Consider the following 57,671-nt stretch of genomic DNA (forward strand, 5'->3'; position numbering starts at 1 on the left):
CACGAAAATGCTTGGGTTGGAGAACCGCTCACGAATCTTTCACAGAGGAACTGTCGCACTTGGTTTGACAATCTGTCATCTCGAAACCATTAAGAAGATTGGAGATACGAACATGATAAAATATAGGTATACCATTGAATATAAAGAAGATTTTAATGAAGTTATCGTGGAACTTAGGCATAGATTCATTGTTAAAGAATGGTTATCTGATTAGTAATTCTTTGGGATCAGATATATGTGGAGATTTCGCCACGATACAGGAAGGAATTGGAAACTTAATTGAATTACTGAAAGGGAAAATAACGTTATATGAAAGTGGAGGGAATGTGAACTTAATAAAATCTGATAAGTCTTTTACAACTTTTGAAAATATCTTTGCATCAGAAGATGAAGTGGGCAGTACATGTGAAATTGAGACGTTAGAATATGTAAACATACTATTATTATGGGGAAAAGAGAACTTTAGGTATAAAAGCCAGCGAGGTGTTATCTTGAAAGAACAAGCCGGAATTAGCATTAGAGTGGATAAACAAAAAAATATAGTGAGATCAGTGAGGTTGAGAATTAGTATGAAATAATTTTATGTTCTAAACTTGTAACAGCTTGTTCCCATCTGAAAAATGAGTAGGAATGAGCTTTTCTATATAAACGTGAAGTATTGAGAGAATATAGTGAAGGCATATGGTCTTATCATCTCATTCTAAAGATTTCTTAACATGAGTGTGCATGAATATTTGAAATTACTTAACAGTAGCGGCTCAGAAATGGAAATCTTTACGAAAAAGGATTATTTGAATTAAAATATATAAAGATAGCATTAAATATTCTGGATTTTCTTCATCCGAGTGGATGTGATTTCAATAAGATGAATAAACTGTAATTTAATCTCATTCATAACTGTACATAACGACAATATGAAATATATATAAGGAGGAGAATGATCATGGAAGTTTCGCGTCAATTTGACTTAAATATTGAAAAAGTGCTTGAACATTGGACCCCTGCCTATGCGTTACGAGAACTAATTGCTAATGCTTTTGATGAGCATCTATTATCTAAAACATCAGTGCCAGAGATTTATAAAGATGAACAAGGAGCATGGCACATTCGTGATTATGGTCGTGGTTTACGATATGAGCACTTTACACAAAATGAAAATAAGGAAAAGTTAGATAACCCGGAGATGGTGATTGGGAAATTTGGTGTAGGACTGAAGGATGCAATGGCCACGTTTGACCGTCAAAATATCCGTATCTTAATTCGTTCTCGTCATGCGGATATCACCATGGACAAAAGCCATAAGCATGGATTTGAGGATATCGTTACCCTACATGCGGTGATCCAGCCACCATCTGATCTTAATCTTGTAGGGACGGATGTAATTCTATATGGAGTTATAGATGAGGACATGGAACAAGCTCAAGATTTTTTTCTACATTTCTCAGGGGATGAAATATTAGAAAAGACTACATACGGATCTGTCTTAAAACCAAAAAAACAGAATAAATCACGAATTTATGTGAACGGACTGTGTGTAGCCGAAGAAGAAAATTTCTTATTTAGCTATAATATTACCTCTTTAAATGCAGCTTTACGTAAAGCTCTCAATCGAGAGCGGACGAACGTCGGGCGTAGCGCTTATACAGACAGGGTAAAATCAATACTGCTTGCTTGTACCGATTCAGCCGTTGCTAATGAAATGGCAGCGGATCTGAAAAATTACGAAACCGGTTATATCCATGACGAACTCCAGTGGACAGATGTCCAACTCCATGCGTGTAAAATTTTAAATGCTAACGAAAATGTAATTTTCCTCACGCCTGATCAAATGAGGAATGGTGGTTCTTTAGTCACTAATGCCCAAGGTGATGGTTACCGAGTTGTGGTTGTTCCAGAGTCCATTGCCTTTAGACTTACAAAACTCCAAGATATTGAAGGGAAACCAATTCGAGATTTAGATGGTTATCGAGAAGAATTTAATACAAGTTTTCAGTTTACTTACATAACGGTCTCTTCTTTATCGAAAGATGAACAAAAGGTTTTTGCTGTAAAAGAGTTAATCTTAAATTGGCTACCAAGTAGCCAGACAAAGAACATAAAAGAAATCTGCATTTCGGAGACGATGAGGGTAGATTATTCTGGTTTTGAAGCACTTGGATTATGGGAACCTTTAGAACAAAGGATTACCATCAAACGGAGCCAATTACGGAATGTAGTCGATTTTTCAGGTACTCTGTTACATGAAATTACTCATGCGTTTACTGGCGCAGATGATGAATCTTTAGAATTTGAAAACGGATTAACGCAAATGCTTGGTCAACTAACATCCTATGCTATTAAAAATGAATCACCAAAGAAATTTTTAGGGTTATTCAAGTTGTAAAACGGATATCATTTAGGGTAATAATTGAACTGAAGATATTTGAGTTTTTTTACGTAAAATATTACTTGTGTGCACGTACAATTACGACTGTATGGCCCAGCTTTATGCTGGGTCTAATTTTATGTAACTTGACGAGTTATAGTCTCAAATTTCAAAGCTGTTGTCAGTGTCTTACTTATGATTAAACTTTAGCGATAACGTATTAGCAGATATTTTACCCGTTTGACTGGCTTCGCCAGATGTGGTGTCTTCTATTTTTCCTCTTCAAGAGGGAATGTTTGATATCGTTATCTTTGACGAAGCTTCGCAATTAACCGTTGAAAGTAGTATGCCTTCTGTATACCGTGGTAAGGAAATCATTGTAGCTGGGGATGAAAAGCAACTTCAACCATCTAACTTGTTTAGATCCGGCTATGCAGATGACGAAGACGATGATGAAGCAAAGTATGATGTCGACGAGTCTGTAAGTTTACTAAATCTAGCGAAAAGACGCTTTCCAGAAAAGATTTTACAGTGGCATTATCGGTCAAAATATGAAGAGCTAATTAACTTCTCTAACCATGCTTTTTATAATGGGTATGTCCAAATTGCGCCAAATGTTACTCCGTTTAAGAACCCACCTACAATTGTCTGGAAGAAGGTAAACGGTAGATGGTTGAACCAATCGAACGAAATCGAAGCCTTGGAAGTTGTTATGCAGTTGAAAAAGATATTAATCGAACAAGATCAAAAAACGGTTGGTATTATTACTTTCAACGCGAAACAACAGTCTAAAATTCTTGACGTGATTGATAAAACAGTATTAGAAGACGAAGAGTTTAGGGTACTTTACACAGAACAAATGGCTCGTGACTTAGATGAAAGGCTCTTTGTCAAAAATATTGAGAATGTTCAAGGTGACGAGCGAGATATCATTATTTTCTCTATCGCATACGCTAAAAATGAAGAAGGAAAAGTGTATAACCGTTTTGGAACACTCAATCAAAAGAATGGTGAAAATCGACTTAATGTGGCGATTACACGTGCTAAGGAAAGTATAACAGTGGTTTCCAGCATTGAGCCAGAGGATTTGAATATAGCCAATGCCTCCGAACCAGGTCCTAGGCTATTCAAAAGTTACCTAAAATATGCTAAAGCCGTCTCTGGAAATAAAAATGAAGATATCAAATCGGTGATCCAAGAGATCAATGAAACAATAAGCACGCAGACAGTTCAACAATCCGTGCAATTCGATTCTCCATTTGAAGAACAAGTGTATCAGCAACTCCGTAACTTGGGATATGAACTGACTACTCAGGTAGGTATGTCAGGATATCGAATTGATATGGCAGTTGTCCATCCGAACGATTCTTCCAGGTATATTCTAGGTATAGAATGTGATGGAGCTATGTATCACAGTTCGCCAAGTGCTAGAGAACGTGATGTCTACAGACAAAGATATCTGGAATCAAGAGGGTGGATCATTGAGCGAATCTGGAGCAGAAACTGGTGGAAGAATCCTGCATAGATCACCGAATTAAAGAATTAGTTCGAAAGGGAGAGAGTAATTTCTAATAAGAGCTTAGTTATCTCTTCTGAATGAATTCAAGACTGATTTAGCGGATTTCGCGCTAAATCCCTACCTTACCTCATGACTTGAGTTACACTCTCTCTGAGGTGACCTTACCATGAAAGATAATGTGCCAAACCTAATCGAAGATTTATTTCACGGAAACCTGCGGTTGGACGAGTCCATTCATCCTGAGCAGGCCGAGTATCAGGAAATCAATCGCCAGATATCAAACCTGATGCATAATTACAAGACACAGCTCACCGAGAGTGAATATGATGCTTTGGAGCAATTAGTAGACCTGATCGGACAATCTACATCCATGTACGTGGAAGCGGCGTTTGAGCAAGGTTTTCGCACAGGCGGCAGACTCATCATTGAGGTTTTATGCAAATCGTGAGTATCTATCAATCCATAAGTCAGCAGGGTATGCACAGCAACTCAAAAATCCCCTTCTCAATACCAGAAATCTGGTTGGCATGGGAAGGGGATTTCATGTTTAATGCTTATCGTTTACTCCATGTGCACTCAACACACATGTTTTACTCTAACTCCAAACTACGCTACCAACTACCGCGCCCCAATATTCGTACCCGATGGCGTACCCGACCCAATCAGATCACTGCCTGTGGCAAGCTTCAGGAAATTGCCTAGCACAGGTGCCCCATCCGCGCTACGCGTTACCGAAGGCACGAGGGAGACAAAGTCGGCTGCGCTGGCGAGTAGGCCTTTGTCGTTGACGCTTTTTTTGTTTTTCCACCAGACGTTGGTGCTGCTGACGTCGGTTCCGCTGGTTTTGTCGCTGGCGCCGCCTTCGAAGGACAGGTTGTTCGTGAAAATATGTGTGCCTACATCAAAGGCAAAGTTACTTTGACCATTTTGCCAGGACGTATTGTTTTTCATCTGAATGGAACCGGGATTGCTGTTATAGGTGAAGCCGTGTTTTTTATTTTGAAAAGCAATACTGTTCTCCACGATGTGATTCACCGCGATTTTCTCACCGCCCAGCTTGAAGCCGTTACCGTCACTGTTGGAGGTGGATGTGCCATCCGAAGTCTGTCCGTTGTGATGGGCGATGCTGTTACGGATCGTGACGACGCCGATGGCGCCTGTGTCTGTTTTGCTGTACAGATCCCAGCCATCGTCCACATTATAGGCAGCGATACAACCGTCGAACAGGTTGCCCGGGCCTACCGTCAATTTCGCAGCAAAACCGTCTGCATCCTCTCCATCATCCGGATCATAGTTATCATGGGAATAGGAGCGAATAATTTCATTATAGGCAGGCCATTCGCTGTTTGCCGCAGTCGAAGCATAACGGCCGAGCTGGATGCCAGTATCCCGGTTATGGTGAGCTTCAATCTGTTCCAGACGGTTGTAGCTGCCCCCGACAAAGATACCGTTGTCGCCCGCACCCTTCACTTCAAGCCCTTTGACGAGCCAGTAGTCTCCGAACATTTGCAGCCCGCGATTGGTGGAGGCGAACGCTTGGGCGGAGAAATCAAAGACAGGCTTTTCCGATCCGTACGCCACCAGATTTTTGCGTTGTCCCGATGTACCGCTGTTGCCTCGCTCAATCGTAACCGTTTCCGAGAAGCTGTAGGTGCCACCGCGCAGATATATCGTTTTGCCCGGTGCGATTTGCGTCAGCGCGTTAGCCAGTGACGTAGGACTTGCGAGGGTTCCCGGATTGCTGGCCGAGCCGCCAGGAGCGACGTATAGATCACCCGCAGCGAGTGTGGTGTTGGAGGCAGCAATAGAATCAGAAGGATTTTGCAGCCCGCTCTCGATCAGTTCCGCAGCACCGGCCGATCCACCACCCAATAATAATAGAGGGAAAGCGGCACTCAGACAGATGTGAGTCATTTTTGATTTCAGTGAACGTTCAGTTCGTGCATGGACATGAGTAGATGTAGATGGGAATAATTTCATTACGCAAACCTCCTTGGTTAATTGGGAATAGAATGAAGAGCGCGTGACAGTTGTGTACCAGACAGTTAGTCACCGTAGTCGGCTAGAAGCAATCTCTAGGTCACAGGTTCATGGTAAATGCTGTAAACGTTATCATCAATAATCATTTGATCAGATGGGATCTACCCGCTGACAAGCCTCGTATAACTGGTCGGAAATGGAAATACATGTGAGTAGCGTATAATCCTGCGCTCAGTTCATGTTCCTCATTTAACAGGGGATCAACTGAAATGAACGTAGGAAGAGCCCCTTTTCCCAGCAAAAAGCATAATCCATACCTCCAATTAGCCAAAATCAACTTCACAATATTTAAAATGGAAGGGCCGTGCGTGGATCAACTTACAGGTTGCCTGGGTTGGAACACCAAATACCCCCGATAGCAGGCTGCATTAAGCAGTTTTTTGCTACCAGGGGCTATGAAACGAACCTATACGTTGCTATAGAACATGTCGGTTGTCTTTAAATAAGCATTAGCTAAATCAGCCAGTCCTTAATACGGATCTGCTTCATGGCTGTCTTTGGCAGCCTGTTCAATAGTAGGCTCATGTTTGGGTTGAACCGTGGCACTGTCATCGGTTGAAACGGCGGATAATCCTTCGGCTACCCGACGTCCATAGTCGGCATCCGCTTGTGTGAAGTAGGAGATCATCCGCTCCCGGATATCCGGTTTGCATGTCGCTAGAGCATCTACCAAATTGCTGATCAGCTCGTCTCGCTCCCAATCCTCGAACGCCCGGTACGTATCTCCGGCTTGTCCGAAGTCATTGGTACGCTCAATCTTCTCACGAACAAGACGACCCTCAATGGGAGGTTCATGTTCCTTGCCGCGTGGAGCTGCTTCCTTTAGTCCACCGAGCGAGGAGGGTTCGTAGTTGACATGCGGGTTCTGACCCGGTGCCCGATCCACCTGATACTGCATCTGCCCGCCGCTCTGATTGGTTGCCACCCGGTTTTTCGGCGCATTCACAGGCAGTTGAAGATAGTTGGCACCCACCCGGTGACGCTGGGTATCGGAGTAGGAGAAGGTACGTCCTTGCAGCAGTTTGTCATCCGAGAAATCGAGCCCATCCACCAGAACGCCCGTACCGAACGCAGCTTGCTCCACCTCATTGAAATAATCTTCAGGATTACGATTCAGCGTCATTTTACCAACCGGCAGAAAAGGAAACTGCTCCGGCGGCCACAGCTTGGTCGGGTCCAGCGGATCAAAATCCAGTTCGGGATGCTCGCCGTCCTCCATCACCTGAACGCACAACTCCCATTCAGGATAATCACCTTGTTCAATGGCGTGATACAGATCCAATGTCGCATGGTTGAAGTTCTGTCCCTGAATATCGCTGGCGCCCTTCTGAAGAAGGTTCCGTATCCCTTGATTGAGCGGTTCCCAGTGATATTTAATGAGCACGCCTGTGCCTTCCTGATTCACCCACTTGTATGTATTGACGCCCGATCCCTGCATTTGCCGATAGTTGGCCGGAATTCCCCACGGGGAGAAGAGAAACGTAATCATATGGGTCGCTTCAGGGCTGAGGGAGACAAAATCGAAAAATCGTTCCATATCTTGTGCATTGGTCAACGGGTCCGGCTTGAATGCATGTACCATGTCCGGGAACTTGAGCGGGTCACGAATGAAAAAGATTTTCAGATTGTTGCCCACCAGATCCCAGTTGCCGTCCTCGGTGTAAAATTTCACAGCAAATCCGCGCGGGTCCCGAAGCGTCTCCGGGGAATGTCCGCCGTGAATAACCGTGGAGAACCGAACGAAGACGGGTGTTTCTTTACCTTTTTCCTGAAACAGACGTGCACGTGTATACTTCGATACCGGTTCATCCCCGGCCGTCCCATAAGCCTGAAATACGCCATGAGCACCAGCGCCGCGGGCATGCACAACCCGTTCCGGAATACGTTCGCGGTCAAAATGGGTGATCTTTTCGAGAAAGTGATAGTTCTCCAGCGTAGTCGGTCCCCGGCTGCCGACGGTTCGAACATTCTGATTGTCCGTAATGGGGTGACCCTGACGGTCCGTTAATGTCTCAGCTGATTTGTCTGAGGAATGCTCAGGTTGTGAAGAATGGTTATCCATGGAATGGAATGCCACCTTTCCTTAAGTTGGATTCCTGTATATATTTTCCCTGTGGGCAAGTTCTATACATTAATCCCATTAAAAAAAGCTTGTCACCCACCTCATGGCGTGGGATAATTAACTTTTGCCCAGTGGCCTTTTTTGAACGGAAAAATGAAATCGGACCGCTTGTCTAAGAATGGAGGCTGACCTAGGATTGTCTACACAACGTTATCCTTTTGCATATGATCCGGCAGAGCCCTTTGTATCCCGTCTAGGGGAATGGGTAGCCGATGTTTTTTACGATATTTTGCCAGAGTTCGGCTTCGAGGTACGGGATGAACAGATTTTTATGGCGTACCAGCTCGAACGGGCCTATGGAGATAAAAAGACCATTATGGCTGAGGCCGGAGTAGGAACAGGCAAGACGTTAGTCTATCTGCTCTACGCGGTCTGTTATGCACGTTATACGGGCAAACCGGCGGTGATCGCCTGTGCCGATGAGTCCTTGATTGAACAGCTCGTGAAGCCTGGCGGAGATATTGCGAAGCTGGCTGCACATCTGGACTTGGAAGTGGACGCACGTCTGGGCAAGTCCCCGGACCAATACGTCTGTCTGAACAAATTAAGTGCAGTGCGATTCTCGGATGAAGATGAGCCTGTTATTGAAGAAGTGCATGAGAGCCTTCCGGATTTTGTGAATACGCCGGGTACGCTTCAAGCTTTCCATCCGTATGGTGACCGCAAACAGTATCCGCATCTGAACGATCGCCAGTGGAACAAAATTAACTGGGACCCGTTCCAAGATTGCTTCGTTTGTCCAAAACGTCAACGCTGCGGCCTGACACTGTCGCGTGACCACTACCGCCGTTCCAAGGACATCATCATCTGTTCCCATGATTACTACATGGAGCATGTGTGGACCTATGAAGCGCGCAAACGTGAGGGACAATTACCATTGCTTCCTGATCACAGCTCGGTTGTGTTTGATGAAGGACATTTGCTGGAAGAAGCTGCCCTGAACGCACTGAGCTACAAACTGAAACACCGCATCTTCGAGGAACTGGTGACTCGTCTGCTTGAAGGCGAGATTCGTGAATCCCTCGCGGAGCGTGTGGATGAAGCGATTGAGAGCAGTGAACGACTGTTTGCACTGCTGGATACGTATACGGTGGCAATTCCCGGATCGGAACGGAAGGAAGTGCGGGTAGAACCGCCGCTGCTGCGTGAGATTGAACGGCTGACCAACGTATTGGATGCGATCGGAGAAGAATTGGTATTTGAGAGTGGCTTGTTCTCGCTGGATGGCTACCAGATGCGTGTAGTGGAAGAACATCTGGACATGATTCAGTCTGCACTTGCCCTGTTCCGTAAGGAAGATGGGTTCATCTGCTGGGCCGAGGAGAGCGAAGACGAAACGACCTTATCGATCATGCCGCGTACTGTGAAGGAAATTCTGAACGAGCGTGTGTTCAATACCGGCATTCCGATTGTCTTCTCATCCGCAACATTATCCGTGGACAGTTCCTTCCGTTATGTGGCAGACAGCCTGGGAATTGAAGATTTTGTATCGTTCTCCGTTGCTTCTCCATATGACTACGCGGACAAAATGCAGATGAAGATTACGAATGAGGCTCTACCAGGCCACTCCGAGAACGAAAATCGGATGCGTGATGCCGTAACGCTGCTGCAGGAGAGTGGAGGCCGTGCGCTGATCCTTTTCCGTACCATGGAGGAATTGCGTGCGTTCAAGCAGGATATTGCTCATGTTCCGGAAGCACAAGGATTGCGCTTTATGTATGAGGGAGATCGTGAGATCAGTGACCTGATTGCCGCCTTCCAGCAGGATGAGGAGAGTGTGCTGTGTTCCGTCAATCTGTGGGAAGGGCTGGATGTTCCAGGACCGTCATTATCCAACGTCGTGATCTGGTCACTTCCATATCCGCCACCGGACCCCGTCTTTAATGCGAAACGCAGTGCATCGGCAGCGCCTTACGAGGAGATCGACCTTCCGTATATGCTGCTGCGTGTGAAGCAAGGTCTGGGACGTTTGATTCGGACGAGCAGTGACTCGGGTTCTGCGGCCATTCTCGATGAATCGCTGTATACCAAAAAGGAAGCCAAAGACCGCATTGCGGCCCTGCTTCCCGAAGGTGTAGAATGGACAACCCTGGCACACTAGTTCACATTCCGATTTAGATTTTTTAACTGGCTCCTTTCCAGAGGTAGTACTTGTACGCTGCGGATTCAACGTCCGGCTGTGAACAAGCGCTCATTTTGGAGGGGAGCCTTTGACTTGTGTAAGAGTCTATCTTTGTTAAAAAATACCCATGCTCAAATACCGTTCCCCGGTATCCGGCGCAATGCAGAGCACCCGGTGACCTGGCCCCAGTTCCCGCGCGATGCGCAGGGAGGCCCACACCGAAGCGCCAGAGGAAGGGCCGAGCAGCAGCCCTTCCCGGGCAGCAAGCTGCCGCATCGTATCCAGTGCGTCCTCATCGGACACTTGGATAATGGCATCCCACACGTCGGTATTCAGAATGTCCGGAATGAACCCCGGACTTGTACCGACGAGCTTGTGCGGTCCGGGCTCGCCACCGGACAGCACCGGAGAACCTTTCGGCTCTACCGCATAGATGCGAATGTCCGGAAGCTGCTTGCGCAGTTCCTCTCCCGTTCCGGTGATCGTACCGCCAGTTCCCGCCGTGGCAATGAAGGCGTCCAGCTTGCCTTCCATCTGCTGCATAATTTCGGGAGCCGTGGTAATCCGGTGAATATCCGGGTTCGCCTGATTCTCGAATTGCTGGGGAATGAAACTTCCCGGAATGTCGGCCTGAAGTTCTTTTGCCTTGCGAATCGCACCAGGCATCCGCTCTGCCGCAGGGGTGAGTACCACATCTGCGCCGTAGGCTTTCAGAATATTGATGCGTTCCTTGGACATATTGTCCGGCATGATCAGAATGGCCTTATATCCTTTGGCTGCGGCGTTCATCGCCAGACCGATGCCGGTATTGCCGCTGGTCGGTTCAATGATGGTTGCGCCGGGAAGCAGCAGCCCAGCCCGTTCAGCCTGAACGATCAGGTTATAGGCGGCACGGTCCTTGACGCTGCCGCTGGGATTGAAATATTCCAGCTTAACGTATACGTCAGCGGAATCGCTGCCTGTAAGTCTGTTTAGTCTGACGGCAGGTGTCTGGCCGATCAGTTCGGTCACATCTGCGGCAATGCCTATATGGGCGGGTGTTTGATTAGTCGAATTCGAATTCATGATGTACAACTCCTTGATTGATGAGACGTTGAGAGCTAATCCGATTAAACTCAAATCCTACTGAACAAGTCTGTCCCGCCGCGAATGGCTGGCAGGCTTGTTTTTGTTGTAGGAACTGAATTCAGTCCCTGCCTTATTGGAATGGTTGGATATCTCTATTCCATCTTAATGAACAGAGTATCCCCGGGTCAACTTGTTTCGTTTAAGGAGTAGAGATCCGAATTGGATCGGGCATATGAGAAAAAGGTAAGCAGATTAATCAGCCAGAATCAAGTCCAGAATCAAGTCAGGTTAGAATCTGGTCAGAGCTGCATCAAGTCTGCGTCAAATCCATATCCAGATGTCGACTGAGCTCCTTTTTGACTTCATTCCGTGCAAACGTCCACAGCATATAGAATCGCTGCAAATATCCTCTGCACAAATACTGGGTTTCGATTCCATCCACTTGCCGGTTTTCCTCCAGAACTTTGACACCACGGGTTCTCATCTGTTTGCGAAGTACCAGCATTTCCTTGAGTACTTGATTCTGAATACGGGTCAGGGACAGGATGTAGACTTCTGGCATTTTGAGCTGCAACGTATCCAGCGTGCGAATATCCCGTTCAAGCACATCCAGCAGCAAAGTGCGTACAACCATGCTTTTAATCAAACGGTGGTCTTCATCCGCAGGGGATGGGGCGGAAGGGGAGGATGACATACTTTCACTTCCTTAACCTTGAATATAAAATCGATTCAATTAAGAACAAATGTTCCTGTTCTGTATTATAGTCAGCATAAGCTTGGCTCATACAGGTTTCAACCTGAAAATTTTTACAATCCCTTTATTAAGCATAGGACTGATGCCTTGAACCCATTATCTAATACGGGTCCAAGGTCATATTCGGAACACCAATATGTAGCAGAGGACTCAGCACTTTAGCCTAATGTTCAGAATCGGTTCAGAATCAATCGTTATAATATCTGTACATTATGTAGTTACACAGGAAGGGGAGAGCAGAAGTCAGAGATACATACTGGAAGAGTATAAGTGACTAATTCGTCTACCAGCAAAGTAACTAGCTTTTTTAGTAGATTTTGTAGGATGTGCATGTAGATAGAGGTACGGATTGTGGAGTAACAAGCGGATGGTATAAAGCAAAGGAGAGGATGAGAATGATGAATAGGAAGGTGCTAGAGGTTAAAAAGACAATTGCGATGCTGTTGGTGTGTCTATTAGTTTTCGGAGGTGTTCCCGGATTCCAAACGTTGGGCATGGATCGCGCCTATGCTGCGAGTGGGGTTTGGACAGATGTAGGTGGCGCTGGATTCACGGCAGGGCAGGTAGAAAATATTTCGTTAGTTTTTGATCGAGAAGGTACACCATATACCGTTTTTAGGGATTTAGGCAATAACAATAAAGCGACAGTGATGAAGTTCAATTTAGGGCAATGGGAACCTGTTGGAGCGTTTGGTTTTACACCAGGTGAAGCCTGGACTTCATCTCTCGCGTTTGACGCTCAGAATGTACCGTATGTAGCTTACCAGGATATGGACAATAGCAACAAAGCCACCGTTATGAAATTCAACGGAAGTCAGTGGGAAGTTGTGGGCAGTGCTGGTTTTACGCCGGGAACTGCTGTGGATGTGTCGTTGGCTTTTAATCCAAGCAACGTTCCCTATATCTCTTACAGGGATGGCTCTCGGGGTAACAAAATGACGGTAATGCGTTTAAGTGGGAACCAATGGGAAGTGGTTGGCGGAGCTGGATTTTCGGCAGGTGCAGCATATAGCTCTTCCTTGAAATTCAATCCTGCCGGTATGCCTTATGTTGCTTATCAGGATGCAGCTAATAGCAATAAAGCAACCGTTATGAAATTAAATGGGAGCCAATGGCAGGTAGTTGAACGAGCTGGTTTCACGACCGGACAAGCATCAGATCCTTCGTTAGCTTTTGGCCCGGATGGTTCGCCCTATCTTGCTTTTCAAGATGGATCAACAAGTTACAAAGCAACCGTAATGAAGTTCAATGGCAGCCAGTGGGAAGTGGTTGGGAACGCAGGATTCTCATCTGGAAGTGTGTATAATCTGTCTTTGGCTTTTGATCCGCAAGGGGTGCCTTATACTTCTTTTAGAAATTCAGTTAATTTTAGTATGGAGCCTCAGGGTGTAATGATGAAACTTGATGGGAATCAGTGGACTATTGTTGGAGGAAAGCCATTTTCTGCAGGTCAAATAAACGAATCCTCGCTTGCTTTTGGTCCGAACGGAATGCCTTATGTTGCTTATGTAGACGGCAATCAAGAGAATAAAATGACAGTCATGACCCTTTCAACGGAGCATTCGGTGACTTACAATGCCAACGGTGCGACCACAGGCAATGTCCCGGTAGATAACCAGAAATATGAAACAGATGCAACAGTGACAGTGTTGGATAACACGGGAGAGCTGGAGAAAGAAGATTATCAGTTTACAGGGTGGAACACTGCCGCAAATGGGAGTGGTATCAGTTACAGTGCAGAAGATACATTTATCATGATTGATAGTGATGTTACGCTGTATGCACAGTGGCAACCACTGTATGTAAATATTAGTTTTGAATCGAACGGCGGAACCGAGATTGAAAATCAAAAGGTGAACTACAATAGCTTGGCAGTAAATCCTGAGGCTCCGGAAAAAGCGGGATACACGTTCTCCGGCTGGTATCGGGATAGCCAGTTGCTTCAGGTTTTTGATTTTAATACAAATCTGACGGAAAATATTACGCTTTATGCGAAGTGGAAGTCATCTACAGCAACACTCTCAAGTCTGACGGTAAGTTCAGGGCAGTTGACACCGGACTTCTCTGCGGAGGAGCTTGATTACCTCGTGGATATCGAATCCGATGTGACGAGTGTGAGCTTCTCCTTGAGCAAAGGAAATGAAGGACAAGGCGTAATCGTAACAGGCACTACAGGTGAGACGATGACAGATGGTATATACACATATACCGTTACAGATCTGGTATACGGTTCAAATCCTGTAATTATCGATGTTCAAGCAGAGGATGGTAGTAGTAACAGCTACACACTTAACTTTAATCGTATTGACATCACTAACGCCAAACTAAGTGCAATGAATCTAACTAATGTCACATTGTCTCCGGTGTTTAACTCGGAGGTAGAGTTGTATGAAGCAACGGTTAGCAATTCGGTCAGCACGACTGAGATTAGCGTTGAACCAGATCAAACAGGTGTTACTGTGAGAATTAATGGTGTTAGCGACAACAGTACAGTTGTGCCATTAGTCAGTGGAGTCAATACAATCACTATTGAAGTGACTGCACTGGATGGAGTAAGCAAGAAAACATATACGCTGAACATTAAGCGCAATAGTGATAATTCAGGAGGATCGGGTGGAAATGGAAACTCTGGTGGGGGATCAGGCAGCTCTGGTGGTTCCAGTTCTGGTGGAAGCAATACAAGTACACCAGGGACTAACCCTGTCGTAACTCCGCCAACCACTGGTGCTCAGGTGCTCGTGAACGGTAAAGCCGAGAACGCAGGAAGCTTAACCACTAGCGAAGTGAACGGGCAAAAAGTTGTAACTCTTTCAGTGGACGCACGTCTCATTGCACAAAAACTCCAAACTGAGGGGAACAACGCCATCGTCACGATTCCCGTGACAGGCAGTAGCCCAGGAGATCGGATTGTTGGTGAACTGACGGGTCAGACCGTCAAACTCATGGCTGACAAACAAGCAGTACTGGTGCTTCAAACGGATATTGCCTCCTACACGTTACCTGCACAGCAGGTGAATATTGAGCAACTAGCTCAGCAACTTGGTGTGAATTCTGACAATTCTTTGGAGAACATCAAATTGCGCATCGAAATTTCACAGCCATCAGAAGTTGCCATACAAACAGCACAGTCAGCAGCTGAGCAAAATGGATATGCTCTTCTGGGGTCACCGGTTGATTTCAAAGTAACAGCCGCCTTTGATAACAAATCCGTGAGCGTGGATAAGTTCAATAGCTATGTATCACGTACGATTGCATTACCAGGTAACGTTGATCCAAATCAGATCACCACAGGTGTTGTAATAGATGAAGATGGTACTGTACGTCATATACCAACGAAAATTACACAGGTCAATGGGATATACCATGCACAGATTAATAGCTTGACCAATAGTGTATATGCCGTCATCTGGCATCCGCATACATTCACCGATGTTGCCAGACACTGGGCCGAGATCGACGTGAATGATATGGGTTCACGTATGGTGGTCCAAGGCATCACGGACACAACCTTTGAACCGAACCGTGGAGTTACACGTGCAGAATTTGCTGCTATCCTGGTACGAGGATTGGGATTAAAGCCTTTAGAACAGGTTAATTCCTTCAAAGATGTGTATGGAAACGAATGGTACACGGATGCTGTGAACACGGCTTCCAGCTACGGTTTAATCGATGGGTATGAAGATGGAACATTCCGCCCACAGACACAGATTACACGTCAGGAAGCTATGGTACTCATTAAACGTGCTACGAAACTGACTGGAATGGATACGACTGTGCCTGCCGGTGACGTTAAGGAATGGTCTGATTACGCAGACGCCGAGCAGGTAGCAAGTTGGGCGGAGGAAGCAGTATCAACCAGCATCTACACTGGACTTGTGTCTGGACGTGGAAAAGATACGATTGTCCCGAAACAATCGATTACCCGTGCCGAAACAGCGGTAATCATACGCAGGTTACTTCAGCATTCAGGTCTGATCTAAATTCATAACAGAATAGTTTCCAAATTATTTATTTTGATATCATTAGTGAAGCAGGCAGCGCGAGATATGCGTTGTCTGTTTGTTTTGCATATGGTATTGGAGTACATACAGGCTCAAAACGTTTCCCATATAAACTTGAGCATGAAACATAATTTTCTATTTACAGAACATATGTTCTTGTTTTATAATTAAAATACGAAGGGTAGGGGTTCATAACGGTCATCCATCCTCTGCTTCTCCTTCTTTTTCAAAATTATCATTCAGGACAAGCCTTCTCCAAAATAAGGTATAATTTTTGGGTTTTGCAGGAAACCTAAGGGCATAAAGAAAACAACTTGATGTAAAAGAGGAATGGATGAAGAGCTCTTAGTCCGTGGGTACTAACGAGTGTTATGAAGGGATTGCCAAAGCATTGCAACAAAAAAGCCCCTGCCTTGGGCGGCGGGGGCAGATCATCTGCCGAACCAGACGGCAGAGTTGTATATGAGTCTAAAGCGGTTAAGCCAGATACTGAGGCTTCTCGTATAGAGCCTCTTTTTCCAGAATCACTTTGTAAGGTCTTTCCTTACCCTTCAGGGAAGGGCCAATCGTGGTCAAGGGTACGGCCGGTTTGTGGAAACGATCTTCTTCCTTGGGTTCCGGAACCGGTCGTGATGATTCGGGCGCAGAACTGAGGCGTACCTTTTTCTCGCTGCCCCAGCGCTTGCTTATTTTTTTCGTTTCCGGTTTCATTCCGGTTCGCCTCCTAACAAATCGTTGATGGCGTTGAACAGATGACGATTCTCCAAATCCATCTGCTGAAATATCGCCTCATCCGCATCAATATGCCCAATAATGTGGACTGTAATTACATACCTCTTGGCTACAGGATAGCATAGCAGATATTCTTTCTCAAGGTAGTCGTCGTAGAGATTGATCTTGATTTTGTTCTCCCGATAAGAATCAATAACCAAAATTCGCTTCGGATCATCAGGCTGCTTATCGTCGTTGGCGGACAAGTTATATTTTCTCCCCGGTTCCCCAACATTACCACATAATTGTTCAATATGACCACTGTCATCTGTACGGTATATGGCAGTCCCGCGCACGGCAAATGGGGGGTGAGAGACAAAGGCAGTACGAAGGGCATCACTCATTCGCTCGAGCATCTTGGCATCTGCTTTGCGGGTGCGCAGCAATTCCCTAAAGAACCGCAGCAACTTGAGCAGTTGCAACCGCGCTTCTCCTTCAGTTCGTTTATGCTTCTCAATGATCTGCTCTACTTCGGGATCGCTCCAGCGCCCCTGTTCTTCGATGCTGTCTGCGATTTTGGAACAAGCCACCGAGACGGCTGGCGCCCATTTCCCGTCTGAACGAATTTCATAAACCAGTGGATTTAAGCCTAACAGGTCTGTGGGCATACGCAAACCTTCGATCTTGGATGCGTCTTTAATGTCCGTAATATCCTCAGGTAGAATGAAAAAAATACGTTTTCTTCCTAACCGACCCATAAACAAACCCATTTCCAGCATTGTATTATCACGGACAGAGGCATAGTACTTCCCGCGAATTTTCGATATATCATCCGGATGAAAAATAAAAATGGCAAAGTCAGTCGTACGCACTTCTGATTCCAGATCGTCCATAGTATAACTGCTTGGATTAAAAACTCCGGAGTACCAAGGGGTAACTTCGGCCGAGAAACGCAAGTTTTCGTGTACTGCGGCTGCAATCGGCTTCGCTTCCAGCGAGCAGCCAATAAAGACTCTTGGCTTTAACGTTTTCATCAATCCGCCTCGCTTAAACCGTAGTGGGAATCAATTGTTATATTATACCATAAAAAGCAGAGTAAGTCTGGAAACGTTTAGCTGGACCCGAAAACCGATTACGTTTGCTATAGTGTATGTGCAAGAGGGAGATGTTTCCTTTAAAATTCGCGGAAAAATAAAAAATGGACCCAAATTGTCACAGTTGGGTGACTGGACAGTTATATTTGGAAGCCTTAATCATAGAATGAAGGAGCAGGTTGCACCATTAGGTAGAGAAGCTTGTCCTGGTGTGCCTGTTTGGCGGCTTATGCAGGACAATGTGTGCTTTTTGCGCATATTTGAAGGGTCTGCTGTTTCGACCCAATCCCGTCGGTGTTATATAATAGTAGTATAAGCAAGTTAGCTTTGGTGTTTAAGCAGAATGAACGATTACACGTTTTGAATCATGTTGAATTTACATTCACACAGGAACGAAGAGTGCAGAACCCGTCTGTAGAAGCGAAGTGTTCGCCTGAAAGCTTTCTGAAAGAAAGCTAGCATAAGCTATTCAACGAAATTTCCCATTTGAAATATGGGATCAGAAAAATTCGTGGATAACAGCGATCGAAAGAGGGTACTGCAATCGAATTGGGTTAAGTGTGATATCAGACGTTCGACTTTGTGCATAGTGTAATATTTCAATTCGTTTAACCAAGCACAGCTAACCACCAAAAGACAGAAAGGATCAGGATACCATGAGTTCCCGAAGGATAATCTCCCCAAGGACGATCTGGAAACGTTACGATCTCTCTTACACTTAGCGCCCCTTGTAGAGTACACCACCGTAAAGAAAAAAAACGGCTGACTCTGCGAAAGAGGGGATTGGAATGAATAATATTCGAAGGACAAATACGATGATTTCTTCCAGGCTTGCCTTTTGCAGGGTACGGTCGGTGCAAACCAACCTTTACAAACTGCGAGGGAACCTGAATGAAGAGAACATCGTTAACCTTACAACAAGTTAAGACAGAGGCGGGTAAATTCGCCATTATGCTGCTCGGAACATTTATTTTGGCATTTGCCTACTATCACATTAATTTTCAGAATCATTTATCGGAGGGCGGATTTGTCGGTCTGGCCCTGCTTGGAAAATACGCGACAGGTTTATCGCCTGCCATCGGTATGCTGCTGCTGGATATTCCAGTCATGATTCTGGCCTGGTTCATCAAGGGCTGGAAGTTCATGATTCAGGCGTTGCTGGGTGTGGCTGCATTCTCATTGTTCTATGACGGGTTTGAGCGGTACTCCACCCTTGTCATTCCGTTTCACGGTAATCTCTGGATTCCGGCAGTCCTGTCCGGTGTTATCACCGGCGTGGGAGCTGGCATGGTGCTTCGATTCGGAGGAGCGACAGGCGGAGATGACATTCTGGCGGTGCTCATTAGCCGTTGGAAGGGCTGGAAGCTGGGAACGGTTTTCTTTGTCAGCGATGCGTTTGTACTTGGATTGTCGCTTTTCTTTCTACCGGTAAAAGAAACTTTATATACTATTCTGGCGGTATGGATTGCCAGCAAAGTGATAACGTATATGGTCAGTTTCCCGGCTCGTCGGACAGTTACGACTTCTGCTGTGAAGCTGCCCGTGTCAACTGCAGCCAAAGTGGTCAGCGGTGCTTCACAACGAGCTCCGGTGGCTAGAGGGGTTTCGCATTAAACTAACCCCGGCCTTATTCGGAATGAGTCTTATTCGGGTGAGGTCGGCTTGCCTCATACCAAACACAAAGCCCTTTTGCGTGCTTGATGGAATCATTCCATTAGCGGCGAAAGGGCTTTGTTTTTGCTTCAGTAAACAAGTAGGCGTAGTACATTCACATATATCTTATTATAGAACAGACTCCACTAAGGATTGATGGAAGAAGCAATTTGACCATCTTCATTATGGATAATCGCCCGAATGTTCTGTTTTTCACTCTTTTCTTTGGCAGCATCCACAGCTTCGGCTTTGGTTCGGAACGTAGCCAGAGATTTGGATTGGCCTTCTTCCTTGATGGCCCAGCCCGAGTCGGTAGGGACGACATGAATGTTATCATGGCTTTTGGAAGAAGAGACAGGCTCGGAATGACGACGTGAAGATGAAGATTTTCCATGCTCCGATTTGCTGCCTGATGAAGACTGTTTCGTGTCATGCTTGGAGCCCTCTGACTTGGGATGATTTTCATCCCATTCTTCTGCCTTTGCAGTAGCGATCGCAATGGAGCGACCTTCCTCATAACCGTCATCCAGTAGTGCATTGGCAATTTCGATAGCCTTATGTCTTACACGAGGCTCCAGATTTTTCATGGAAACGGGATAATCCTGTTTGTTCCACGGCATATTGATTCCCTCCTGTACAATATAAGTTATTTGTATATTACCCTGTACCCGGATGAATAAACGATTGTTTTGGAGAACCTCCAAGCAGAGGTTGTAGCTTTCTTACATTCTCGCGACCAACTTCTGCTCTGCGCTTTTCTATACTTTTATGTGGATGAGGAGTATAATGCTTCCATACTTAAAAGTACAATAGAATCACAATAAGAAAAATGATAAGGAGATTTACATATGTTTAGTTTGAGCCTGGCCATCCCTATGTTGTTTACGATGCTTATTCATGCGGCTGACAGTCTGTCCTATGCGCTGCGCCTTGGCGGATTGCGTACTCGCATAATTGCGCTGGCCTTGTCCCTGTCCGGGATTTTGCTGCTGGTGTCGCGTACCTCCAATATGGCCCAAGGGCCAATGGTAGGCAATTTGGTGGACACAGCGACAAGCGGTGGAAACCCACACTTTGCAGCGCAACTGCACTGGCTAATGGGTGCGGCTACGGCAGGAACAGCCATAGCGATAGTATGTTTTCCAACCATGGTCAAACTCGCTTCCCGGATGGTCGTTCATTTTGAAGCGGCAGGGTCGATTCCTTCCATGGTTCGAGGCATGTTAAAGCGCAGCAAGATCAAAAATGCAACGTATTATATTACCCCGCCATCTTGGAAGATGGCGAAGCGATTAGTACAACATGGCATGCCCAGACGTCTAATGACGTTGAACATAGCGGTGACAGCAATTTATACGACCGGAGTCCTGTCCAGTCTTTACGCTGCGTATCTTTATCCGGGGCAGGCTGTAGCTGCTTCACAATCCACCGGACTCATTAATGGAGTAGCGACCATTCTGTTAACTATCCTGATTGATCCTCGTATCTCGTTGCTCAGCGACAAATCACTGCGGGGTGAGATTCGGCTGGATCGAATGAATCAGATCTATGGCTGTATGCTCGTATCCCGTTTATTTGGCACATTGCTCGCTCAGTTGTTATTAATTCCATTTGCCTACTGGATCGGCTGGATTGTAAGTATAATGTGATAGCCGCTGTGAAGAGGTAGGTAAGAAGTTGAAGATGTAACCCTGATTCGGGTCTATACAAAAAGGCACACCAAAAAGGGGATTTACCATATGTCATAAACATGACGGGAATCCCCTTTTTGGTGTATTCTCAGCGGTCGATTCGTTAGCGCTTCATGAAATTCCGTTACTTCATTGAACCGTTACTTATTTAAACAGTACGGCGTACTCGGCGTATCCTTCTTTTTCTAGATCCTCTTTGGGTACAAAACGAAGGGCTGCGGAATTGATGCAATAACGCATTCCACCCGCTTCAGCAGGGCCGTCGTTGAACAGGTGACCCAGATGGGAATCTCCTTCACGACTTCTCACTTCGGTACGAATCATGAAGTGGCTGAGATCCGTTTTTTCCTTCACATTGTAGTCCCGCAGTGGACGAGTGAAGCTTGGCCAGCCGCAGCCGGAATCGTATTTGTCAGAGGAACTGAACAGTGGCTCACCGGATACGATGTCCACGTAAATTCCGTCACCGTGGTGATCCCAGAATTCGTTATGAAACGCTGGTTCGGTTGCGTTGTTCTGGGTAACTTCATATTGCAGCGGCGTCAGGCGCTCTTTCAGGCCGTCTTTATCCACTTTGCCGGACCAATTGCGTTCGATAAAGTCTTCACGTCCAGAACCTTTACGGTACCGTTTATAGTGCGCAGGGTTTTTGTGATGATAACCTTGGTGATGCTCCTCTGCTTCATAGAACGTTTTCGCTGGCAAAATCGGGGTGAAGATGGGTTTGTCAAAACGTCCGCTTTGTGCCAAAGCTTCTTTGGATGCTTCTGCAATCTGGCGCTGCTCTTCACTGTGATAGAAGATGGCCGTCTGATAAGATGAGCCACGGTCATGGAATTGCCCACCGGTATCCGTTGGATCGATCTGTTGCCAGAACAATTCAACGAGCTTCTCATAGGGGAAGATAGCCGGGTCGAACGTAATTTGAACAGCCTCAACGTGACCTGTCGTTTCCGAGCAGACCTCCTCATATGTTGGGTTCTCCGTATGTCCTCCTGTATAACCCGATACAATCTTGTGAATGCCGGGCAGTTCCTCGAAGGGGGATACCATACACCAGAAGCACCCGCCTGCAAAAGTTGCTTTTTCACTTGAATATTGTTCCATGCTATAGTCACTCCATTTCTGATGAAGAATGATATTTTGGCTTACTCTTCTATTATATCCCGAATTGGCAAGCCAACCAAGCAGGATCGTAAAGAGGATGAATCAGAACTGTTTCTGACGGGTCCGATTTAGACTTTTTTACGAGAGCGCAGGCGAAACAAGAGCAACATGATCGTCATGAATACCAGATAACCACCAAGGATCAAAAGACTCAGCCAGATCGATGATTCTGCTTGCGCACCCACGTAGGCAAAAACAAAAATCGCAGGCAGTTTGCCAATCGCCGTCGCGACCATAAAGACCCAGAATGGGGTGTAGGTAATGCCCGCATAGATATTAACCGCCATTTGGGGCACGATGGGCAGCAGCCGCATAGACATGATACCCATGAATGGATGAGCCTCCATCCATGTTGTAAATCGATTCAAACCTCGAATGCGTTCGAGGTAGGATCTGGCTTGATTTCTGAATATCGTTCTCGCTCCAGTGTATACCAACAGTGCAGCAAGTGTGGTTCCAAGCCAGCATATCCAGGCTGCTGTTGCGGTACCGTAACTATAGCCAAAGGCAATAATGACGATTTTGTACGGAATTACGGGTACAAGAGCAAATAACGTCGCCATGGCGAGTAAAAGTGGAATGGACTGATGCAGATCGGTCCAGGCCAGCAGTTCATATCTGTAAATAAACGTGACTCCCGCAAGTAAAACATATAAGAGGAGCCATAACCATTTTCGCAAAATCCCAAACGCTCCTTTCAGATCAGGAAAGTCCATGTTCATCCCGATCCGTATCACTTTCTCTCTAAAGTTTACCACGTTCGACTAACGGATGGACAATTCGCGCAGGCTCTGGGCTCAATCACTGGCATGTTGCTGCCCGAAGGGTTACACTATAGGACGTAGAATTATAGAACTCATCTGAAGGTGGAATGATCATAATGGAAACAACCAAGCGAACCCGTGCTGCGATCATCGGACTCGGGGATATTGCACGTAAAGTATATTTACCGCTGTTGACTGCCCACTCGAACGTGGAAATCACGGGGATTATGAACCGTTCTCCCGAGCCGGTGAAGGAAATTCAGCATACCTATAGATTGAACAATGGCACAACGGATATGAAAGAATTGTTGTCCTGGGATCTGGATGCGGTGTTTGTACATACAGCGACAGAAGCTCATTTTGACATTGTCATGCAATGTCTGGAGCGGGGGCTGGCTGTATACGTGGACAAACCTCTGTCCTATACGTTGCGGGAGTCGGAAGAAATGACCGCTTTTGCCGAAGCGCAAGGCCTGTTGCTGGCCGTAGGATTTAACCGGAGATTTGCACCATTGTATCAAAACGCGAAAGATTGGATGCAGGCTGGACAAGGCTTCGAATCTCTGACAGTCACGAAGCATCGGACGGGTATTCAGGATCGTCCGGCTGCGGAAACTATTTATGATGATCTGATCCATATCCTTGACCTGATGTTATGGTATTCGGATCACAATGTGCAGCTGCTCCATCAGTGGATACGCAAAAATGAACTGGACCGATTACTGCATGCGGCAGGGTCAGCCAAGCTGGGCAGAACGGCATATGGCAGATTTGATATGGTACGCCAAGCTGGAGCTGATTTGGAGAAGCTTGAGTTGTATGGCGGGGGAAGATCGGTAGAAGTGATGAACATGGAAATAGCAAAGTATGAGGAACGCGGTGCACAGGAACGCAAGGAAACCTTTGGCAGTTGGGAAAGTATTTTGACCCGGAGAGGCTTCACGGGAGCAATTGATCAATTTTTGGCAAACCTGGAGACCCCGGATGACTGTGCAATCAGTGCGAGTCACGTCATGGACAGCCATGACTTGGCCGAACAGCTGATCCGCGGTTGATCTTGGAGCAGAGGATAGTGTGGGAGTGTGAATGTAGACTTCCGCACCAATGATTCATTAAACCATATTGGAGGAACAATAACACCATGGATGAATATGAAAAAGAACGCAACAAACAGATTGAGGAAGCCGTAATTGAGACGTATAAACAGGAAGAGGAAATGATGATTCTGGTATTTGCCCAGTGGTGTGTCAATCAAGGACTGGATCCGGAAGAGATGTACCGGCAAGCCTACCCGGAACAGCTGAGCAACGAGCGTTTGCAGCAGGTGCTGAAGCTGGTTGTATCCAAGGAGGAAGCCGGTGACATTCCGGACGATACCGTATTGGGCGTACTGTCCATGTTTGGCAACGAAGATTTGGCAATGGTAGTATCTGAGGCGATTGCCGCGCGCAAATAAGTTTCGGTTACGAATAATACGTATTAATGAAGTGAAGCGATTACATCTGTTCCCGGTGAATGACTCGGAATTCTTTGGGCGACATGCCAAAACGGGAGCGAAACACCCGATGGAAATACGTATAATTGTTAAAGCCGGAAGATTCGGCTACATGTTCAAGCGTCATGGGACTGAAAATAATCCGTTCTCTGGCCATATTCAGCCGTACATCAAGCGTATACTGCATAATGCTTTTACCAAACGCTTCTTTGAAAAGATGAACTCCCCGTGAAACACTGATTCCAATATGGGTAGCAATATCTTCAAGCTTGAATAGAGAAGAAGCGTTCTCTTCAATATAACTTTTAATCTCATACGCCACATAGTTGGTATTGGTATTCGTCGGATGCTCCGAGAGCAAACGATCCACTTCAAGACATAGAATGCGCATATAATAACTGGAGATTTCAGGGTAAGGATTGGAAATACGGCGCTGCTCCAGTACGAGCTGGCGAAACAGGGTGAGCAGGCTTTCAGTCAGCTGCACCTTGATCCGGTTCGGCCTCTTGTGATGTTGCCACCACTCATCCACCCAGTCCCCATTGAAGAAAATGTGGTAATCACCACTCTCCACAAGTCGTTCACCCATCGGATTTTTCTCTTTGTCTACTCTTAGTTCATACGGTTCATCAGGATTATAAAGAAGCAGATCACCCGCATCAACAAGCGACATGACGCCGTCTATACGGGCTCGGCAGCGTCCATCCGTCTGGAGTCTCATCAGGTAATTCTTTACTCCCTCAGGGTGCAAGCCTATATAAGGTTTGCGATGAAACGAGAAGCCTGCTGTAAGAACCTGGCAGGAATAATCAGTCGGCATTGGCATACTCCTTGCAATTTGAAAATTATGACCAGATAGTTCATGTTTCGATCATATTATTCATTTTAATTGAAGCCGAAACGGAATACCATAGAATTAAATTCAAGTGCAAAAATCTAGCGCAAAACCTTCAATTACAAATATGCAAATTACAGGTTCTCACCACTCATAAGGAGATGAACACCACTGTGGAGAAAATGAAAGCAGGCATTATTGGTTGCGGTAACATTAGCGCCATTTATCTAGAAAATTTAAAAGATAATCCTCTCATTGAAGTGGTGGCTGTTGCGGATTTGATCCGTGACCGGGCACAAGAACGCGCTGATGAATTCAATATCGCAAACGTTTACAATGTAGATGAGATGCTGCAAGATAACGAAATTGAGCTTGTGCTAAACCTAACGGTTCCTGGTAGTCATGCCATGACGGATCTGGCTGTGCTTGGAGCAGGCAAACATGTGTATGCCGAGAAACCACTGGCAATCTCTCTAGAGGATGGTCGCAAGGTAATTGAATTGGCTGAGGAAAAAGGCTTGTATGTCGGTTCAGCACCGGATACGTTCCTTGGCTCGGGCATTCAGACTGCCCGCAAGGCCATTGAAGAAGGGCTGATCGGCAAGCCGATTGCAGCAACTTCATTCTTTATGGGTGGAGGACCAGAGGCTTGGCATCCGGATCCAGAGTTCTTTTATGTCGCTGGTGGCGGACCCATGTTCGATATGGGGCCTTACTATTTGACCGCTCTGATTACTCTCCTTGGACCGATTCGCAGAATCAGTTCATCGGCAGGTGTACAGATCACGGATCGCATTATTGGTTCCGGACCGAAGGAAGGTACACCTCTTCAGGTTCAGACGCCAACGCATCTGGCAGGAACGATTGATTTTGAGGAAGGTGCCATTGCAACAATGATCACCAGCTTCGATATTCGGGGCGCTTCGGATTTGCCGCGGATTGAAATCTACGGTACTGAAGGCACTATGAGTATACCGGACCCTAACTTTTTTAATGGGGAAGTGAAGCTTCGCAGATTCGGTCAGGACACATGGGAGACTGTGACGCCTGCTTTTGAAAGCAGACAGAACGAGCGCGGGATCGGCGTTACTGAAATGGTTGAATCCATTCGAGCCGGACGCGAACACAAGGCCAGTGGCAAGCTTGCCTACCATGTGCTTGAAGCTATGCATGCGTTCCAGCGCTCCTCGCTTGAGGGCAAACACATCCAGCTGGAGAGCACTTATGAAGCAGCAGCGGGAAACAATACAGATGAAAATCAGTCAGAGGCTATACAGTCACACTAATTGGTTTCCGATGAACCAGCCGGCGTTATACGCGATGTATGATACCGTAACCGCTTCCCATCTGCAAGTGGAGCTGGATTCGTGTTGGGCTCACGTTGCAGGATCCCCCCCCCCAACAGAGGTCATTAGAACAGTATGAACTGAATTAGAAAATATGCCGCTAATGGAGGACTTGTTCATGTCTAAAGTACTTAATATCGCCATCGTTGGTTGTGGCGGAATCGCCAAAGGTAAACATATGCCCAGCTTGTCCAAACAATCTCAGGGCCGTATGGTCGCTTTCTGTGACATTGTGAAGGAACGTGCGGAGGAGGCAGCAGCAGAATTCGGTGCTGAGGGAGCCAAAGTATACACCGATTATAACGAGATGCTGAAGGATGAGAGCATTGATGTGGTACACGTGTGTACACCAAACGACTCCCATTCCGTCATCACGGTCGCTTCTCTTGAGGCAGGCAAACATGTTATGTGTGAAAAGCCAATGGCGAAAACTTCTGCACAAGCGCAGGCTATGCTCGAAGCCGCACAACGTACAGGCAAAAAGCTGTCCATTGCATATCAGAACCGTTTCCGCAATGACAGCCAGTATCTGAAACAAATGTGCGAAGAAGGCGAGCTGGGCGATATCTATTTCGGTAAGGCGATTGCACTTCGCCGCCGTGCTGTACCAACCTGGGGTGTATTTCTTGACGAAGAGAAACAGGGTGGCGGACCGTTGATCGATATCGGTACGCATGCACTGGATTTGACACTTTGGTTGATGGACAATTACAAGCCGAAGAGTGTCATGGGCTCTACTTTCCACAAGCTGGGTCAGCGTGAAAATGCGGCTAACGCTTTTGGACCGTGGGACCCGGAACAATTCAAGGTGGAAGATTCAGCATTCGGATTTGTGACGATGGAGAATGGTGCCACGATCATTATCGAATCCAGCTGGGCATTGAATGTAGCTGAGTTCGGTGAAGCCAAATCACTGCTCTGCGGTACAGAAGGTGGCGCGGATATGAAAGATGGTCTGCGGATCAATGGCGAGAAGCGCAGTCGTCTGTATGAAACCAAGGTGGATCTGGACGCAGGTGGAGTTGCTTTTTATTCCGGCAGTGCAGAAAATGAAGCCGATCGGGAAGCTAGAATGTGGCTTGAAGCGATTATCGAAGACAAGGATCCGGTTGTAAAACCAGAGCAAGCCATCGTGGTTACTCAAATTCTTGAAGCAATCTACGAGTCTGCTCAGACAGGCAAAGCGGTTTATTTCGACTAAACCGGCAGGGTGTCATTTCCAATGAAATAACCAGTATTCTTACGTTTAAATTCAGGATAGAATAGCTCTTGATTTTCCACAATAATGATACAATGATGTGTTCTGAACGGTATATTTATGCAGTTCATAGTTCATAAAAACAGCAATTAATATGATATCTAATCTAGGGAGGAATCGCACTTGAAACTCGGCGTATTTTTGGTATTATTCGGAGGACGTAAATTGGAGGATGCACTCGACTATGTAGCATCCAAAGGCTTGAAAGCAGTAGAAATCGGAACAGGTGGACATCCAGGAAATGCGCATTGCAAACCGGATGAGCTTCTGAGCAACCCGACAGCATTGAAAAACTTCAAAAATGCAGTAGAATCCCGTGGTCTGACCATCAGCGCATTGAGCTGTCACGGTAACCCGCTTCATCCACAAAAGGATATTGCAAAGGGATTTCACGATGATTTTGTCAAAACGGTAGAACTGGCTGAGAAGCTGGAAGTGCCTGTCGTAAATACATTCTCCGGTTGTCCGGGAGACCATGAGGATGCCAAATATCCGAACTGGCCTGTGGCACCATGGCCGAACGACTTCCAGGAAGTTCTCAAATGGCAATGGGACAACAAAGTTATCCCTTACTGGACAGAGTGGGGTAAGTTCGCTGCGGATCACAATGTAAAAGTGGGACTGGAACTGCACGGTGGATTCTCGGTGCATACACCAGCTACCTTGCTGAGACTGCGTGAAGCAGCAGGTGAAGTGATTGGCGCGAACCTGGACCCAAGCCACATGTGGTGGCAAGGGATTGATCCGGTACAAGCGATCCACATTCTGGGACGTGAAGGTGCGATTCATCACTTCCACGCGAAAGATACAACAATTGATCCAATTAACGTAAACAAATATGGTGTAACGGATATGCAGGATTACACCAACATGCTTGATCGTGCTTGGCAATTCCGCTCGGTCGGCTATGGTCACGACAACAAGACTTGGGCTGATATTATTAGTGCTCTGCGTCTGGTCGGATATGATTATGTTGTAAGTATTGAACACGAAGATGGTCTGATGTCGGTAGAAGAAGGATTCTCTAAAGCTGTGCAAAATCTCCAACAAGTATTGATTGAAGAACCGCTGGGAGATATGTGGTGGGTTTAGAGTTACACTAGGGGGAAATTGAATATGATTAACGTCACCATTTGGAATGAATTTGTCCATGAGAAAATTCACGATGAAGTAAGGGAAGTCTATCCAGAAGGTTTGCACATGGCGTTGGCAAACGGACTCGGAGGCGAAGGTTTTGCTATTCGCACGGCAACACTGGATCAGCCTGAGCATGGATTAAGTGATGAAGTGCTGAATTCTACAGATGTGCTTATATGGTGGGGACATATGGCACATGATCGCGTGAGCGACGAGATTACACAGAAGGTTGCACAGCGGGTTCTGGACGGTATGGGAATGATTGTGCTGCACTCCGGTCACTTCTCCAAGCCATTCAAGGCACTGATGGGCACAAGTTGTGATCTGAAATGGCGTGAAGCCAATGAGCAGGAGATTATCTGGTGTGTGAATCCGTCCCACCCGATTGCCGAGGGTATCAATAGCAAGATTATTTTGGAAAAAGAAGAAATGTATGGGGAATTCTTCGATATTCCAGTGCCGGATGAGCTGGTGTTTGTAAGCAACTTCCAAGGCGGAGAGGTATTCCGGAGTGGATGTACGTTCCTCCGCGGTTCCGGAAAAATCTTTTATTTCCGCCCAGGTCACGAAACGTACCCGACCTTCTACAATCCGGAAATTCTAAAAGTAATCAGCAATGGAGTGAAGTGGGCATATCCTGCGCGCAACGTTAAGCCGGAATTTGGCTTCAGCGAGCCTGTAAGAGCGCTTGGAAACGTACTGGTTTAAGCCCTAAATTGGCTTTGTGAATGCATAAATAAACGATATACCAGAGAACCCTTCTCCAAGTCGAGTATGACTGTGGCAGCTGGGTTCTTTTTGGGTAAGATAGGTACATGGGAGTTAGACGATATTTTCCCATGGTTCCTCTGTCCCATGTGATGTATACTGAGTTGTATCATCGAAGTTGAGTTATGCCCCTAAAATTTTAACTTTTTAGCGGCAGACGTTTTCTTTGAGACTTAAATATGTTATTATGAAATATACTAACTAAACGTAAGTTGAGTGATCTCTAAAGAGGTGATTAATGTGGAAGGCCAAGATCTGCGGATGTGTCCGCGCTTTGAGACAGCGTTTTCCTTTCTGGGTAAGCGCTGGAACGGTCTGATTATTCAAACGTTGATGAGTGGTTCGAAGCGATTCAAGGATATCTCCAACCTGATTCCATCGATGAGTGACAAGATGTTGTCAGAGCGGATGAAGGATCTGGAGAGCGAAGGCATTCTGATCCGCCATGTCTATCCGGAGACGCCGGTTCGTATCGAATATGAACTGACAGAGAAAGGCAAGGCGCTACAGCCCGTTATGAATCAAATTCAAGACTGGGCAGAGCAGTGGGTTGAGTAGTAACTGATCCCTTAGCTCAAACTAAATGAACTGATGGGATAAAGGCTCTTGATTTCCAGTGGAAATCAGGAGTTTTTGTCTTAAGGGTTCTGCACATGTTGTCGCGAGTTGTAGTATAATTGTAAAATAAAATGGCCGCAGGCGGCCGGAGCGAGGAGGCCACTTGTCATGAGAGAAGAAAGCTTATCCCGTGAAGTACGCTACGGCAAGCAAGATATTGCAGAACTTGAGAGCGCATCCATTCAGGTACATCTGATCTACAAAAAAGCTGCGGAACTATTTAATCGCACTGTATATTCCCCGTCGGTGAAGGATGATGTCGCAGGAGAGAAGACTCATTCCACGAATAGCAATGGTCAGGGAACGGCTCCGGCGGTACTGCAAAAATGGATTCAGACAGCAAGAGGCTGGAAATGTATCGGATGTGAGCTGAAACAACCCGATTCCATCGGGGTGCAGGCCGAAGCCACCTTTCATGAAGAACGTATGTATCTGGGGGTGGGCGAAGGTCGTTTTGTTCGAGCGGAGATGCTGATTCAGGCGATTGTATGGTCACAATATGAGAAGATTCGCATGTTCGCTCCCTGGCTGGGTGATGACACTTTTTACACAGTACAGGAGCTTGATGTGATTGCACGTTATATTGTACCTACCTATTTCTCTGAACGGCCGCTGCATGAGCAGGGCAAGGTCTCCAAGGTTCACCATCCATCTGGTCAAATTCCACTTTACCAGGAATATGTGGATGCACCTTTATTCTGCGTACAGGTGGATGGTGGGTTGCTCGAAGGGCGTTTGTTGACAGGGGTGTATGTGTCGGAGGAACAGTTCTTTGGACTTAATCCGTATCTGAAGGATGGAGACGGAGGCCGCACCTATATGCAGGCTTGTGTCCAGTAATAACGTACCTAATAGACTGTAGTGATGATTGGAGCCAGAGAGCCTGCTTGCAGGCTCTTTGTGTTGTACCACCCAATTATGGAGGCTACTGGAGGAAAAGTAACGGCATTGACACTTTTTTTGCATGAATTTTGTGCCATAATAGAGGTTATGGACAACAGGGTGAATGATTTTACGCAGGGTGGTGTTACCTACATGAAGAAGAGAATCCCCGGTTACATAGGTATATGTCTGCTTATTCTGGTTATATTGGCCGGGTGTAGCGAGACACAGCCTTCCGAACAGCCTATTGTCAAAGAGACCGAATCACAGAATACAATTACAGTGGCAGTGGATGGTAGTACTTTTTTGCCTGACGCAACGAAGTCTATTAAGCGAGATTTTAGTGAAGGTCTGACGCTCAAGAAAGCACTATTGAACAGTGGGCTTGTTGATTTTACGGCAGATGGAAAGCGAATCCAATCCGTTGGGGAAGTTTCGTTGGATTCCTCGCTCAGCTGGGCTGTCAAACTGAACGGCAAGGATATTGACCCCGAAAAGTGGGACATGGAGCTTCATGCCAAAGATGAAGTGATCATATATGTGAAAGCCGCTGACAATGGGGGAGACGATGTTGCTTACCAAACAACATTGCTCAAGGTGAGCGGCGGAAATATTATGCCGAATCTCAATCGTCAATATGCCGGAGTGTATGTTCAGGAATGTACGGTGCGTGATGTATTAAAATCCAGTGGGATTGTAAGAATGTCGGAGAATAACAAATTTGTTGTTTCCGTTGAAAATGTAATTCCCCGGATGAACCAACGCTGGATGATCATGGTAAATGACAAGGAACTGATGGAAAACGGTTTGGACATGAAGTTGAATCCACGTGATGCAGTAAAGCTCGAGTTGACTACTGTATCTTAAGCATAACAAAAGCCCATCTTCTGTAACGAAGATTGGGCTTTTTTCATTTGCATATCAGGGGGTGCCAGGGCGGGGAAAGCATCAGATCCTGCAAATCTCGTTAGGACACAGTTCGCAGTGGCAGATGCCCTGCAGCATGTGCAGATCCTTGATGACGATCATGCCGCTGTCATATTCGATGGCGTCTTTTTTGCGCAGATCGCTTAACATGCGGTTGACACTTTCACGGGTTGCTCCAATCATATTGGACAAATCCGTGTGAGTTATTTTTTTATGAATAATGACATGCTCTCCATGAGGCTCACCATAGGAATTGGACAACCGAATCAGTGTGGAGCAGAGCGCACCTGGTTTGCCATATAACATCAAATCCCGGAATTTCGTCTGGGTCAATCGGTGATGGATACCCATCCATTTCATAAAATCGATCGCGAAGTCACAATGTTGGCAGATTAGCATCTCCAGGTCTTTGTGCTCCAGTATTCCGATCTCACTATCCTCCAGTACTTCGGCCGAGAAGCTGTGTTTGGACCCGAAGAACGGGTCAGCTTGACCAATCATATCCCCGGACTGATACATGTACATAATCAATTCCTTGCCTTCATCCGTGGATTTGGTAATCTGTGCCCGGCCCCGTTTCATATAATAAAGTTTGTCAGAGACATCTCCTTCCCAATACAGATGGGTTCCTTCCGGATAGGTTCTGTCCTTCATCGTTACGAGCAGATGGTTGAAATTCGCTTCCGAGAAACAGTTGGTATTGCCGCGTTTTTCCAGTACACTCAGTTGTTCTCTCATAAGTCTATCTCCCCTTTGTGTCCATCGGACGGCCTTCTGCTGCTTGGACTGGCCCCCGTGGTTCGCCGCAAACCGTTGCCGTCCTGATCAGGGTCTAACTCGGCCGGGAAGGACGGTACAAATTGCGGTGGTTCAATTTTTAAGTTCAGTATATACCTAATCTTGCCGTTTGAGGGGCGTGGATAGGGGGCAAAAATGGCGAAATTCCAAACATTGTGATTAAATTCACTTTCCAAAGGGGAGGATGAATCTAACAGCTCTATAGTTTAAATAGGAAGTGTAAATGGGCGGTTGGGAGACACTAAAAAACTTAAATTAAATTTGTTATACTTTGTGAAAAAAATCACATAATTTACCCTTTCCCCATGGTACGATGTGAATGTAAAGAAGAGAGACAAACCAATACGAACCTTTAGGAGGATGAGGGAGATGGCTGTAAAGAACGAAGTCGCCCCAGTAAAAGAACCGACAGCAGGTCAGTATATTCAAACGTTAATTGACAAAGCGAATAAAGCACACGCAGCATTCATGTCCATGGATCAGAAACAGATTGACCGCATCGTGCAAGCGATGGCGCTGGCAGGTCTAGACAAACATATGATGCTCGCCAAAATGGCCGTGGAAGAAACAGGCCGGGGTGTGTATGAGGATAAAATCACCAAAAATATATTTGCAACAGAATATGTGTATCATAGCATCAAATATGACAAAACAGTAGGGGTTATTGAAGATAATGAGTACGAAAGCTTCCAGAAAATTGCGGAGCCTGTCGGCATCATCATGGGGATCACCCCGGTAACGAACCCGACATCCACTACGATGTTCAAAGCACTGATCTCCATCAAAACGCGTAACCCGATCATCTTCGGTTTCCATCCATCTGCACAGAACTGTAGCCGGGAAGCTGCCAAAATTTTGCTTGAAGCTGCAGTGAAAAATGGCGCTCCAGCAGACTGTATCCAATGGATTGACGATCCTTCCATGGATCGCACAAACGCGCTGATGAATCATAACGATGTGGCGCTCATTCTGGCAACAGGTGGATCAGGCATGGTGCGGGCCGCATACAGCTGTGGTAAACCGGCACTGGGTGTAGGGCCAGGGAATGTACCTTGCTTTATTGAAAAAAGTGCAGATATCAACCAAGCGGTAACGGATTTGATTTTATCCAAATCGTTTGATAACGGCATGATCTGTGCTTCCGAGCAAGCAGTCATCATCGAGGAACCGATCTTTGATCAGGTGAAAAAGAAAATGATCGCCAACGGCTGTTACTTTGTTAACAAGGATGAGGCAGCCAAACTGACCGCAGGTGCGATTAACGTGGAGAAATGTGCAGTGAACCCGGCGATTGTAGGTCAATCTGCAGTCAGCATTGCGAAAATGTGCGGTATCGAGGTTCCTGCGGGCACCAAAATTCTCGTAGCCGAGATTGAAGGTGTAGGCACGAAATTCCCATTGTCGGCTGAAAAACTAAGCCCTGTGCTGGCTTGTTACAAAGTGAAAACGGCAGCTGAAGGGATTGAGCGTGCAGCAGAAGTGGTTGCTTTTGGCGGCATGGGTCACTCCTCGGTTATTCATTCGACGAACGAAGAAGTGATTGGCAAATTCGCAGACCGCCTGCAAACTGGACGGATTATCGTGAATTCACCATCCACACACGGTGCCATCGGTGATATCTACAATACCAACATGCCTTCACTGACACTGGGCTGCGGATCGTACGGACGTAACTCGACTTCTTCCAACGTAACCGCTGTGAACTTAATCAACGTGAAAAGGGTGGCTCGCCGTACCGTGAATATGCAGTGGTTCAAAGTGCCGAACAAAGTCTATTTCGAAAAAGGTGCAACACAGTATCTTGCCAAAATGCCGGACATCACACGCGTAGCTATTATTACGGATGCCATGATGGTCAAACTCGGTTATGTGGAAAAAGTAGAGCACTATCTGCGTCAACGTCAAATGCCGGTAGCCATTGAAGTGTTCTCTGATGTAGAACCCGATCCATCGACAACAACGGTAGACCGCGGTACGGAAATGATGCGCCGCTTCCAGCCAGACTGCATTATCGCACTCGGCGGGGGATCACCGATGGATGCTGCCAAAGCGATGTGGTTGTTCTATGAATATCCGGACACGGACTTCAACGATTTGAAACAAAAATTCATGGATATCCGCAAACGGATCTACAAATATCCACGTCTCGGCGTGAAAGCGAAATTTGTAGCCATCCCGACAACTTCGGGCACAGGTTCGGAAGTAACATCGTTCGCGGTCATCACAGACAAAAACCAAGGGAACACCAAATATCCGCTGGCAGACTACGAGTTAACACCAGACGTAGCCATCGTAGACCCGGAATTCGTATACTCTCTGCCTAGAACCGCTGTTGCGGATACAGGTATGGACGTATTGACTCACGCCATTGAAGCCTATGTATCCGTCATGGCGAATGATTACACGGATGGTCTCGCGATCAAAGCGATTCAACTGGTATTCCAATATCTTGAGCAATCGGCGCTCCAAGGTGACAAATTGGCTCGTGAGAAAATGCATAATGCTTCGACGATTGCCGGTATGGCTTTTGCCAACGCATTCCTGGGCATCAACCACAGCTTGGCACATAAATGGGGCGGTCAGTACCATACCGCACATGGACGTACCAATGCGATCCTGATGCCGCACGTTATTCGCTACAATGCGAAAAAACCGACGAAGTTTGCATCGTTCCCGAAATATTCGCACTTTGTTGCAGATGAGCGCTATGCCGAGATTGCCCGCATTCTGGGATTGCCTGCACGTACGACAGAAGAAGGGGTTACCAGTCTCATCAATGCCATTCGCAAACTGAACAAAACATTGGGTATTGAAGAATCGTTCCAAGAAATCGGATTTGACGCAAAAGACTTTGAAGCACATGTCGACTATCTGGCAGACCGCGCATTCGAGGACCAATGTACAACCGCCAACCCAAAAATGCCGCTCGTAACTGAACTGGCAGATGTATACCGCAATGCTTTCTACGGCAAGTTTGAATAATTTGAATAACAACTTAAAGCAACAGCAAGGTTGAGGCAGAAATAGTCAGGGTTCCCCGTAAGGGGAGCCCCGATTGCCGTCTTTTTTTAAAGGTTATACGTAATCCGTGATGTGGCTGTTTGAACCAGACATTCACACGATAACGTAGAGGGCAGAAAAAACGGAAGAAGCGAAGGGCATGCTTTTCCAAGCATGATTTTAACCTATATTGCTATATAGAATGAACCATACATGTACACAAGAACGGAGGGGATAGAAATAACCTGAAGAAGCGATAGCGTTCGCCTTTATCCCCGGATTTTTCCCTTTTCAAAGGGAATCAAAAAAATCTGGGGGTAACAGCGATCGGAAGGTTGTTCTATCCTTGGAGTGGCCGGTGTACATATCCTTTCGTTCAATTTATATAGTTCCAATTGAAATCGGGCTTAACAGCGATCGGAGGTTGTTCTGCCCGCGCAGTGGCTAAGTGTGAATATTATAGGGTTCAAAGAGACACAGCGCAGGTGAAGTGAGGATGGTCACAAACTTTGTGATATAAATCACAGATGTTGAAAGAGCGAAGACGTATACTGAAAATGTAAGAAAAACATTCATCCGCGGTTCCGGTTCCCAAGTAGAGAGAACATGTTCCGGCTTACATGTGAAATTTATCACATTAATCGCGGCTCTGGGCACAGATGAGACGAGTGAAGCATCCTGTCATGTGTCCGGAAATCCAAATTTGTGGAGGGATTACTATGTCGGTGATCGAAAAAGATGTCAAACAACAAACAGGCTGGAGAAACTTTACCAAAGGAACATGGACGAAATCCGTAGATGTGAATGATTTTCTGGCACGCAACTTATCACCTTACTATGGCGACGAAGCGTTTCTTGTAGGTGCAACTCAGAATACGAAAGAGTTATGGGATATCGTATCCGATCTGACCAAGAAAGAACGCGATAACGGCGGTGTACTCGATGTTGACGTAAACACGCCAGCAACCATTGTTTCACACCAACCAGGGTATCTGGATCAATCCAAAGAGCAGATTGTTGGGGTTCAAACGGATGCTCCATTCAAACGTTCCATTCAGCCATTCGGCGGAATCCGCATGATGATTGATGCTTGTGAAGCATATGGCTTCGAAATGCCTCAAGGTGTCATTGATATATTTACGAACATCCGTAAAACACATAACCAGGGCGTATTCGATGCTTACACATCCGACATGCGTGCAGCACGTAAAGCAGGCATTATTACCGGTCTGCCAGATGCTTACGGCCGTGGCCGCATCATCGGTGACTATCGTCGGGTAGCTCTCTATGGCGTAGATTTCCTGATTCGGAATAAAAAAGGCGAACTGAATGCACTTGAAGTCGATGTGATTGATGAAGATGTCATTCGCCTGCGTGAAGAACTGTCTGAACAGATCCGTGCATTGCAGGAATTGAAACAACTGGGTGAAATGCACGGTTTCGATATTTCCTTGCCAGCAACAACCGCCAAAGAAGCGTTCCAATGGCTCTACTTCGGTTACCTGGCTGCGATCAAAGAGCAAAACGGTGCGGCGATGTCCCTTGGACGTGTTTCTTCGTTCCTTGATATTTACATCGAACGTGATTTGCAAGAAGGCTTGCTAACTGAGGAACAAGCTCAGGAACTGGTGGACCATTTTGTAATGAAACTGCGGATTGTTAAGTTCCTGCGTACGCCGGATTATAACGAATTGTTCAGTGGAGACCCAACATGGGTAACCGAATCCATCGGCGGTATGTCCGTAAATGGAGAAACCCGTGTTACGAAAAACAGCTTCCGTTTCCTGCACACCTTGAACAACCTCGGTCCTGCACCTGAGCCGAACTTGACTGTACTTTGGTCCACCAAGCTTCCGGAAGCGTTCAAACAATACTGTACGAAAGTATCCATCGAAACGAGCTCCATCCAGTACGAAAATGATGATCTGATGCGTCCGATCTACGGAGACGATTACGGTATTGCTTGCTGCGTATCTGCGATGAAGATCGGGAAACAAATGCAGTTCTTTGGCGCTCGTGCCAACCTGGCAAAAGCATTGCTGTATGCAATCAACGGCGGTCGTGACGAGAAATCGGGTGCACAAGTCGGCCCTGAATATCCAGCAATTACGAGCGAAGTACTGGATTACAATGAAGTGATGAAACGTTTCAAACCGATGATGGAATGGCTTGCCAAACTGTATATGAACTCACTCAACGTCATTCACTACATGCATGACAAATACAGCTACGAGCGTATCGAAATGGCCCTGCATGATCGTGACATCGTTCGTACGATGGCTTGTGGTATTGCTGGTCTCTCGGTTGCAGCAGATTCTCTGAGTGCAATCAAGTATGCTAAAGTCAAACCGATCCGCAACGAACAAGGCATCGCAATTGATTTTGAAATTGAAGGTGAATTCCCTTGTTACGGTAACAATGAAGACAGTGTGGACAGTATCGCGGTTGAGCTGGTGGAAAGCTTCATGGGTATGATTCGCAAACACAAAGCATATCGTAATGCGATTCCCACTCAATCCGTACTGACGATCACATCGAACGTGGTGTATGGCAAGAAAACAGGTACAACACCAGATGGCCGTAAAGCAGGCGAACCATTTGCACCAGGAGCGAACCCAATGCATGGTCGTGACAAAAAAGGTGCGCTGGCATCTCTGGGTTCTGTAGCCAAATTGCCATATGAACACAGTCTTGATGGTATTTCCAATACCTTCTCCATCGTGCCAAAAGCACTAGGTAAAGAGGAGAATACACGTAAATCCAATTTGACTGCGATGCTGGATGGTTACTTTGGTCAAGGAGCACACCATCTGAACGTGAACGTATTTGATCGTCAGCAGCTGATTGACGCGATGGATCACCCGGAAAACTATCCACAGCTGACTGTACGGGTTTCCGGTTACGCGGTTAACTTTATTAAACTGACACGTGAGCAACAACTTGATGTCATTAACCGGACCTTCCACGGTTCGATGTAATTTGGGCTTAACTTAACGGTTCAAAGCAGTAGAATCTCCATAATAACGCACAGCGGATGCGGATACAGAAAGGAAGAGGCAGCATGGTTAACGGACATATTCATTCACTCGAAACTTTCGGGACGGTTGACGGCCCAGGCATCCGCTTCGTGCTTTTTATGCAAGGATGTCTGCTCAAATGCCAGTATTGTCATAATCCGGACACTTGGGCACTGGATGGTGGCAGGGAAATGAGCGTGGAGGAGGTACTGGCTGAAATCGAGCCATACTTGTCCTACTATCGCAGCTCTGGCGGCGGACTTACGGTATCCGGCGGGGAGCCCACATTGCAGGCTCATTTTGTAGCTGAAGTGTTCAAAGAAGCGAAACGCCGCTGGGGATTGCACACTACGCTGGACAGCAACGGCTTCAATGAACCGGATCGGATTCATGATTTGTTAGATAATACAGATTTGGTTCTGCTGGATCTGAAGCACATCAATGATGAGAAACATATTAAGCTGACAGGCAAATCCAACGAGAGAACGTTGCGCACCGCACAGTGGTTATCGGACAATGGACGAAAAATGTGGATTCGCCACGTGTATGTGCCGGGGATTCACAACGAGGAAGAAGATTTGCTCAATTTGGGGCGGTTTATTGGAACGCTCAATGGAGTTGAGAAGTTCGAAATCCTGCCTTATCATCAGATGGGTATTTACAAATGGCAGGCGCTGGGGAAAGCCTATCCGCTCGATGGTGTTCCTTCTCCGAGTGATGAGGAAGTAGAGCGGGCGTATCGTTTGATTGAACAAGGTCGTACGGAAACAGCGGGCATGGCTTGCTCCAATAAATAATCAACATTTATATACAGATCTTCCAACCAAGCAGTCTTTGCGAACAGGTTTCGCAGGGGCTGTTTTTTTTGCTGTTACCCATTGTAAACACAAGATTAATTGTCCAGTGAAGGATTTTATCCCTCCATTGATGAATTGTCATCCTTACGATGTTAGCTACAACTTTTTATAATCAGAGTGTAAAGCCAAATGCTCAATATCTTGAGGAGGGTCATACGAATGAAAAAAGGAATGACGTTGCTGCTTTCATTATTGCTCATCACTTCATGGACGCTGGCGGGATGTTCAAGCTCAAGCAGCGAACCACAGCAGGGGGCAGGCAATACGCCTGCAGAGACAAGCAAGGAACCGGTTGAAATGCTTCTCCGTCACACTCAGGTGGGTGCCGACAAACAAAAAAGGCTGGCCATTCTGCAGGACGTCGTTACCAAAGTGGAGAGCGAAGTACCTAACCTGACCTTTACACTGGACGGCGTTGAATCCGATGTAAACCGCAAAGAGAAACTTCGTGGGGAGATGGCAGCGGGCAATCCGCCGGATATCTTCGAATTGTTCGGCAGTCCGGACTCCAAAGTATATGCCAAGGAAGGCATGTTGCTGGATCTCACACCGATTCTGCAAGAGCTGGGCATTCAAGACCAATTTTCATCACTTGAACCATTCACCTATGAAGGCAAAGTGTACGGACTGCCTATTGGGGGATCGGGTGAAGGTTTCTTCTACAATAAAGAGTATTTTACACAAAAAGGTTGGAAAGCGCCTTCAACAATGGCTGAGCTGGATAATATGCTCGCTGAGATCAAGGCTGATGGCAAGGTGCCACTTGCTTCTGCATCCAAAGCAGGCTGGGTTCCACTCATGTTAACGAACCATCTTTGGTCCCGTTATGCCGGACCTGATATTACTGCGAAGTTTGCTACAGGTGAAGCCAAGTGGACTGATCCAGGCGTCGTCGCAGGATTCGCGAAGCATAAGGAATGGGTGGATAAAGGTTACTTCAAAAAAGGCGAGCTTGGCTATGAATATGCTGAATATACAACTCAATTTACGAGCGGTGAAGCGATTCTGATGTATGACGGAACGTGGAAATCGTCTGTATTTAAGGAAGGACAGAGCGGGGAGTCACTCATTGGCAAAGTTGGTTTCTTTAATATGCCTCCGGTAGAGAACGGTGTAGGAGATCAGACAGCGCTTATGCGTGACGTCAATAATGGATACGGTTTCTCCGCAGCGGCTGCGGATGACCCGCAGAAGCTGGCGGCTGTTAAAGCCTTTATCAAAAACTTCTACAACGAAGATATGCAAGTACGTGGGCTCGTAGAAGATGGTGTGTTACCGGCGATGAAACTGGATGAAAAAGTGCTGACAGACAGCATCACCGACGATTTGATGAAAGAAATCGTAGCGGTTCTGAATGCATCCCAGACTTCGTTCCCGGCATTTGATGCACTCGTTCAAGCTGATGTTACGACAGAGATCGGCAACCTGCAAATTCAGAAGCTGGTTGGTGGACAGACGACGCCAGAGAAAATGGCTGAAGAATTGCAAAAGGTTCAGGAAGAGGCTAATGCTTCCGTAGAATAAATGATCTTTCAAGCAAAGAAGCGTACCTATTAACACCATGCTGGTTTACCCCGGTTGGAACACGGCCGGGGTATAACCCTTGGTCCGTTCTAAAGAATTACTGCTGAGGAATCTGCTCTATATATGAGCATAAGAAGTTGAAGTCACTGAAGGAGGTAGATCATGAATACTTCACTCCGCAGCCCGTTGATCTATACGTTGTTTGTGTTGCCGGCACTGATCTTGTTTATCATGTTTTTCCTGTATCCAATCGGCAGTTCACTCTATTACAGTCTGACCAGTTGGAACGGGGTATCCGCAGAGCCGCGTTTTGTGGGACTGTCCAATTATACTAAAGCACTGACAGACGAACGTTTTTGGATTTCTACTCGTAATAACGGTTTCTTTATCGCATTTTCCGTTTTGATTCAGGTGCCGATCATTGTGCTGTTTTCCCTGCTCATTGCGAACGTAAAGAAATTGAAAGGTTTGTACAAAACAGCCGTCTTTTTGCCGTCCATTATGTCAACGGCAGTCATCGGTATTCTGTGGGGCTTCATCTACGAGCCTAACATCGGCCTGTTGAATCAGTTACTTGGAACCGTAGGTATTTCGCCGGTCTATTGGCTGTCTGATAACCGATTCGCAATGATATCTATTCTCGTAACCAATGCTTGGCAATGGACGGGATTCTATATTGTCATGGTTTTGGCGGCCATTCTGGCTATTCCAAAAGATCTGGATGAAGCGGCAGCCATTGATGGTGCCACAGCTGTACAAAGAGCGTTTAAAATTACATTGCCACTAATCAGACCTATCATTTCCGTCGTCATTATGTTGTCCATTGCCGGAGCGATGAAGGCAGCTGACATTGTTCTGGTTATGACCAAAGGTGGACCCGCAGGCTCTACCGAAGTGCTTGCTACGTATATGATCAAATATGCGATTACCAACTTTAAATACGGCTATGGCAATACGATTGCGGTTCTGATCTTTGCTCTGACGCTTGTGCTCACCGCGGTATATCAGTTGCTGGTGGCGAGACACAACGAAAGGGTGGAATATTGATGACAAAGAGCATAAAAGGCAGTATACCTCATGTGTTGTTGATGTTGTATCTACTTGCAATTCTGTTTCCCTTTTTATTCGTAATCTTTTCTTCATTTAAGCAGGATAACAACGAGATTGCACTGAATCCGTTTGGTCTGCCTTCCACCTGGGAGTTTAATAACTACGTGGAAGCCTGGGTAAATGCCAAGATTGGAACGTATTTCTGGAACAGTATGTACATTTCGGTGTTGTCCTCAGTGGGAACCATTGTGCTTGGTGCCATGTTTGCTTTTGCTATAACACGTATGAGACACCGTAAATGGAGCATGTTTTTCTACAGTCTCATTCTGGCGGGCATGCTGATTCCAAACAATGCGCTCATGCTGCCAATATACTTACTTGTCCGCAAGCTCGGCATTTTGGATACTCATTTGGCGCTGATCATTCCTTATGTTGCCAATGCAATTCCGTTCACGATTATTATTTTGGCTGCCTTTATGCGGTCGCTCCCTGGAGAAATTGAGGAAGCGGCGGTTATGGATGGGTTGAGGGCTCCGGGTATCTTTGCTAGAATAGTGATACCCCTTACAGTTCCAGCCATTGTTACAGTCTTTATCGTGAATTTCCTCGGCAACTGGAACGAATTTTTACTCGCCAACTATTTTTTATCCACCGATAAACTGCGTACACTGCCTGTCGGCATGGTCCAGTTTCGTGATCAGTATCAGATGAATTATGCCCAGATGTCAGCAGGCATTGTATACAGTGTTGTACCGGTTGTTGTGATCTACGCTATATTGCAGGAAAAAATTATTGAAGGTGTAACAGCAGGTAGCGTAAAAGGCTAATTAATGAAGCGTTATATAGGGAGAACGGGAAATGAACTTGCGGATGAAGCTGGCCATGGCATTTCTATTGCTCATCATTGTACCGATGTGCACGCTTGGAATCGGCATGTTCTTGGTCACATCACATACGATTGAGAAAAAATACAATCAACAGTCTGAATATGCACTCCAGGCGATTAGCTATAATATCGAGAATGTTTTTCAGCAGATTAACAATGTCACGGACAACGGCATTGCCACATCGGTGTTCCAGATGGCTTTGAACGCCAAAGATCCGAGCAAACAGGATCTTGGAACCGGTAATCAGTTGTCGCTGAATGCCAGCCAGCGTAATTTCCGTTCCCTTTTATACAACTACCCGTTCATTAGTTATGCCTTCTTGTATGATTTGCGTCCGCGTTCGTCTCAGGATAACCAGATTGTCTCTATATTCACGAAGGAAAACTTTCAAGCACTTCCTTTTAACCAATTTAAAGTTCATCCAATATTCAAAGAAATTCAGGAACTCAACGGCGTACCCAAATGGCTGGCCCCTCTGGAATATCCTGAACTGACGGGCGTAGAGCCTGTCTTTACTCAGATTCGGTTGGTCAAGGAGCTCAGTTATTTCCAGAATATCGGGGTACTGGTCGTTCAGATTAAAAAAGGGGAGATAGACCGCATCTTCCGCCATTTGAAAATAAGTGATCCTGCACAGGATACTTCGTTCCTGCTGATCAATGAAGAGGGTCTGATCGTATACGATCCTTCCGGACGATACAGCGGCGAGAAGATGGAGAATCTGGGTGTGCGTTCTGGCATTTACGGACCGGGGTTCAGCAGCACCAGAGCCGTGTTCGATGGCAGTGAAAGCATCATTTCACAATATCATCTGAAAAACTATAACTGGAGTCTGGTCAGTGTCACTTCATGGGAAGCATTATCCGCAGAGACGAATGTGTTTGCAGGCTGGTCCATTATCATCATTCTGCTGTGTCTGCTTGCTGCGATGGTTTTCAACGTGTTCTTCATGAACCGGATTACAGGTAATATTGCGGTTCTCGTACGATTCATGAGGCGAGTAGATGACGGTGACTTTAATGCCCGGGTTGAAGGAAGTGGCTTTGACGAGATGCAGCTGCTCGCCCAAGGGTTCAATGAATTACTGGATCGCATCGGAGGCCTGTTCCGACGTGTGCGTGCCGAGCAGCAGCAGAAGGCTAAGGCAGAACTGCGTGTGCTTCAAGCCCAGATCAAACCTCATTTTCTATTTAATACACTGGAATCCATTAACGGACTAGCCATGAGGGGAGAAGGGCGTAAAGTAAGTGAAATGGTGACAAGACTTGGCAATATGCTGCGAATCAGCATTCAGGATCAGGAGGAAATTTCGCTCAGTGAGGAGCTAAGGCATCTGCAGAGCTATCTTGAGATCCAGCATTACAGATTCAGTGATTTGTTCCGGTATGAGATCGACATTCCATCTCATCTGTACACATCATCCATGCTCAAGCTCACTCTCCAACCTCTTGTGGAAAATAGTATTCAGCATGGGTTTGAGGGAATTGAATATCAGGGTGTACTTCGGATCAGCGCATTTGTGGAACGAAATAATCTGGTGCTGCGAGTTGAGGATAATGGGATCGGTATTCCCCAGGAAATGTTGGCTCGATTCGAATACATGGCAGATGACCCGCCTGAATACATCATGGCAGAGGGAACGAAGCCCCTGTCTTCAATGGCAGAGCGCCGAGGGCTGGGATTAAGAAGTGTGGCAGATCGGATACGGATTCAATATGGGGCCGGATACGGGGTGTTTATATGTTCATCTCCGGGGCATGGCACCATCATTCAATGTATTATTCCACAATATGAGCAGGGGGAAGATGAATGAATCTAACCGCGTTGCTGGTTGACGATGAGCTGCCGATTTTGGAGAATTTGAGTTTTATTTTGCCGTGGGAAGACATGGGCATTGAAATTGTGGGTACAGCCAGAAGCGGGATAGAGGCACTGGATAAAGTTGCAGAATATCACCCGGACATCATGTTGTGTGATATTCGCATGCCCTCCATGGATGGTCTGGAACTGATTCGAATGCTGCGGGAACAAGGTGAAACTTGCGAGATTATTTTGCTGACAGGATATCAGCAGTTCGAGTATGCCCGTACGGCCATTCGTTACAATGTCCATGAATACATATGCAAGCCAATTGATTATCTGGATCTGGAACATAAACTGCGTGAGCTTGCCGGGCAGATTCAGAAGAAACGGTTGGAATTGGAGGCCGAACGCCACCGCAAATCGGAGATGGAAGTATGGGTAAGACACAAACATATCATTGACCTGATGCGTAAAGAAGAGGATACGTTATTTTCTTTACCTCCTTCTTCCCCGGAACCTCAGGCATCTTCGTTACGGTATGTCCTTCTGCTTATCGATGTGTCGGGTTATTTCAAGCATTCGATCGGATGGTCCGGGGCCCGGCACCAAAGCTGGCATGGAATGATCCGTTCCAGACTTAGAGAGGTTACAGACGGGATCTGTGAAGGAACTTTGCTGATTTCGGCCCGTAAGGGAGAATGGTGCATGCTGGTGGAGGCGTCAGATGAATGGGAACTGCGGGCAGCTGCATTAGCTCAACAGGTCCTGTTGGAATTAGATGCGACATTTGAGCCAGGTTCAGGCATGAAAACAAGAGTCATTCAGGATATTATGCCTGTGAGGTTGGATGATCAGATGGCTGAGCGATATCGGCACTGTCAGCGATTGCTGATTATGAATGATTCTGATCAGCGCAGCGATGTGCTGGAATCAGAAACTGGTGAGCCCTCCATCATGTCATCCAAAGAACCTTCCAGAAGGACAACGCTGTGGATTACAAAAGAAGATTTGGACTTGATCACCCGCTGGATCAGACAGGGAAACAAACAGGGCTTGATTGACCTGCTCGTTACACTCAAACATCGGATGAGTGAGCATAAGAGTGCGCTGGACGGCGTAGCCGAAAACAGCCTGCGTTTTTTGCTTGTACATATGCTTCGTGAATTGCGCGAAGTACATGTCATGGCTGAACAAGACGAAATACACTTCTGGAGTGCATTGCATTCAGCAACCTCCATCAAGGAATTAATCGAACTGGCGGAGGCACTTGCTTTTGCTTGTCATGATAAGAAAAGTACGCCTCGCCCTTCTGTGTCGGAGCTGATTATGTCTGCGTGCGAGTATATGAACGCCAGGCTGGAATGTGATCTGGGGATTGATGAGGTAGCTGATTGGCTGGGCATCAGTCCGGGCTACTTTTGCCAGTTGTTCAAAAATCAGATGGGGGTCACCTTTGTAGAATATATGACCCATAAGCGGATGGAGAGCGCAGCCTTATTATTAAGTACAACAGAATGGAGTATTACAGCGATCGGAGAAGCGACAGGGTACAAGGAGCGGCGATACTTCTCCAAAGTGTTCCATAAACATTTTCACATGAAACCTTCGGAATTCAGATCAAACCTAAGAGCAGGTTCATAATGGGGAGGGAAGCATGCGTATGAAATCGATGGATCAGCTTTCGTTGGAACAGCGGGTAGGGCAGATGTTTATGTGTGGGTTCCATGGACAGCATGCGGATGAACAGATCAATCAACTGATCCGTAATTATCATGTTGGAGGCGTCATTTATTTCAGACGGAATGTGGAGAGCGTAGACCAGTTAAATCAATTGTCTGCCGACTTGCAGGCAATTGCGGCTGAAGCAGGGGAATTGCCTCTGATGATCTCCGTGGATCAAGAGGGTGGCATGGTGGCCCGGATTGATAAGGAGGGCGTGACCCAGGTGCCGGGAAATATGGCGCTTGGAGCAACCGGCAATCCGGCGTATACACTCGAATGTGCCCAAATTCTAGGTCATGAGTTGAAAAGCATCGGCATTGATATGAACCTTGCTCCCGTGTTAGACGTGAATAACAATATTCTGAACCCGGTCATCGGGGTGCGCTCCTATGGCGAGAATGCGGAGAGCGTAGCTGCTCATGGCGCAGCAGCTATCAAAGGATATCAGTCCCGAGGTGTTGCTGCGACAGCGAAACATTTTCCCGGACACGGAGATACAGCGGTGGATTCACATCTCGGTATGGTCACCGTACCTCATGAACGTAGCAGGCTGGATCAGGTGGAGCTTCTACCGTTCCGTCGGGCGATTGAGGCCGGAGTGGATGCCATTATGACTGCTCACGTCATCTTTCCGGCGATTGAACCGGAGCCGATTCCAGCCACACTGTCCCGTAAAGTATTGACGGGTCTGTTACGCGAAGAAATGGGCTTTGACGGCATTATTATTACAGACTGTCTGGAAATGCATGCGATATCCAAGCCATATGGTGTGGCCGAGGCAGCCATTCGTGCTGTGGAGGCAGGTGCTGATCTAATTCTGGTCAGTCATACACTGCAAGATCAAGTCTCCGCTGTTGAAGCCGTTGTTGAAGCCGTTCGTACTGGGCGAATTGAAGAAGCCACCATTAATCAGGCATTGGAACGTATTATTTCATGGAAGACAGCGCGTTGTGGTCAGTGGGAGCATACGTTTGTTTCCATGGAAGAGGATGATGCTGTAACTGATCGATCCGATGAAGATGGTGTCGATTTCTCAGCAAAAGAGAAGGATGAATTACCAAAGTCGCTGGCCTCTATCGAATCCACGTTGGATGAGATCGCCTCCAATAGCATTACTGTGGTTCATAATGATGGATTACTTCCTTTAGACCCTGAAAAAAATGTGTATGTCATCTGGCCTGAAGTTGTGCAACGGACAGAAGTGGATGAACCTTGGTCTCATACAGATTCACTTGGCGTGGCGTTATCGCAGCTGAGAGGCGGAGTTCGGGAGCATAAAATAACGACACAGCCGACATTTGATGAAGCGGACCTGATCCTTAATAATGTGTCGGAGGATGATCAAATTATCATATGTACTTATACTTCCGCAGGGCATCTTCCGAAAGGACAGCATCATTTGGTTCAAAAACTTAGTGAGAAGTATTCCCTGATTGTAGTCGCTTTGCGTAATCCATATGATCTATTGGAGATTCCGACACCGGGAAGTTATATATGTACGTACGAGAATACTCCTGCAGTGGTTCGCGCATTGTCTCTTGTCTTAACAGGTGAATTGCAGCCGACAGGACGCTTACCTGTCAGTTTGCGTTAGCAAGTTCGATATCCATCTCTCTTTGGCATGGTGCTTTTTCAGCCATGTCCTGGAGGGATTTTTTTTATTGGAATTTGCGGCAGGTTTTAAAACCGATTTCACTCCAAATCGAAAAGTATAATAGATAACTATTTTCATAGTATTTTCGCTCTATTAAAAGTTTACAATTCTTATCAATTAATTTTAGCAACTTTTCCCGGCTGCAAGCGTCTAATAGTATGACTTTTTGAGGGGGATATTTATAAAATGGGAGCAGAAGGAGCCAAAGACAAAGAATGAATTTGAAGAAGAAATTATCCGTACTTACCGCTTTAGCTGTATTCCAAGCGTTTGCAGCGATTCCAGCGAATGTACTAGCAGCCGATCAAAGTGATACAACAACAACAAATACAGCCAATGTTAAATCCGTGGAGGTTGTGAAGAAAGAACAAACCATCGCGGAATCGGATGTAAAGTCGGGGTCAGATTCAAAACAGTCTGATAACAATGAAGTTGAAGGAACAACCCCGGTGACCAATGAAACTACGGGAACAGATGTTACTCCGGTTGACCCTGTTACAGACCCTGCTGATGAAGAGGGTTCGGAAGAGGAAACAACAGTCCCTACGACTCCGGTTGAGGTTGAGCAACCATCTACAAGCGGTCAATCTGTAGCCGGAAGTAAAGGCGGAGATCTGACACTTTACATGAATAGCAATAAAATGATGCAAGACGGCAAAACATATCTTGCAGGACAGCCGATGGCTGTTAAAAATGGCGTATCTTATGTAGCGATCCGCGCACTGGTTGATCGGGTTGGTTATGATGTGAAATATGACAATACAACCAAAGAAACCATTATTATTAGTGGCGAAGATGAGCTTCGCTTCAAAACGAATAGCACTATTTACACAGTAAACGGTGAATCCAGAACGATGAAGGGCCCTGCCTATCAACAAAAAAATACGTTCATGGTGCCACTGACGTCGATTACGCAGGCTCTCAACATTACTTATAAAGTGAATCAGTCTGCGAAGACTGTTGTACTGAACCTGAGTACCAAACCGGTAGCCAGCTTCACGGTACCAAAAGAGATTTTTGCAGGAGACACGGTGACATACAACACTAAATCCAGCTCTCCCAAGGGACTGGACATTATAGACGAGCGCTGGACGGGCCGTCAGGATTCGTTTGATCAACCAGGTACATATACGGTAACGTATGCTGTCCAGGATTCGAGCGGACAATGGAGTGATCCGTACTCTGTTACGATTCAGGTTCAGAAACCCAATCTTCCTCCTGTAGCGATGTTTATGACAGACAAGGAAGAATACAAAATGGGTGAAAAGATCACGTACATTGATCAAAGCACCGATGATGAAAATGCCATTGTGAAAACAGAATGGGAAAACAATGCTTTGGCATTCTTTGTTCCGGGACCAAAGACGGTAACGATTACAGTTACGGACAAACATGGTGCTAGTAACAGCTATACCAAGAATGTCAATATTACCAATGAAACACTGTATACTATCTCTGATTTTAATCAGTTGTTCACGCCGGTAGGTGATAAGTTCAGTTTCAACGGCAGTGAAGTTCCTGCCATTGAGAAAGTACCCTACACTTATTACGATGAGCAAAGTGTGCTGATTCGCAGTAACAGCCCGGAAACCGTTAACTCTGAAGGGATTGTGTACAAAGAGTCTTCAATCGGTCAGACCCGTTTCATGATTCACCATGTGAACAATACAGGCAAAAACGTGAAAATGTACGTTGTTGCTACGAATAATAATATGTACGCAGCAACATTAGAGCAGCAAAACATGGGCTTTGCAGGTCCGTCACCAATAGCAACTGCGGCAGGTAAATTGTCCATTGATCGCTGGTTCCAGTCTATACAGAACGGTACGGGACAAAAGAAAGTGTACATCCAACCTGGAGAGAGCAAGCTAATTCTGACCGAATTGAGTGTTCTTCCTATGAAGCAAGGGCAAGTTATTTCACTGTATTCTGATGTTTTCAGCGACTACAGGCTGGATTACAACATTATCATGATCGAAGAAAATAAAGATCCGATGGCTGTATGGTCCACGCTGCCTGTTCTGGATCGTGATGGTGTGCATAACCGTGGTACGTATCCGAATGCAACACGTATCATTACGTACGACCAAGAAGTGGGATCGAAGCCTGCACGTCTGCCGCTCGGCGACAATGCAAGTGACCCGAATCTGGTCGGAACAGATCCAATGGCGTATACAGATGCTTCTAACGCGGGTAACTTCGGTGTTCTCTACAAAATTACACTGAACAATGTTGCTCCTCGGACTTTAATCTCGTTCAACCCACGTGGTGGTAAATACTCGGGTGTAGCGCTCGTTAATGGAGAAGTTGTACAGATTTCGAACGGCAAATCCGTAAGCGCTCCGAATGAACAAAGTGTACTCTATCGTACAGGTTCGTATGGTCAAAGTGTATCGATTCTCTTCTCCGCAGCACCAGGAAGCAATCTTCCTGTCAACTTGCTGTTCACACCGCTTCCGACAGAGAAATAATTGTTTCTCCTGTCACCAGAAACGGACGGTTTGGAGTGAAAGCTTATATGCAATATATCCTGTCACCCCAAAAGTCGCCCGAAGGATTAATCATCTGAACCGTCAGGAAAGGACTCCATGTTTATGGGGTTCTTTTTCATTGCGACTGTAGAATCAGCGGGCTCAGGTCCGTTCGTTGACTATGAACTTCATTTAAGGCATTATTAGTAGTATATAAATCAAGCATAAGTATCAGCATTTTGCATAATTTGATTTCACACGCTAACGGGTACAATACCTAGACGAATAGACCCATTTCGATATAGGTGTTGCTGAATTGAATTCGCTCTTTGGATTTATGCAGAATGCTCGTATGACAGGAGGTGCTTTAGGTCATGCTGTCGACAGAACAGATTATTAATACCATGTCCTCGCAGGGGCTCCGCATTACGGATCAGCGGAAGACACTGGCCCGGTTATTTGCCGAATCCCCCGGGTATTTGACACCCAAGGACGTCTATGAATATATGGGTAAGACTTACAGCGGACTGAGTTTTGACACGGTGTACCGGAATTTGCGTGTCATGCAGGAATTGGGTGTACTGGAGCAGGTCATCTTTGAAGATGGGGTGAAGTTCAGAGCACATTGCAGTGAGGATCATCACCACCACCATATGATTTGTCTGAAATGCCAAAAGACATATCCAATCGTTTTTTGCCCGATGCAGCTTGCAGATGCGCCTGAGCAATTCCAGGTCGTCGATCATAAATTTGAAGTTTTCGGGTACTGTAAGGACTGTGCCGAACATATGCCAGCCAAAGTGTCATCCGGACATCAGCACACTCACGGGAAGCACTGACGATGAAGTTATCCCGCAGATTGGTTCAAGCTCCCATTCGGGTGTATCGCAGCTATATCTCTCCATTGAAGCCGCCGACATGTCGTTTCTATCCTACCTGCTCGGCTTACGCTATGGAGGCAATTGAGGTGCACGGTGCGCTCAAAGGGTCACTGCTTGCGGCTAAGCGCATTGCGAAATGCCATCCGTTTCATCCAGGCGGAGTGGATTTGGTGCCACCGAAGGCAGAAAAGTCTGTGATGGTATCCGATTAATGATCCAATGGTTGTTTTTGCAGGATTGAGTTGATTTAAGAATTGCTGTCCACTTGACAAGGGAGGCAGTATTTCAGTATATTTTTGGTATAATGATTTCCAGTGAAGGGATAAGTACAGACACACCCCCAGTGCAGAGAGCCGGATGAGCTGAGAACCGGTCTGGGAGGAGGATGGAATATGGTCCCGGAGGAACCTCTTTCGAGCGTGCAGACGTTGATTTAGAACGGGCTGTCGTAAGGCTGAGGCGTGATCCAGCGTTAATGGGCGGTCGAAGGACCGGCAGAGCCTGTGTTTTGTGAAAAGCACGGGGAATTTGGGTGGTAACACGTGAGAGCAACTCTCGTCCCATATAGGGACGGGAGTTTTTTGTGTTCTTTTTTAGGCAAAGCAAGCAATAAAAATGCAGGACCATATGAAGGAGGAGAAGTCATTTATGGCTGATCAAAAAACATTTTATCTGACAACACCGATTTATTATCCGAGTGACAAACTGCATATCGGACACGCGTACACGACTGTGGCGGGTGATGCCATGGTTCGTTACAAACGTCTGCGCGGTTATGCTGTTCACTATCTGACAGGAACCGATGAGCATGGTCAGAAGATTGAGCGCAAGGCACAAGAGAAAGGACAGTCGCCACAAGCCTTTATCGACGATATCGTTGTGGGTATCAAGGAACTGTGGAACAAGCTGGACATCTCCAATGACGACTTCATTCGGACTACGGAAGAACGCCACAAAACAGTGGTACAGGATATCTTTGACCGTTTATTGAAACAAGGGGATATCTACAAGGGTGAGTACGAAGGCTGGTACAGTATCCCGGATGAGACCTACTACACGGAAACCCAGCTGGTTGATGTGGAGAAGAATGACAAGGGCGAGATTATCTCGGCCAAAAGTCCGGATAGCGGACATCCGGTGGAGCTGGTAAAAGAAGAATCCTACTTCTTCCGGATGAGCAAGTATGCCGATCGTTTGCTGAAATATTATGAAGAGAATCCGGGTTTTATTCAGCCGGAGTCACGTAAAAATGAAATGATTAACAACTTCATCAAGCCGGGTCTGGAAGACTTGGCTGTATCGCGGACAACTTTCGAATGGGGCGTCAAAGTTAAAGGCGATCCGAAACACGTTGTGTACGTATGGATTGATGCGTTATCCAACTATATTACAGCTCTGGGCTATGGATCATCCGATCCATCCCTGTATAAGAAGTTTTGGCCTGCGGACGTTCATTTGGTTGGGAAGGAAATTGTTCGTTTCCATACGATTTACTGGCCGATTATGCTGATGGCACTGGACCTACCTTTACCGAAAAAAGTGTTTGCCCACGGCTGGCTGTTGATGAAAGACGGCAAAATGTCCAAATCCAAAGGCAATGTCGTTGACCCGGTAACCCTGATTGACCGTTATGGTCTGGATGCACTTCGTTATTACCTGCTGCGTGAAGTTCCATTTGGTTCAGATGGTACATTTACTCCAGAAAGCTTTGTAGAGCGTGTGAACTCCGACCTGGCAAATGACCTTGGAAACCTGTTGAATCGTACAGTAGCCATGGTGGACAAATATTTCGAAGGTAGAGCGCCTGAATTTACTTCCGGTGTGACCGAATTTGATGCATCTCTTGAAGAAGCGGGTTTTGCTGCTGTGGAGAAAGTGGAGCAGGCCATGGAAAATCTACAGTTTTCCGTAGCGTTGACAGCGATCAGTCAGTTTGTGAGCCGCAGCAACAAATACATTGACGAGACTCAGCCTTGGGCTCTGGCTCGTGATGAGGCGAAACGGAATGAACTGGCATCGGTAATGTCGCATCTGATTGAAAGCTTGCGGATTGCTTCCATCCTCTTGCAGCCGTTCCTAACACGTGCTCCTCGCAAAATCTGGGAACAGCTCGGCATTCAGGAAGGTGAACTGACGGCCTGGGATTCAGCGAAGCAATGGGGCGTTATTCCGGCTGGCAACGCTTTGCAGAAGGGTGACCCGATCTTCCCACGTTTGGACTCTGAACAGGAGATTGCTTATATTGCTGAAGCGATGACTGGAGGCAAAAAAGCTGAAGCGCAGCCTGAGGCAGCTCAAGTTGATGCTGGAGGCGCTTCTGAGGCCGCTCAACCCGTCACAGCACCAGAAGGCAAAGAAGAGATCGGTATTGATGATTTCGCCAAAGTGGAACTGCGTGTCGCTCAAGTAATTGCCTGTGAACCGGTCAAGAAAGCCGATAAATTGCTGAAGCTGCAGCTGGATCTTGGCTATGAGCAACGTCAAGTTGTATCGGGAATTGCGAAGTTTTATTCCCCAGAAGATATGGTTGGACGCAAAGTCATCTGTGTGACGAACCTCAAGCCTGTGAAATTGCGCGGTGAACTGTCCCAGGGCATGATTCTGGCAGCATCCCACGGAGACCAGCTTACACTGGCAACAGTACCGGATAATATGCCTAATGGTGCACAAGTGAAATAGGAATTTGACCGTGCAACCAAAGATTTGATTTATAAAGTTGTAATAGAAGGTGGCCTGATGAAAATCGGGTCGCTTTTTATTTTGGATGAAATCGGATCTGATGCGAAGAAAACAAGCATATACTGTTATGAACTCCGTGCTCAAGGAAAGAATGAATAGGACAGAGCGGCTTGACAAGTTCGTGCAGGTTACCTATAATTCTTCAGTAATGTTTACGATTAAGAGATGCGGAGTGAATACTAGTGAAATTTTATAATGGAAGAAATCTAGACCAGGTAAACCGGACTCTAGCAACAGGTAGAAGAGGACAGATGAAATGGATGCTCAGCGGTCTGCTTGTTCTTAGTTTGCTCATATTGTCGGCATGCGGTCAGAGTAATAATTCGGAGAGTGCCAAGCTGGTGGAAGGTAAAGTGAATGTGATCACGAGCTTCTATCCTGTCTATGCGTTTACTGCGACAATCGGCGGAGACGATGCGAATGTCATTAATTTGCTGCCAACAGGTGTTGAACCACATGATTGGACGCCGAAGAGCCAAGATATTGTGAATACATCCAAAGCCCAGTTATTCCTATACAATGGTGCAGGCCTGGAAGGATGGGTCCCCAACTTCCTGAAGTCACTGAATAGCGATACCAAGGTGAAGTCAGTCGCAGTAAGTGAAGGGGTTACTCTATTAACTGCTGAGGGTGATGATGGACACGGTCATGGTGAAGAACAGTTCGATGAACATAGTGACGAACATGCGGATGAAGCTAACGCAGAGGATATTGCAGACCATCATGTGGACCCCCATACATGGGTAAGTCCCAAATCGGCAATGGTAATGGCTGAAAATATCAAAAACAGCCTGGTTGAAGTAGACCCTGCCCATAAAGAAGGATATGAACAACGCTATGAAGAGCTGCGGACCAAGCTGGAAACGCTGGATCAGCACTTTACAGACGAATTGTCCAACGTTCCCAACAAGGAAATTGTCGTTTCGCATCAGGCTTTTGGTTACCTAGCACGTGATTATGGGTTAACCCAGCATGCCATTATGGGACTTTCTCCAGATGCGGAGCCCACAGGTCAAGATATTGTTAATTTGGCTAAGCTGGTGAAGGATGAAGGGATTAAATACATTTTCTTCGAAGAGCTGGTATCTGACAAACTGGCAAAAACCCTCGCCAATGAAGCGGGTGTAGAGACAATGGTCCTTAATCCTGTAGAAGGTTTAACCAAAGAGCAGGTCACAAACGGGGATGATTATTTCACCCTGATGGAGAAAAATTTGCAAAATCTGCTGATCGCATTAAAATAAGATAGACTGAAGGATTCGTTTGCAATCCTTATATACAATGAAGGGCGGCTTTGCCATGCAGCAAATCATGCCATTGTGTCATGATCCAATTATAGAGATCGAGAAACTATCATTTTCCTACGGTGACCAGCGAGTGATCGAAAATCTTGATTTTATGGTCCAGGAAAGGGATTTTGTCGGGATTATCGGTTCAAACGGGGCGGGCAAAACGACGTTGCTGCGGATGTTGGTTGGACTCTTGCCTCCAGCCGAGGGAGACATCAAGCTGTTCGGACAGTCGATCCGCCGATTCAAGGATTGGGAACGGATTGGTTATGTTCCGCAAAAAAATGCGTTTAATCCATTGTTCCCTGCAACGGTAAGGGAAGTAGTCATGTCCGGCTTGTACAATAATAAGAATATGTTTCGCCGAATGTCCCGTAAATGTCAGCAGCAGTGCACAGATGCCATGCAGGTGATGCGGATTGAGGATTTGGCGAACAAACGAATCGGACAACTGTCCGGCGGACAGCAGCAGCGCGTGTTTTTGGCACGGGCGCTTATTAATCACCCTGATCTGCTGATTCTGGATGAACCGACGGTGGGCATCGATGCCGAATCCCAGGCCAGCTTTTTTGAACTCATTACCCATATGCATGAACACCACCGGATGACATTCCTGATGGTATCACATGATATGGACCGGATGGAGAGTTATCTCGGTTCCAAAGCGGCAGTGACGAACGGAAAGATACATTTCCATGTCCGTCATTCCCATGAGGTGGAAGACTGTGCCGAGACGAATTTGCAGCATACCACCACCCAAGTTCGTTAGAGCGAGTACACAACCAGATTAGAGCAAGGCCGAAGGAGTCGTGTGTGTTTTGGAAATTTTAATGAGTGATTTTTTTCAGCGGGCGCTGGCGGGTGGATTGCTTATTGGCATCACAGCACCCTTGATCGGATTGTTTCTGGTGCTGCGACGTTTATCCATGATCGGCGATACTCTGTCTCATGTAACGATCGCCGGGGTTGCACTCGGATTCCTGATCGAAGTGTATCCGATTGCGGTGGGGCTGATATTTGCTGTGCTTGCATCATTTGCAATAGAGAAATTGCGCAAGGCGTATAAGAGTTACGCCGAATTATCGATTGCGATCATCATGTCCGGTGGAGTGGCGCTGGCTTCGTTGTTCTTCACGCTGGGCAAAGGGTATAATACAGATGTTATGAGTTACCTGTTCGGCAGTATATATACACTGGATTCCACGGATTTGAAGCTGGTTGGTGTGGTCACGCTGATCGTGGTCATCGTTGTAGCGTTGTTACATAAGGAGTTTTTCCTGCTCAGCTTTGAGGAGGATGCCGCAGCGGTTACCGGGTTGCCTGTGAAACTGCTGAATATGCTGATTACCGTAATGACAGCCCTTGTCATTAGTACGGCGATCAAAATCGTCGGCGCATTGCTGGTATCGGCATTGCTGACCATTCCGGTAGCTGTAAGCTTACTGATGGCACGAAGTTTCAAATCGGCGATCATATTGTCTGTGGTTATTGGCGAAATTGCCGTAGTTATTGGACTGGTTGTGGCCGGGATCTGGAACCTTGCACCGGGAGCAACGATTGTACTTCTGCTTATCATGATGCTGATTCTTACGATGATTGGAAAAAAAGGGTTCCGAGCCTGATTTTGAACGTAAGCAAGTGA

44 protein-coding genes are annotated in these 57,671 nt (G+C 46.4%); 33 read left to right on the forward strand and 11 right to left on the reverse strand.

Features of this window, described 5'->3' with window-relative positions; all coding sequences use genetic code 11:
- Window positions 1-134 precede the first annotated feature (134 nt).
- The 4 genes from P5G61_RS10325 to P5G61_RS10340 all read left to right on the forward strand — a co-directional run bounded on the left by P5G61_RS10325 (window position 135) and on the right by P5G61_RS10340 (window position 4,332).
- Complete coding sequence (locus tag P5G61_RS10325; protein WP_301246349.1) at window positions 135-578, forward strand: hypothetical protein; 444 nt, start codon at window positions 135-137, stop codon at window positions 576-578.
- Window positions 579-943: 365 nt separating this feature from the next.
- Window positions 944-2,383, forward strand: a complete 1,440-nt coding sequence (locus P5G61_RS10330) for an ATP-binding protein (RefSeq protein WP_301246350.1) — start codon at window positions 944-946, stop codon at window positions 2,381-2,383.
- A gap of 274 nt (window positions 2,384-2,657) precedes the next feature.
- Window positions 2,658-3,890, forward strand: coding sequence for an AAA domain-containing protein (locus tag P5G61_RS10335; protein ID WP_301246351.1), 1,233 nt, complete (start codon window positions 2,658-2,660; stop codon window positions 3,888-3,890).
- Between the two features lie 160 nt (window positions 3,891-4,050).
- Entirely contained in the window at window positions 4,051-4,332 is a 282-nt protein-coding gene (locus P5G61_RS10340) for a DUF6809 family protein (protein ID WP_301246352.1), read from the forward strand.
- A gap of 170 nt (window positions 4,333-4,502) precedes the next feature.
- Here P5G61_RS10340 and P5G61_RS10345 read toward each other — a convergent pair whose 3' ends face one another.
- A complete protein-coding gene (locus tag P5G61_RS10345) occupies window positions 4,503-5,864 on the reverse strand; it encodes a right-handed parallel beta-helix repeat-containing protein (protein WP_301246353.1) in 1,362 nt (453 codons plus the stop codon).
- A gap of 529 nt (window positions 5,865-6,393) precedes the next feature.
- The gene (locus P5G61_RS10350; protein ID WP_301246355.1) at window positions 6,394-7,986 is read right to left on the reverse strand and encodes a catalase; all 1,593 of its coding nucleotides are present in this window, start codon (window positions 7,984-7,986) and stop codon (window positions 6,394-6,396) included.
- Between the two features lie 178 nt (window positions 7,987-8,164).
- Here P5G61_RS10350 and P5G61_RS10355 point away from each other — a divergent pair, with 178 nt between their 5' ends.
- Complete coding sequence (locus P5G61_RS10355) at window positions 8,165-10,147, forward strand: ATP-dependent DNA helicase (RefSeq protein WP_301246356.1); 1,983 nt, start codon at window positions 8,165-8,167, stop codon at window positions 10,145-10,147.
- Window positions 10,148-10,282: 135 nt separating this feature from the next.
- Here the strand turns inward: P5G61_RS10355 and cysK are convergent, their stop codons facing one another.
- The gene (gene cysK / locus P5G61_RS10360) at window positions 10,283-11,233 is read right to left on the reverse strand and encodes a cysteine synthase A (protein ID WP_301246357.1); all 951 of its coding nucleotides are present in this window, start codon (window positions 11,231-11,233) and stop codon (window positions 10,283-10,285) included.
- 313 nt (window positions 11,234-11,546) lie between these two features.
- Window positions 11,547-11,930: a YhjD family protein gene (locus P5G61_RS10365; RefSeq protein WP_301246358.1), complete on the reverse strand. Its 384-nt coding sequence runs from the start codon at window positions 11,928-11,930 to the stop codon at window positions 11,547-11,549.
- 455 nt (window positions 11,931-12,385) lie between these two features.
- Here P5G61_RS10365 and P5G61_RS10370 point away from each other — a divergent pair, with 455 nt between their 5' ends.
- Window positions 12,386-15,970, forward strand: a complete 3,585-nt coding sequence (locus P5G61_RS10370) for an S-layer homology domain-containing protein (RefSeq protein ID WP_301246359.1) — start codon at window positions 12,386-12,388, stop codon at window positions 15,968-15,970.
- 498 nt (window positions 15,971-16,468) lie between these two features.
- Here the strand turns inward: P5G61_RS10370 and P5G61_RS10375 are convergent, their stop codons facing one another.
- Together P5G61_RS10375 and P5G61_RS10380 are read right to left on the reverse strand one after the other, a co-directional pair.
- Window positions 16,469-16,702, reverse strand: a complete 234-nt coding sequence (locus tag P5G61_RS10375) for a hypothetical protein (protein WP_064636670.1) — start codon at window positions 16,700-16,702, stop codon at window positions 16,469-16,471.
- Window positions 16,699-17,736 (reverse strand): nucleotide-binding protein, encoded by a 1,038-nt coding sequence (locus P5G61_RS10380; protein WP_301246360.1) that lies wholly within the window; start codon window positions 17,734-17,736, stop codon window positions 16,699-16,701. The genes P5G61_RS10375 and P5G61_RS10380 overlap by 4 nt, the downstream gene beginning before the upstream one ends.
- 951 nt (window positions 17,737-18,687) lie before the next feature.
- Between P5G61_RS10380 and P5G61_RS10385 the strand changes: the two genes are divergently transcribed.
- A complete protein-coding gene (locus tag P5G61_RS10385) occupies window positions 18,688-19,410 on the forward strand; it encodes a YitT family protein (RefSeq protein ID WP_053784366.1) in 723 nt (240 codons plus the stop codon).
- 185 nt (window positions 19,411-19,595) lie between these two features.
- Here P5G61_RS10385 and P5G61_RS10390 read toward each other — a convergent pair whose 3' ends face one another.
- Complete coding sequence (locus tag P5G61_RS10390) at window positions 19,596-20,069, reverse strand: DUF2188 domain-containing protein (protein ID WP_301246361.1); 474 nt, start codon at window positions 20,067-20,069, stop codon at window positions 19,596-19,598.
- A 228-nt stretch (window positions 20,070-20,297) separates the two neighbouring features.
- On the opposite strand from P5G61_RS10390, the gene P5G61_RS10395 reads away from it, so the two are divergent.
- Window positions 20,298-21,098 carry a lipid II flippase family protein gene (locus P5G61_RS10395; RefSeq protein ID WP_301246362.1) on the forward strand — a complete coding sequence of 267 codons (801 nt, stop codon included), beginning with the start codon at window positions 20,298-20,300 and terminating at the stop codon, window positions 21,096-21,098.
- A 186-nt stretch (window positions 21,099-21,284) separates the two neighbouring features.
- Here P5G61_RS10395 and msrA read toward each other — a convergent pair whose 3' ends face one another.
- Both msrA and P5G61_RS10405 read right to left on the reverse strand, forming a co-directional pair.
- Window positions 21,285-22,247, reverse strand: a complete 963-nt coding sequence (msrA, locus tag P5G61_RS10400; RefSeq protein ID WP_301246363.1) for a peptide-methionine (S)-S-oxide reductase MsrA — start codon at window positions 22,245-22,247, stop codon at window positions 21,285-21,287.
- A gap of 128 nt (window positions 22,248-22,375) precedes the next feature.
- Window positions 22,376-23,029: a TVP38/TMEM64 family protein gene (locus tag P5G61_RS10405; RefSeq protein ID WP_301246364.1), complete on the reverse strand. Its 654-nt coding sequence runs from the start codon at window positions 23,027-23,029 to the stop codon at window positions 22,376-22,378.
- A gap of 158 nt (window positions 23,030-23,187) precedes the next feature.
- Between P5G61_RS10405 and P5G61_RS10410 the strand changes: the two genes are divergently transcribed.
- Both P5G61_RS10410 and P5G61_RS10415 read left to right on the forward strand, forming a co-directional pair.
- Complete coding sequence (locus P5G61_RS10410; RefSeq protein WP_079349505.1) at window positions 23,188-24,126, forward strand: Gfo/Idh/MocA family protein; 939 nt, start codon at window positions 23,188-23,190, stop codon at window positions 24,124-24,126.
- An 86-nt stretch (window positions 24,127-24,212) separates the two neighbouring features.
- A complete protein-coding gene (locus P5G61_RS10415; protein ID WP_024631043.1) occupies window positions 24,213-24,527 on the forward strand; it encodes a hypothetical protein in 315 nt (104 codons plus the stop codon).
- A gap of 40 nt (window positions 24,528-24,567) precedes the next feature.
- On the opposite strand, the gene P5G61_RS10420 is transcribed toward P5G61_RS10415, so the two are convergent.
- Window positions 24,568-25,386 (reverse strand): AraC family transcriptional regulator, encoded by an 819-nt coding sequence (locus tag P5G61_RS10420; RefSeq protein WP_285078621.1) that lies wholly within the window; start codon window positions 25,384-25,386, stop codon window positions 24,568-24,570.
- Between the two features lie 188 nt (window positions 25,387-25,574).
- Here P5G61_RS10420 and P5G61_RS10425 point away from each other — a divergent pair, with 188 nt between their 5' ends.
- The 7 genes from P5G61_RS10425 to P5G61_RS10455 all read left to right on the forward strand — a co-directional run bounded on the left by P5G61_RS10425 (window position 25,575) and on the right by P5G61_RS10455 (window position 32,277).
- Window positions 25,575-26,687 (forward strand): Gfo/Idh/MocA family protein, encoded by a 1,113-nt coding sequence (locus tag P5G61_RS10425; protein WP_301246365.1) that lies wholly within the window; start codon window positions 25,575-25,577, stop codon window positions 26,685-26,687.
- Window positions 26,688-26,865: 178 nt separating this feature from the next.
- Window positions 26,866-27,948 (forward strand): Gfo/Idh/MocA family protein, encoded by a 1,083-nt coding sequence (locus P5G61_RS10430; RefSeq protein ID WP_301246367.1) that lies wholly within the window; start codon window positions 26,866-26,868, stop codon window positions 27,946-27,948.
- 180 nt (window positions 27,949-28,128) lie between these two features.
- Complete coding sequence (locus tag P5G61_RS10435; protein WP_024631039.1) at window positions 28,129-29,097, forward strand: sugar phosphate isomerase/epimerase family protein; 969 nt, start codon at window positions 28,129-28,131, stop codon at window positions 29,095-29,097.
- A gap of 24 nt (window positions 29,098-29,121) precedes the next feature.
- Window positions 29,122-29,850: a ThuA domain-containing protein gene (locus P5G61_RS10440; RefSeq protein WP_024631038.1), complete on the forward strand. Its 729-nt coding sequence runs from the start codon at window positions 29,122-29,124 to the stop codon at window positions 29,848-29,850.
- 321 nt (window positions 29,851-30,171) lie between these two features.
- Complete coding sequence (locus P5G61_RS10445; protein WP_148661829.1) at window positions 30,172-30,468, forward strand: winged helix-turn-helix transcriptional regulator; 297 nt, start codon at window positions 30,172-30,174, stop codon at window positions 30,466-30,468.
- A 168-nt stretch (window positions 30,469-30,636) separates the two neighbouring features.
- Window positions 30,637-31,368 carry a hypothetical protein gene (locus tag P5G61_RS10450; RefSeq protein ID WP_301246368.1) on the forward strand — a complete coding sequence of 244 codons (732 nt, stop codon included), beginning with the start codon at window positions 30,637-30,639 and terminating at the stop codon, window positions 31,366-31,368.
- Window positions 31,369-31,563: 195 nt separating this feature from the next.
- On the forward strand, window positions 31,564-32,277 hold the full coding sequence (locus tag P5G61_RS10455) for a hypothetical protein (RefSeq protein ID WP_024634542.1): 714 nt from the start codon (window positions 31,564-31,566) through the stop codon (window positions 32,275-32,277).
- Between the two features lie 81 nt (window positions 32,278-32,358).
- On the opposite strand, the gene P5G61_RS10460 is transcribed toward P5G61_RS10455, so the two are convergent.
- Window positions 32,359-33,075, reverse strand: a complete 717-nt coding sequence (locus P5G61_RS10460; protein WP_301246370.1) for a Crp/Fnr family transcriptional regulator — start codon at window positions 33,073-33,075, stop codon at window positions 32,359-32,361.
- Between the two features lie 429 nt (window positions 33,076-33,504).
- On the opposite strand from P5G61_RS10460, the gene adhE reads away from it, so the two are divergent.
- From adhE to P5G61_RS10540, 16 genes are all read left to right on the forward strand, one after another.
- Window positions 33,505-36,117, forward strand: a complete 2,613-nt coding sequence (adhE, locus tag P5G61_RS10465; protein ID WP_301246371.1) for a bifunctional acetaldehyde-CoA/alcohol dehydrogenase — start codon at window positions 33,505-33,507, stop codon at window positions 36,115-36,117.
- 737 nt (window positions 36,118-36,854) lie between these two features.
- Window positions 36,855-39,113, forward strand: coding sequence for a formate C-acetyltransferase (gene pflB, locus P5G61_RS10470; RefSeq protein WP_301246372.1), 2,259 nt, complete (start codon window positions 36,855-36,857; stop codon window positions 39,111-39,113).
- An 83-nt stretch (window positions 39,114-39,196) separates the two neighbouring features.
- Entirely contained in the window at window positions 39,197-39,949 is a 753-nt protein-coding gene (pflA, locus tag P5G61_RS10475; protein ID WP_301246759.1) for a pyruvate formate-lyase-activating protein, read from the forward strand.
- 219 nt (window positions 39,950-40,168) lie between these two features.
- On the forward strand, window positions 40,169-41,533 hold the full coding sequence (locus P5G61_RS10480; RefSeq protein ID WP_301246374.1) for an extracellular solute-binding protein: 1,365 nt from the start codon (window positions 40,169-40,171) through the stop codon (window positions 41,531-41,533).
- 162 nt (window positions 41,534-41,695) lie between these two features.
- Complete coding sequence (locus P5G61_RS10485; RefSeq protein WP_024631029.1) at window positions 41,696-42,580, forward strand: carbohydrate ABC transporter permease; 885 nt, start codon at window positions 41,696-41,698, stop codon at window positions 42,578-42,580.
- The gene (locus P5G61_RS10490; protein WP_024631028.1) at window positions 42,580-43,410 is read left to right on the forward strand and encodes a carbohydrate ABC transporter permease; all 831 of its coding nucleotides are present in this window, start codon (window positions 42,580-42,582) and stop codon (window positions 43,408-43,410) included. The genes P5G61_RS10485 and P5G61_RS10490 overlap by 1 nt, the downstream gene beginning before the upstream one ends.
- Before the next feature lie 31 nt (window positions 43,411-43,441).
- A complete protein-coding gene (locus P5G61_RS10495; RefSeq protein WP_301246375.1) occupies window positions 43,442-45,283 on the forward strand; it encodes a cache domain-containing sensor histidine kinase in 1,842 nt (613 codons plus the stop codon).
- Window positions 45,280-46,914, forward strand: a complete 1,635-nt coding sequence (locus P5G61_RS10500; RefSeq protein WP_301246376.1) for a response regulator — start codon at window positions 45,280-45,282, stop codon at window positions 46,912-46,914. Before P5G61_RS10495 ends, P5G61_RS10500 begins: the two co-directional genes overlap by 4 nt.
- A 13-nt stretch (window positions 46,915-46,927) precedes the next feature.
- Entirely contained in the window at window positions 46,928-48,589 is a 1,662-nt protein-coding gene (nagZ, locus tag P5G61_RS10505; RefSeq protein WP_301246378.1) for a beta-N-acetylhexosaminidase, read from the forward strand.
- A 275-nt stretch (window positions 48,590-48,864) separates the two neighbouring features.
- A complete protein-coding gene (locus P5G61_RS10510; protein ID WP_301246379.1) occupies window positions 48,865-51,120 on the forward strand; it encodes a stalk domain-containing protein in 2,256 nt (751 codons plus the stop codon).
- A gap of 374 nt (window positions 51,121-51,494) precedes the next feature.
- Window positions 51,495-51,959 carry a Fur family transcriptional regulator gene (locus P5G61_RS10515; protein ID WP_079349492.1) on the forward strand — a complete coding sequence of 155 codons (465 nt, stop codon included), beginning with the start codon at window positions 51,495-51,497 and terminating at the stop codon, window positions 51,957-51,959.
- Window positions 51,960-51,961: 2 nt separating this feature from the next.
- Entirely contained in the window at window positions 51,962-52,213 is a 252-nt protein-coding gene (gene yidD / locus P5G61_RS10520) for a membrane protein insertion efficiency factor YidD (protein WP_053784390.1), read from the forward strand.
- A gap of 415 nt (window positions 52,214-52,628) precedes the next feature.
- Complete coding sequence (gene metG, locus P5G61_RS10525; RefSeq protein ID WP_301246381.1) at window positions 52,629-54,680, forward strand: methionine--tRNA ligase; 2,052 nt, start codon at window positions 52,629-52,631, stop codon at window positions 54,678-54,680.
- 311 nt (window positions 54,681-54,991) lie between these two features.
- Entirely contained in the window at window positions 54,992-55,984 is a 993-nt protein-coding gene (locus P5G61_RS10530) for a metal ABC transporter solute-binding protein, Zn/Mn family (protein WP_301246382.1), read from the forward strand.
- A 37-nt stretch (window positions 55,985-56,021) separates the two neighbouring features.
- Entirely contained in the window at window positions 56,022-56,798 is a 777-nt protein-coding gene (locus P5G61_RS10535; protein WP_246318198.1) for a metal ABC transporter ATP-binding protein, read from the forward strand.
- 49 nt (window positions 56,799-56,847) lie between these two features.
- Window positions 56,848-57,651 carry a metal ABC transporter permease gene (locus P5G61_RS10540; RefSeq protein WP_024631018.1) on the forward strand — a complete coding sequence of 268 codons (804 nt, stop codon included), beginning with the start codon at window positions 56,848-56,850 and terminating at the stop codon, window positions 57,649-57,651.
- The last annotated feature ends 20 nt before the right edge of the window (window positions 57,652-57,671 follow it).

Source organism: Paenibacillus vandeheii, assembly GCF_030433635.1.
Taxonomy (GTDB): Bacteria; Bacillota; Bacilli; order Paenibacillales; family Paenibacillaceae; genus Paenibacillus; species Paenibacillus vandeheii.

Bases quoted from the DNA above. Each gene is read 5' to 3' on its own strand.
- P5G61_RS10330 (WP_301246350.1), top strand. From the start codon at position 944: ATGGAAGTTTCGCGTCAATTTGACTTAAATATTGAAAAAGTGCTTGAA.
- P5G61_RS10335 (WP_301246351.1), top strand. From the start codon at position 2,658: ATGTTTGATATCGTTATCTTTGACGAAGCTTCGCAATTAACCGTTGAA.
- P5G61_RS10340 (WP_301246352.1), top strand. From the start codon at position 4,051: ATGAAAGATAATGTGCCAAACCTAATCGAAGATTTATTTCACGGAAAC.
- P5G61_RS10345 (WP_301246353.1), bottom strand. From the start codon at position 5,864: ATGAAATTATTCCCATCTACATCTACTCATGTCCATGCACGAACTGAA.
- P5G61_RS10350 (WP_301246355.1), bottom strand. From the start codon at position 7,986: ATGGATAACCATTCTTCACAACCTGAGCATTCCTCAGACAAATCAGCT.
- P5G61_RS10355 (WP_301246356.1), top strand. From the start codon at position 8,165: ATGGAGGCTGACCTAGGATTGTCTACACAACGTTATCCTTTTGCATAT.
- cysK (WP_301246357.1), bottom strand. From the start codon at position 11,233: ATGAATTCGAATTCGACTAATCAAACACCCGCCCATATAGGCATTGCC.
- P5G61_RS10365 (WP_301246358.1), bottom strand. From the start codon at position 11,930: ATGTCATCCTCCCCTTCCGCCCCATCCCCTGCGGATGAAGACCACCGT.
- P5G61_RS10370 (WP_301246359.1), top strand. From the start codon at position 12,386: ATGATGAATAGGAAGGTGCTAGAGGTTAAAAAGACAATTGCGATGCTG.
- P5G61_RS10375 (WP_064636670.1), bottom strand. From the start codon at position 16,702: ATGAAACCGGAAACGAAAAAAATAAGCAAGCGCTGGGGCAGCGAGAAA.
- P5G61_RS10380 (WP_301246360.1), bottom strand. From the start codon at position 17,736: ATGAAAACGTTAAAGCCAAGAGTCTTTATTGGCTGCTCGCTGGAAGCG.
- P5G61_RS10385 (WP_053784366.1), top strand. From the start codon at position 18,688: ATGAAGAGAACATCGTTAACCTTACAACAAGTTAAGACAGAGGCGGGT.
- P5G61_RS10390 (WP_301246361.1), bottom strand. From the start codon at position 20,069: ATGCCGTGGAACAAACAGGATTATCCCGTTTCCATGAAAAATCTGGAG.
- P5G61_RS10395 (WP_301246362.1), top strand. From the start codon at position 20,298: ATGTTTAGTTTGAGCCTGGCCATCCCTATGTTGTTTACGATGCTTATT.
- msrA (WP_301246363.1), bottom strand. From the start codon at position 22,247: ATGGAACAATATTCAAGTGAAAAAGCAACTTTTGCAGGCGGGTGCTTC.
- P5G61_RS10405 (WP_301246364.1), bottom strand. From the start codon at position 23,029: ATGAACATGGACTTTCCTGATCTGAAAGGAGCGTTTGGGATTTTGCGA.
- P5G61_RS10410 (WP_079349505.1), top strand. From the start codon at position 23,188: ATGGAAACAACCAAGCGAACCCGTGCTGCGATCATCGGACTCGGGGAT.
- P5G61_RS10415 (WP_024631043.1), top strand. From the start codon at position 24,213: ATGGATGAATATGAAAAAGAACGCAACAAACAGATTGAGGAAGCCGTA.
- P5G61_RS10420 (WP_285078621.1), bottom strand. From the start codon at position 25,386: ATGCCGACTGATTATTCCTGCCAGGTTCTTACAGCAGGCTTCTCGTTT.
- P5G61_RS10430 (WP_301246367.1), top strand. From the start codon at position 26,866: ATGTCTAAAGTACTTAATATCGCCATCGTTGGTTGTGGCGGAATCGCC.
- P5G61_RS10440 (WP_024631038.1), top strand. From the start codon at position 29,122: ATGATTAACGTCACCATTTGGAATGAATTTGTCCATGAGAAAATTCAC.
- P5G61_RS10445 (WP_148661829.1), top strand. From the start codon at position 30,172: ATGTGTCCGCGCTTTGAGACAGCGTTTTCCTTTCTGGGTAAGCGCTGG.
- P5G61_RS10450 (WP_301246368.1), top strand. From the start codon at position 30,637: ATGAGAGAAGAAAGCTTATCCCGTGAAGTACGCTACGGCAAGCAAGAT.
- P5G61_RS10455 (WP_024634542.1), top strand. From the start codon at position 31,564: ATGAAGAAGAGAATCCCCGGTTACATAGGTATATGTCTGCTTATTCTG.
- P5G61_RS10460 (WP_301246370.1), bottom strand. From the start codon at position 33,075: ATGAGAGAACAACTGAGTGTACTGGAAAAACGCGGCAATACCAACTGT.
- adhE (WP_301246371.1), top strand. From the start codon at position 33,505: ATGGCTGTAAAGAACGAAGTCGCCCCAGTAAAAGAACCGACAGCAGGT.
- pflB (WP_301246372.1), top strand. From the start codon at position 36,855: ATGTCGGTGATCGAAAAAGATGTCAAACAACAAACAGGCTGGAGAAAC.
- pflA (WP_301246759.1), top strand. From the start codon at position 39,197: ATGGTTAACGGACATATTCATTCACTCGAAACTTTCGGGACGGTTGAC.
- P5G61_RS10480 (WP_301246374.1), top strand. From the start codon at position 40,169: ATGAAAAAAGGAATGACGTTGCTGCTTTCATTATTGCTCATCACTTCA.
- P5G61_RS10485 (WP_024631029.1), top strand. From the start codon at position 41,696: ATGAATACTTCACTCCGCAGCCCGTTGATCTATACGTTGTTTGTGTTG.
- P5G61_RS10490 (WP_024631028.1), top strand. From the start codon at position 42,580: ATGACAAAGAGCATAAAAGGCAGTATACCTCATGTGTTGTTGATGTTG.
- P5G61_RS10495 (WP_301246375.1), top strand. From the start codon at position 43,442: ATGAACTTGCGGATGAAGCTGGCCATGGCATTTCTATTGCTCATCATT.
- P5G61_RS10500 (WP_301246376.1), top strand. From the start codon at position 45,280: ATGAATCTAACCGCGTTGCTGGTTGACGATGAGCTGCCGATTTTGGAG.
- nagZ (WP_301246378.1), top strand. From the start codon at position 46,928: ATGCGTATGAAATCGATGGATCAGCTTTCGTTGGAACAGCGGGTAGGG.
- P5G61_RS10510 (WP_301246379.1), top strand. From the start codon at position 48,865: ATGAATTTGAAGAAGAAATTATCCGTACTTACCGCTTTAGCTGTATTC.
- P5G61_RS10515 (WP_079349492.1), top strand. From the start codon at position 51,495: ATGCTGTCGACAGAACAGATTATTAATACCATGTCCTCGCAGGGGCTC.
- yidD (WP_053784390.1), top strand. From the start codon at position 51,962: ATGAAGTTATCCCGCAGATTGGTTCAAGCTCCCATTCGGGTGTATCGC.
- metG (WP_301246381.1), top strand. From the start codon at position 52,629: ATGAAGGAGGAGAAGTCATTTATGGCTGATCAAAAAACATTTTATCTG.
- P5G61_RS10530 (WP_301246382.1), top strand. From the start codon at position 54,992: ATGAAATGGATGCTCAGCGGTCTGCTTGTTCTTAGTTTGCTCATATTG.
- P5G61_RS10535 (WP_246318198.1), top strand. From the start codon at position 56,022: ATGAAGGGCGGCTTTGCCATGCAGCAAATCATGCCATTGTGTCATGAT.